The sequence below is a fragment of the Micromonospora sp. U56 genome (assembly GCF_018070095.1).
Classification (GTDB): Bacteria; Actinomycetota; Actinomycetes; order Mycobacteriales; family Micromonosporaceae; genus Micromonospora; species Micromonospora purpureochromogenes.
Map to the genome: position 1 here is coordinate 1 of NZ_JAGPYL010000021.1, position 56,496 is coordinate 56,496.

The following is a 56,496-nucleotide window of genomic DNA, read 5'->3' on the forward strand; positions in this document are numbered from 1 at the left end:
CCGCCCCCCCACGGCCCATCGGCATGCCGGACCTGCCGAGTCGCAGGCGGGCAGGTTCCCCAGCGCCGTCGGTAGATTGACAGCGCATAGACGTACTGATATCTGTTAATAAGGTTATCTAATGCGTCACGGCGGTAACCGGGACCGTCCGACGTCGGCGCAGGCCAACCAACCGGAGGGCGGTAGCACCGCACCCCCCATCCGAGGAGAGCCCATGCTTCGCAAGCGGACAGTCGCCCACCTTTCAGCGGCTCTGCTGGTATCCACCGCGACGGTTGGCTACGGCCTGTCGTCGGCCAGCGCCGCGTCGGCCGGGCCGATCACCGGCCTCGGGGGGAAGTGCGTCGACGTGGCCGGCGCCAACCCGGCCAACGGCACGCCGGTCCAGCTCTGGGACTGCAACGGCACCGCGGCCCAGGCATGGACGGTCGGCAATGCCGACGGCTCGGTCCGCGCGCTCGGCAAGTGCCTGGACGTCACGGCCGCGTCGACCGCCGACGGCGCCAAGGTGCAGCTGTACGACTGCAACGGCACCGGCGCCCAGAAGTGGGCCGCCAGCAACGGCGCGCTGGTCAACACCGGCTCAGGCAAGTGCCTCGACACCACAGGCTGGAGCACGGCCAACGGCACCCGGTTGCAGATCTGGAGTTGCTCCGGCAACGCCAACCAGCGGTGGGTCCTGCCCGGCGGCGGTGCCACGCCCAGCCCGTCCGCCCCGGCCGGCGCCCCCCTCGACGACCCGGCGAAGAAGGACGTCGCCATGCAACTCGTCTCGGCGGCGGAGAATTCCTCGCTCGACTGGCGCGCGCAGTTCTCCTACATCGAGGACATCGGCGACGGGCGGGGTTACACCGCCGGCATCATCGGTTTCTGCTCCGGCACGGGCGACATGCTGGAACTGGTCGAGGCTTACACGAGGACCAAGCCGGGCAACGTGTTGGCCGGGTACCTGCCGGCCCTGCGCGCCGTCAACGGCACTGACTCGCACGCCGGCCTCGACCCGTACTTCCCCCGCGACTGGCGGACCGCCGCCGCGGACCCGGTGTTCCGGGTCGCCCAGGAGGCCGAGCGGGACCGGGTGTACTTCAACCCGTCGGTACGCGACGGCAAGGCCGACGGGGTACGGGCGCTCGGGCAGTTCGCCTACTACGACGCGGCGGTGATGCACGGCTATGAGGGCATGCGGGGGATCCGCAACCGTGCCCTCACCCGAGCGAAGCCGCCGGCGCAGGGCGGCGACGAGCGGACCTGGCTGAACGCCTTTCTCGATGAGCGGGTCGCCGAGATGAGGAAGGAGCCGGCCCACTCGGACACCTCCCGCGTCGACACCGCCCAGCGGGTCTTTCTCAACAACGGCAACTTCAACCTGAACACCCCGCTGGTCTTCGCCGTTTACGGCGACCAGTACCGGATCGGCTGACGACCGCCCCCCGGTCGCGAGGGGGAAGGTCGTCGCCTGTCACATGGGAAGCCGTCCGAGGGGGCAGCGACCGGCCCGACGTGGCCGGCGCGCACTCCCGCGGTCGCCGCGACCGCATGTCGTCCACGCCCGGGGCGACCGGAACAGGGAGCGTGGTAGACATTCCGCGTGATGGAGGTGAGCCAGCCCGGCGAGCGCGGCGTCGACGACGCGGTCCTGGACGCTGCCCGGGACTGTGTCCTCGCCTACGGGGTGCGTCGCACGACGCTGACGGACGTGGCGCGACGTGCCGGGGTATCGCGGATGACGGTCTACCGGCGCTGGCCGGACGTGCAGTCGCTGATCGGGGACCTGATGAGCCGGGAGTGGCATCAGGTGCTGACGGAGGCCGCGGACGACGGGCGCGCGGGCTCCGCCCGGTCCCGCCTGGTCTCGCGGGTGGTGGCGGCGGCCCGGGTGCTACGGAGCCACCCGTTGCTGTGCAAGATCCGCGACGTCGATCCGGAGGTGCTGCTGCCGTACCTGCTCGACCGGCGCGGCAACGGCCAGGACGAGATGCTGCGGTTTCTCGTGGCGGCGCTGGTCGATGGCCACGAGGACGGCTCGGTCCGCGCCGACGATGCCGAGGTGCTGGCCCGCATGGTGTACCTGACCACGCAGTCCTTCGTGCTGTCCCTCCGCACGGTCGCCGATGACGTGCCGGTCGCCGAGTTCGACCGGGAGCTGGCCCGGCTGGTCGACGGCTACCTGCGGCCAAACTAGGGCTGCGTCGAAGTCGCTGTATCCGCAGTACGGACCGGTGCCGCCGGAAACGCGAACGGGTCGGGGTGGCCGACTTCGACAGGACCCTAGCCGCAGATGATCCGCAGCGCGCGCGGGCGGAGCTTGACGTGCACCTGGTCGCCCCGGCCGATCGGGTCGCCGTCCCCGTACGCGACCACCGGCCGGTCGGCGCGTACCGTGACCGAGCCGCCGCGGTAGGACGTGACCTGCCGGCGTCCGAGGTGCCAGCCGGCGCGCATCTGTCGCAGAACGACCGGGAACAGCAGCTTCGGAGCGTGTCGGACCACGACGACGTCCAGCGCTCCGTCGTCGGGCTGCGCCATCGGGGCGATGTGCAGCCCGCGGCCGTAGTACCCGCAGTTGGCCACCACCACCGTGTAGGCGTGCAGCTCCTCCGTCCGGCCGTCCACCGTGATGGTGTACCGGGTCCGCGGCCACCGCAGCAGCGCCCGCAGACCGGTGGTGGGATACACCAGCGACGCGGGCAGGCGTGACCGGTTGGCCAGTTCGTTGGCGGCCGCGTCGACGCCCGTGTAGACGCTGCCGACGACCGTCTGCCCGGCGACGCGGAGCACGTCGAGGTGCCGGGGCCGGCCGTGCAGCAGCAGGTCGGCGACGGCATCGGGGGAGTGCGGCAACCGCAACTGGCGGGCGAAGTCGTTGCCGCGCCCGGCCGGGATGACACCGAGCAGGCCGCCGAGGTCGGCGACCACGCCGGCGAGCAGCCGGATGGTCCCGTCACCGCCGGCGGCGACGACCACCTCGTCGTCCTGCACCGCGGCGGCGGCGCGGTGGCGGGCCTGCTCGGCGGTCTGCGTGTACTCCACCCGGATCCGCGCGCCGGCGGCGCGGAGCTGGTGGGCCACCGGCATCACGCGGGACAGTCCTCGGCGCGCGGCCGGCCCGAGGATCACGGTGAAGGCGCGCACCTCACGGCACCAGGATGCCGGGGTTGAGGATGCCGGCCGGGTCCAGGTGCTGCTTGACCGCGCGAAGCAGGTCAACGGCCACGTCTCCGATCTCGGCGGCATACCAGGCGCGGTGGTCCGCGCCGACTCCGTGGTGGTGACTGATCGTGGCGCCGGTGGCGGCGATCGCCTCGCTGGCCGCCGCCTTCGCCGTCCGCCAGCGGCCGATCGGGTCCGGTCCGGGCGAGCAGATCACCGTGAAGTACAGCGAGGCGCCGGTCTCGTAGACGTGGGAGACGTGGCCCAGCACCAGCGCCCCGTCGGGCAGCGCGTCGAGGATCGCCTGGCGGACCCGGCCGTGCACCTCCGGCAGCGCCGACCAGTACGCCGCGGTCTCCAGCGTCTCCGCGAACGCCCCGGCGTCCAGCAGCGCGTCCCGCAGGTAGGGGGCGTCGAAGCGGTGCCGTGCCCACTGTTGCCCGGCCTCCTCACCCAGCGGCACCCCGCCGTGCGCGGCCAGCACATCGGCGGCGGCCTCGACGGTGGGCAGGACCTCCGCGCCCTCGTACCCGGCGACCAGCAGGCAGCCTCCCTCCGAGCGTCCGGAGCCGGCCGCCCCGATCATGGTCTCGATCTCGTCGGAGAGCCGCAGCAGCGTGGGTCGCGGCCCGTCCTGCGCCAGCCGCCGTACCGCGTGCAGGCCGTCGGCGAACGATTCGAACCGCCAGCCCTCGTAGTGTGACCGCGCGGGCAGCGGACGTACCCGCACGGTGACGTCGGTGATGACGCCGAGCGTCCCCTCGCTGCCCAGGAAGAGCTGTCGCAGGTCGGGGCCGGCGGCCGAGGCGGGAGCCCGGCCCACCCGGACGGTGCCCCGGGGCGTGGCGACGGTCAACCCCATCACCATGTCGTCGAAGCGGCCGTAGCCGGCCGACGCCTGGCCGGACGACCGGGTGGCGGCGAATCCGCCGATGGTGGCGTACTCGTAGGACTGGGGGACGTGGCCGAGGGTGAATCCGTGCTCGGCGAGCAGCTCGGTGGCCTGCGGGGCGCGCAGCCCCGCCTGCAGGGTGGCGGTCCGGGACACCGGGTCGACGGCGAGAAGCTGGTTCAGCCGTCCCAGGTCGAGGGCGACGTACCGAGCCGCGGCGGGGGTCAGCCCACCCACCACCGAGGTGCCGCCACCGAAGGGGACCACGGCCACCCCGAGCCGGGAGCAGATGTCGAGGACGGAGGCCACCTGGCGGTGGTCGGCCGGGCGGATCACCGCCTGCGGGGCCAGGCGTACGTCACCGTGTCGCTCCCGCAACAGGTCCGGCGTCGACATCCCCGAGGCGTGGCGTACCCGGGCCTCCTGGGTGGTGATCACGTGCCCGTCGCCGACCATCTGCCGCAGCGCGTCGAGGACCGCGCCGTCCAGCTCGCAGTCCGGCACCGCAACCGCCGCCAGTGCCACGACCGACGGCGGAGGCGTCAGATCGAGCACCTGCGCAAGTAGGCGCGACGCGGAGTCCGGCAGCTTCACGTCCTTCGCGGTTCCCCAGCGAGCCCAGCCGGCGGTCGACGCTTCCCCTCGTACATCCATGTGTGACAGAGTTACATCGGATGTCACTTGAGCGCAAGGAGGGTGTGTGAACGCCTCGTTGACCGGCGCAGGCCGTGAGCGGGACCTCGCCGAGCTGGCCGCCGGCAACGTCGTCGACGTCCTCGTCGTCGGGCTCGGCGTCACCGGTGCCGGGGTGGCGCTCGACGCCGCGAGCCGCGGCCTGTCCGTGGTCGCCGTCGACGCCAACGACCTGGCCCACGGCACCTCCCGGTGGAGCTCCAAGCTCGTCCACGGCGGCCTGCGTTACCTCGCCCACGGCCAGGTCGGAATCGCCTACGAGAGCGCCGTCGAACGCCACGTCCTGCTGACCCGCACCGCCCCGCACCTGACGCGCCCCCTGCCGATGCTGCTTGCCGCGACCGGCTACACCACCGGTTGGCAGGACCGCGCCGCGGCAGTCGGCCTCCGCGCCGGAGACCTGTTGCGCACCTGTGCCGGCACCTCCCGCCGGACCCTGCCGGGCACCCGCAGGCTCGGCGCGGCCGAGGCGAGCGCGATGGCACCGGCGCTGCGCCCGGCCGGCCTCCGCGGAGCCCAGCTGTCCTGGGACGGCCAGCTCTGCGACGACGCCCGCCTGGTCGTCGGACTGGCCCGCGCCGCCGCGGCGCGATCTGCCCGCATCCTGCCCCGCTGTCGCGCCACCGAACTGCACCGCGACGGCGCCACCATCGAGGACACCCGCACCGGAGCCCGTCTGCACGTCACCGCGCGCGTCGTGATCAACGCCGCCGGTGTGTGGGCGAGCAGCCTGACGCCGCACGTACGCCTGCGCCCGTCCCGCGGCACCCACATCGTCCTGTCCGCCGCCCGCCTGGGCGGGCTCTGGACCGGACTGACCATCCCGGTACCCGGGCAGTTCACCCGCTACGTCTTCGCCCTGCCCCAGACCGACGGTCTGGTCTACGCCGGGCTCACCGACGAAGCGGTGGACGGGCCGGTGCCGGACGTGCCGGAGCCCGCCGACGCCGACGTCGCATTCCTGCTCGACGTGCTCAACAGCGTCCTCGACCAGCCCCTGCGACCCACCGACGTGCTGGGCGCCTTCGCGGGACTCCGCCCGCTGCTCGCCGACGCGGACGCCCGGACCGCCGACCTCTCCCGACGACACGCCGTCATCGACGACCCGGACGGGATCATCAGCGTGGTCGGCGGCAAGCTCACCACCTACCGACGGATGGCGGAGGACGCCGTCGACACCGCCGTCCGCCGGCGCCGCCTCGCCGCCGGCGCCTGCCGCACCCGCCGCCTCCCGCTGCCCGGCGCCGCGAGCAGGGCCCAGTTGGCCCGGGTCCCCGCGCCGCGCCGGCTCGTTCAGCGGTACGGCACCGAAGCGGTCGACGTGCTGGCCGAGGCGCCGGCCGACCTCCGCCAGCCGATCGGCCCCGACATCCCGGTCACCGGCGCCGAACTGCTCTGGGCCGCCCGCCACGAACTCGCCCTCACCGTCGACGACCTGCTCGACCGACGCACCCGGATCGGACTCGTCCCGGCACACCGCGAGGCCGCGCTGCCCGTGGCGCGGGACGTTCTCGCGCTGGCTGCCGACGGCACGGCAAACCCCACCGGAGCGCCGGCCTGAACGCGTAGCACCGCCTTGGCGGACGCGTCCACCGTCCCGCCCCGGATCCGGTGGCCTTGCGGATGAGCCGCCTGAGGCCGATGGCCAACCCCCGTCGGCCCGCCTTGGCTGAAGCGGGTGAGGAACTTCGCGTTCCGCGGCTGCATCCGCAGGCCCGCAGGAGATCCTCCCGGGCCACAGGTCGTAGGCGGGGCTTCGCGGGGAGGTTGTCCGTCCAGCGGACGATCAAGGAAGGAAACACCTACTCCCTTCCACTCTCAACATATAGCGCACCGGGGGACTTGCCGCAAGACCCGGGTCGTGCCGCAAAATTGCCGGCCGAGGCCAGAACCTACGGAAAATGGGAGTCGCGAAAACGAGTTGGTGGGGTTCCTGGACGCCGGCGCACCACCGGTAGGCGTGGGCTTCGGCAGCACGCAGATGCGCGCATCGGAAGACGTCGCCCGGGTGGCCGTCGAGGCGATCCGTGCGCAGCGCCGCCGCGCCCTCGTCTCCCTCTGCAAGCGATCTCAGATCGGAGCTGTTGACGTGAATTCCCTGACCACCAGCGCGTTCGACCTTCCCGAGCACCTTTCCCCCAAGGCCGACCCGACGCTGATCGCCCGCGACGAGCAGCACTTCGCGGCCCTCGCGGCGAGCCTGGAACAGTCGATCTCCGACCTGTCCGACCGCCTCGATGCCGCGCGCAAGGCACCCGGCGGCAAAGGCCGGCAGGCGGTGGACCGGGACCAGGAGGTCCGCCGGCTGACCGCTCGCCTGCGTGCCCTCCGGCGCTTCGGTGTCGACCTGTGCATCGGACGCATGGTCAGCGAAGACAACCCAGAGCCGGTGTACGTCGGACGACGTGGCCTCACCGACAGCGAAGGTCGCCGGCTGCTGCTCGACTGGCGCTCCCCAGCGGCCGAGCCGTTCTTCGGGGCGACCCACGCCAACCCGCTGGGTCTGGCGAGCCGCCGCAGGTATCGCTGGACCCGTGGCCGGATCAGCGACTACTGGGACGAGGTGTTCACCTCGGACGGGCTGGAAGGGCACGCCGCGCTCGACGACCAGTCCGCCTTCATCGCCAGCCTGGGCACCAGCCGGTCGGCCCGGATGCGGGACGTGCTCGGCACGATCCAGGCCGACCAGGACGCCATCATCCGTGCGGGATCGAGTGGCGCGCTCGTCGTCGACGGTGGTCCGGGTACGGGCAAGACCGTCGTCGCGCTGCACCGCACGGCCTACCTCCGCTACGCCGACCCTCGCCTCGGTCACCGCCGGGGCGGCGTGCTGTTCGTCGGTCCGCACCAGCCCTACCTGGCCTACGTCGCCGACGTCCTCCCCAGCCTCGGCGAAGAGGACGTGCAGACCTGCACCCTGCGGGACCTGGTGCCCGAGGGCGCCGCGGCAACCATCGAGACCGATCCGGACGTGGCCCTGCTGAAGTCGACCGCGGACCTGGTGAAGGCGATCGAGGCGGCTGTCAGGTTCTACGAGGAGCCGCCGGCCAAGGGAATGACAATCACGACCGACGAGTCCGACATCTGGCTGAGCGCCGACGACTGGGCCGAGGCGTTCGAAGCACCGGACCCCGGTACCCCGCACAACGAGGCGCGTGACGAGATCTGGGAAGAGCTGCTGACGATCCTGATGGAGAAGTACGACGGCGATGAGCCGGACGACCTGGTCCGCAGGTCGCTGATGCGGAACAGGGAACTGCTCACGACCTTCAACCGCGCCTGGCCGCTGCTCGAAGCGACCGACCTCGTCGGAGACCTGTGGTCGGTGCCCGCCTATCTGCACAGGTGCGCTCCCTGGCTCAGTCCCGACGACATTCGGAAGCTGCAGCGCGGCGACGCCCAGGCCTGGACGGTGTCCGACCTGCCGTACCTGGACGCGGCACGGCAGCGGCTGGGCGATCCGGAGGCGTCAGGGCGTAAGCGCCAGCACGAGGCCATTGTCGCGGTCGAACGCGCGCGCATGGCCACGGTCGTCGACGAGCTGATCGAGGCCCACGCCTATGACGACGGTGAAGGGGTGCTGTCGAGCCTGCGCCAACTGGATCTCCAGGATGCCCTGGTCGACGAGACCGCACTGCCCAGCACCGACCCGGACCTGCTCGCCGGCCCGTTCGCGCACATCGTCGTGGACGAGGCGCAGGAGCTGACCGACGCGGAGTGGCAGATGCTGTTGCTCCGCTGCCCGTCCCGGAGCTTCACCATCGTCGGGGACCGCGCCCAGGCCCGGCACGGGTTCACGGAGTCGTGGCAGGAACGGCTCCAGCGGATCGGGCTCGACCGGATCAACCTGGCCTCCCTGAGCATCAACTACCGGACGCCGGAAGAGGTCATGGCGGAAGCCGAGCCCGTCATCCGGGCCGTGCTGCCGGACGCCAACGTGCCGACCTCCATCCGCAGCAGCGGCGTCCCCGTCGTACCCGGATCTGCTTCTGATCTGAACTCGATCCTCGACACCTGGCTCGCGGCGCACGCCGACGGGATCGCCTGCGTCATCGGCGACCCCACATTCCAGCCGGCGTCCCGCGTCCGGTCGCTGACCCCGGAACTGTCGAAGGGGCTGGAGTTCGACCTGGTCGTCCTCATCGACCCGGAGGCATTCGGCGAAGGCATCGAAGGAGCGGTCGACCGCTATGTCGCGATGACCCGAGCCACTCAGCAACTCGTCATCCTCACGAGATCCTGACCACGTGATCGCCGCCTGACGATCATCAGGACCGCTGCGGGTGGGCTTTCCAGCCGCCGGCGGAGTGAACGACACGGCGGCGTTGTCTCGAGACCAGTCCTTCCTTCCTGGACTGGTCCCGCCTGCCGTCGAGGTCAGGCACCAGGCGACGAGCCGAAGAGCAGGTCGAGGTGGGCATCCAGGGCACCCAACGCCTCCTCGGTGGTGTACTGCCCGCCGAGCAGATAGACGCCCAGCCCTTCCATCAGCGCCAGCAGGCCGGCCGCGGCGGCGACGGCGTTTCGAGACGGGAGGACGCTGGCGATGAACCCGGTCAGCTGCACGGTGTCCTCACGCAGGCTGGGCGCGGCCGCCGGTCGCACCGCAGTGTAGGCGAGGAACGCCAGCGCCACCCGTCCGTCGTCGCGGGTCCGCTCGTCGAGCGGCAACAGCGCGGCGATCATCGTACGCAGCAACAGCCGAGGGGACGGGTTCTCGCCCAGTCGCGCCATCGCCTCGGTGACCCGGACCTGGCTGCGCTCGCGGACCACGGCCAACGCGAACGCCATCATCTCGTCCTTGGTGCGGAAGTAGTGCTGGACCATCCCGGCGGACACGCCGGCCTCGGCAGCCACGTGACGGAGGCTGACGGCCTCCAGGCCCTGCTCCGCGGCGACCCGCATCAACGCGTCAGCGATGAGAGTGCGTCGCTGCTGGTGATCGACCTTCTTGGGCATGACCTCGATCGTTTCACAGTGGGTGGCCCGGACCCTCCGCCAGCGGGCGGCGGCTACCGGCTGACGGTTCCGGTCGCGGGGGTGCCCCGTGCGCTGCGCAGGAGGCCGTCGGGGTCGTCGGCGTACAGCCGCAACTCGTCCATCGGCTCGGACCGGCCCTTGGGCAGGTCGAAGGTCGTCGGCCGGCGCAGCAGGACGTCGATGCTCGTCTGGCTGCCGACCGAGAGGTACAGCACCCGGCGGTCCCCCTCCTGCTCGACCTGCACCGATTTGCTGGAGGGCAGCGAGCGGTGACGCTTGCGCAGCGCCTCGACGTCCGTCCATGGGATCCAGATGTCGATGCCCGAACTCAGCCGGACCCGCAGGCCTGTGTCCCCAACGACGTGTGGGTGGATCTGCATGCTCGCGTAGAGGCCGGCCATCCAGAGCAGACCCCAGATGCCGAGGACGAGCACGATCCAGCGGGCCGGCCCCCACGGCACCACGTTGGTGACGATCAGGTCGAAGATCGGAATCTCCACGACCGACAGGCCGATGAAGATCCCGAGGATCGGCCTGACCACGCCCAGGTAGCCGAACGGCTCATCGCCCGGCGCCAGCGGCAGCGGCTTGCGCCGCGCCCACACGTACAGGCTGCGCCACATCGCGGCCTCCATCGCGGCCACCCGGCGCAGCAGCGGGCCCACCTTCGCCCCGGTCGGGGGTGTCATGTCGGTCATGGTCGTCCTCGCGGTAGCGGTCAGGCGGTCAGTGGAGGGTGACGGTTCCGGCGCCGCCGTCCACGGTGACGAGCTGACCGGTGGAGATCGTTCGCGTGGCGTCGGGCACACAGATGACGGCGGGGATGCCGTACTCCCGGGCCACGGTGGGGCCGTGCGCCATGACCGCGCCGGTCTCGGTGATCAACGCCGAAGCGGTGAGGAACAGCGGCGTCCAGCCGGGGTCGGTGGTCGCGGCGACCAGGATCTCGCCGGGCTCGATGTGGGCGGTGGCCGGGTCGTGGACGACCCGGGCGGGGCCGGTCACCCGGCCCGCCGACGCACCCACGCCGGCGACGGTGCCGTCGAGGGCGGGCGCCGCCGGCAGTACGGTCTCGACGTCGGTGCCGTCGGAGAGCAACGCCACCGGCACAGCCCTGCGGCGCGACTCCCTGCGGTGTACCGCCCTGCGGGAGGCGACCGTCACCCGGTGATCGATGCTCCGGTGCACCGCGCCGTGTACCTCGTCGAGGGTCAGGAACATGATGTCGTCGGGCTGCTCCAGCAGCCCGGTGCCATGCAGGTCGGCGCCGATGAGCAGCAGTTGCCGGCGCGTCTCCCGCAGCGGGTACAGCCCGGCGAACTTGCCGGCCTCGCGCAGGCCGGCCAACGACCGGGCCCGGCGCAGCAGGAACCCGGCCATCGTGCCGCGTACCGGCCGCCGGCGGCGAGCCCGCCTGACCAGCTCCTCGAGAGCGGCCTCGGCCTCGGCCGCGGCCCGCTGGAAGCGCTGGTCGGGCCCCTGTTGCGGATCGGTGACCCGCAGGTAGTTGGCGATCGCCGCGAAGACCGGTGCCGGATCCTCCGCCCACCGCGGTACGCCGAGGTCGACCTCGGCGACGCCGCGATGACCGTAGGCGTCCAGGAAGCCGTCCATCCCGACGTCGGGCAGCGTCCCGCGCAGATATCGCGCGGCCAGCTCGTCGGGCGGGGTGTCGAGTAGGAGCTGACGGTGTTCCCTCGCGCCCTGAGCGAGCCGCCAGAGCGCCAGGTTCATCTCGATGGTGACGTTGTGCGGCATCCCGCCCAGCACGGTGTGGATCTCATCCGGGCTCGCGACGCCCTTGAGCAACGAAGCCGGCAACGCGGCGGCCAGCATCCCGGTGACGATCGGCCACATGATCGCGTCGGCGCCGTCCCCGGAGTCCCGCGCCTGCAGGAAGCGGAGCCGGTCGGCGGCGGTCCGCAGGTCGGCGGAGGCCGCCGACCGTACCTTCATCTCCTCGATCGCCTGGAACATTCGGATCCGCGCCGCGTCGGGGCGGGCCAGCGCGCGCAGGATCCCCACCACCGCGCGGCCGGCCGTCCGCAGGGACGCGGCCCCCGGCCCCGCGCCGCGCTCGGTGCTGCCCTTGGTCGGCGCGAACCGCGGATCCGCCAGGACGTGCTGCATCACCGCTTGGGCCCGCGGGCCGAAGTCGACCGCCATGAGCTTGACCAGCCGCTTGCGGGATGACCTGCGCCGGGCCAGCTCGGTCAGGTCACCGTAGAGGCGACCGCCGATGTCGACGATCTCGACCCGGACGCCGAGCGAGGCGAGCATCGCCGCGATCTGTGACTGCAGGGTCGACATTCCCATCGGGGTGACCGGTCGCAGCATCCCCTGGACGTGGCCGAACTCCAGGTAGACCCGGGGGAGGGGCTGCCCGGTCTCCGGCGGGAGAGGAAACAGGCTGGTGATCGGCCGGGCTTGCAGCAACCACAGCACGCCGTCTCCGTCGAACGCCCACTCCACGTCCTGCGGGCAGCCGAAGTGACCCTGCAGCCGCGCACCCGTCGCTCGCAGCTCCGCCAGGTGCGCGGATGTCAGACATCCTGCGTCGGCCCGGGTCACGCCGTCGAGGACGTAGTGATCTACCGTCACCGCCCCGTCCACCACCGTCGTGCCGAGACCCGGCGCGGCGTCGACCGCCATCTCGTCGCGGCGACCGGTCACCGGGTTCGCGGTGAACAACACCCCCGCCACCGAAGGGGCGACCATGCGCTGCACGACGACGGCCATCCGCACCGCCTGATGATCGATCTGGCGGGCGTCGCGGTAGGCGGTCGCGCGGACGGTGTGCAGCGATTCCCAGCACTTCCTGATCGCGGCGATCAGGTCCGGGGTGCCCGTGACGTTCAGGACGGTGTCCTGCTGCCCGGCGAAACTCGCCTCCGGCAGGTCCTCCGCGGTGGCGCTGGAGCGCACCGCCACCGGGCCCGCACCGAGCCGCTCGTACGCGGCGACGATCTCCGCCTGCGGAATCACGCCGAGCCGGTGAGCCTCGGCGGTGACGCAGAACCCGTCGGGGACCCGCTCACCTCGCCGGATCAGCTCGCCCAGCCCAGCCGCCTTGCCGCCGACCAGGTCGACCATGTCGGCGGTCGCCTCGGACAACGCGATCACGTGCATGTGGGCCTTCTCTCTATGCAATGCATCTGCATTGCGTCCCACGCTACTCGATTGACGATGCGACTGCAATGTCACCGCGAGGGCGAGCCAGGGGCGACGGCGGAGACCTGGGCCTGAGGCGTTGCCGCGTTGCCGGCGTCTCCCATGGGACAACCGCAACATGCAGGGACTGGCAGACCCCGGATAGTGGCTCGGTCGGCGGCGTTATCCGCGCAGGGGATCAGATCGAAATGTCGTTATTCCGTTCGATCCATTGTTGGTCGTTTTTTGCATAGCAATCTGTCCGGGGTGCAACTATCGTTTGGCAGCGCATGGCGATAATCCCGAAGGTGGTCCTACCTAGCCTGCGTCCACCGCTGGACTGCCATGGTTTGAAAGAGGGTTGCATGAGCCGATCTCGTTTCCTCATCCTGCTGCTGGGCCTGCCACTGCTCCTGTTGGTGGGATCCGCGCCGGCCAGCGCCGCGACCGGTTCCTCAATGGACATCCTCGACTCGGTGACGCTTGTCGCGAAGGGTGCCGGCGTACAGGTTGAAGTCACCGGTACCTGCGACGCTGGGGACAGTGGCGTTTTTAGCGTCACCGTGACACAGGCGGTCGGCAGCCGAATCGCTCAAGGCTCCGACTATGTCGTGGTCACATGTACCGGTGAGCAGCAGCAGGTGGCGGTCCTGGTTGTGGCTGACGTAGAAGGCACGTCGTTCCGCGTTGGTGACGCCCTGGTGAGTGCCAGTCTGATTTGGGCATGCTGCTCAAATTCTTCTACACAGGAGGTCGTCCGCATCCGGAGATAGCGCGCTGGGTCTCACCACCGGGTGGGCCATCGTATGGTGACGGGACGTGGCAGGACTTCCAACCCAAGCCATCATTGCGTCATCATCCGGCTTTTGGACACTCAGAGCATAACGATGCCGATCACGTTTTCCACCGGCACCGTTCTTCTGCGATGAGTCGTTGGCGACCCCTCGGTAGTCGCCGAGGAGGAAGAGCTCACCCGTCGGCACCGTGATGGGCTCGAACGACGCCGGAGACTCGAATTTCGGTGCCTTGTCGACGTAGGGCTCGTCCTGCGGGGTGCCGTTACGGATGATCCGGCCCTGAGCGTCGCAGCAGGCGATGGTGAGGCATGAGCCTGCCACGTGCTCCCGGCGCCCTCAACCTGCTACCACCACAAGCGGCCAAGCCTGAACGACGTCGTTCCCCGACCGCCACCATGGGCTAACCCCAGGCGCCGTCGACAACGGTGTCCCACCGAGTGGCGAGACGTCGCTTAGTCGGCGACGTGGATGACGATCTTGCCGCGGCGTTTGCCCATCTCGAGGGCCTCGTAACCCGAGCGCGTCTCGGTGAGGGGCAGTACCCGGTCCAGCACCGGCCGCAAGTGGCCGTGGTCGACGAGTTCGGCGATGGAACCCAACGCGTTTCGCTCGGGCTCGACGATGAAGTACACCCCGCGCACGCCGTGCCGGGCTGCTTCCTGCTCGTCCGGAGGCGTGGCGAGGCTGACCAGAATGCCGCCCGGCTTCAGCACGGACCAGGACCGCGACTGGGTGGCTCCTCCGACGAGGTCAACGACGACGTCCAGGTCGCGGACGTGGTCCTCGAAGCGGTCCTGCGCATAGTCGATTGCCTGCTCCGCACCCAGATCCTGGACGAACTCCAGGTCGGCCGCCGCCGCCGTGGCGCTCACGCGAGCACCGAGGCTGGCCGCGAGCTGCACCACGTAGTTCCCCACGCCGCCGGCGCCGCCCTGCACCAGCACGTGCTGGCCTTCCTGCAGATCGGCGTGGTCCACCAGCGCCTGCCAGGCACTCAGCGCAGCCAGTGGAAGCGCTGCGGCGTGGTCATGGTCGACGGTGGCGGGTTTGGCCACCACGACGGCCGCGGGCAGGACGACATACTCGGCGGCAGCGCCATCCCGGGTGAACGGGATCAACCCGTAGACGGCCTCCCCCACGGCGGGGCTCTCCACCCCCGCACCGCACGCCGCGACGACTCCGGAGAACTCGTGCGACGGAATGATCGGGGTGCGATCGGGTCCTGTCCCATCCGAGCTGTGGGTCCAGGTTTCCGGCCAGGTGAGCTCGCGGGGTGTCATGGAAGCAGCCTTCACGGCCACCAACACCTCACCGGGCCCCGGCTCGGGCCGCGGCGCCTCCTCGTACACGAGTTGCTCCGGGCCGCCCCGGCTGTGCGCCCTCACTGCGTGCATCGTGCTCATCCGACGGCTACTCCCTCCCCGAGGCATGGCGATCAGCGCAGCAGCCCCGGAGGATGAACCCAGGCTGACTTTCGCATTATCTGGCGGTTCGGCAGGCGCCCGCCGAACTTCCGCAATCTCGGGCGCAGACAAGCGTCTGCCGAACACCGTCATCAGCGTCCTGATTCCTGCCGGCACCTGGCGTCGACTCATTCGTGCCCACAGCCCGCCGGAAGTCGGCCTGCGTCACTCCGCTTCCGTGAGGGTGGTGTGGCAGCCGATAGCGTCGACGTTCCACCGCCGGCCCCCGGCCATCACGTTGTGCAGGCGGATTCGGCCGAGTTCGTCGGGCAGATGTGGGTCGGCGACGAGGGTGTCCGCCTGCGGTTTCAGGCCGAGCATGGTGCGGAGCAGGAGCAGGGGTGCGCCGCTGGCCCAGGCCTGCGGGTTGCAGGCGGTGGGGTAGGGCACGGGTTGGCGGCCGAAGGACCGGTCGTAGCCGGAGAACGCCTCCGGCAGGCGGTGCTCGGAGTGACGGGCGGCCTCCAGCATGGCCATGGCGATGCGGTTCGCCTCGTCCCGGTAGCCGTAACGAGCGAGGCCCGCCGCGATGATGGAGTTGTCGTGCGGCCAGACGGTGCCGAGGTGGTAGCCGATGGGGTTGTAGCCGGTGTCGGCGGTGGACAGGGTGCGGACTCCCCAGCCGGAGAACATCTCGTCGGACATGAGTTGCCGGGCGACGTGCCCGGCGCGGTCCTCGGGCACGATGCCGCTCCACAGCAGATGACCCATGTTGGAGGTCATCGAGTCGATGGGCCGCTTGTCCCCGTCCAGCCCGACGGCGTAGTAGCCGCCCCGCCGTGGGATCCAGTAGTCCCGGTCGAACTGCTCACGCAGCCGGTCGGCCTCCGCCCGCAGCCGGCGGCCCAGGCCCGGGTCCTGCCAGGGGCCGTCGGCGAGTTCCGCGAGGCGCACCTTGGCGTCGTAGGTGTAGCCCTGCGTCTCGCAGGTGGCGATCGGCAGGACCGGGACGGTCCCGTCGGCGTGCTGCACGCCGTCCGGGGAGTCCCGCCAGCACTGGTTGCCCAGGCCCTGGTCGGAGCGGGTGGCGTACTCGACGTAGCCGTCGCCGTCGCGGTCGCCGTGGTGGTCGATCCAGCCCAGGGCGGCGTCGGCGTTGCCGCGCAGCCGGCGGACGAGTTCGTCGTCGCGGGTCCACCGCCAGTACTCCGACAGCAGGATCAGCCACAGCGCGGTGGTGTCGGCGCCGCCGTAGTAGGGGTGGTAGGGCTTGAGGCCGAGCCGGGTCAGCTCGCCCGACCGGTACTCGTGAAAGATCTTGCCCGGTTCCCGGTCGGTGAACTCGTCGAACGTGGTGGCCTGGTGGGCGGCCAGCACGATCAGGGCGCCGCGGGCGACGGCGGGGCCGCACATCATGGTCTGGTAGGCGGTGATCAGGGTGTCCCGGCCGAAGACGGTCAGGAACCAGGGCAGGCCGGCGGCGATCAGTACGACCGGTTCCCCGGCGATGGTCTTCTCGATCCGCATCGACACGAGGTCGACCGCCGACTTGTGGTAGACGTCCCGGATCAGGTCGGCGTCCGCGTGCAGGTGCGGCTTGCTCGCCGCCCATCGGGTCGACGGATCCTCCATGCCGTGGTCAACGGCCTGACCGAACTCGCGGGGCGTGGGACGGTAGTCCTCCTCGCCGCAGCGCAGCGGTACCCACAGCTCACAGCCCCACTGCTGTCCGCGCGCCAGCCTCAAGTTCCATTCCAGCGTGTCTCCGTCCACCTGATCGGCCGGCGGGTCAGCTTCGATCCGTACCGTCGCCGCGAAGTCGCCGTTGCGGTACGCGAACTCGAGGGCCGACCCGTCCGGCGCGTGCCGGCGGACGACGTGTGGGCTGCGGTCCCGGCCGGACTCCTTGATCTCGAACAGGTCCGCGAAATCGGTTCCCACCGCGAGGCGCAGCCGCACCTGTGCCGGCTCGATGCCGAAGTAGCGCAGCTCGACGCGCTCGTAGAGCCCGTCGCCGACGAACCGTTGCCGCCGCACGCCGACCCGGTTCGCCGGCAGCCCGGGCAGCGCCGAGTTGGCCAGGAAGAAGGCCGCCGAGTACGGATCGACGGTGCCGGAGGAGAGCACCAGCAGCGGTGCGTCGCCGATCGTCAGCACCCACCTGCTCACGAAGCGGGTGTCGTCGTGAACGAGCCCGCCGATGGACCCGTCGGGCACGTTTCCCACGGCGTCGGAGAGCATGAAGGTGCGCCCCTCCAACACGCCGATCGCGTCCGGCCCCAGCTCGGGCGGGAGGTCACGGCAAGCGCCGCTCGGCACGCGACGGGTGGTCCCGGTGACCATCGGATCCGCGGGCGTGGGACGCCCTGATGCTGCCGCCACCGACACCTCCTTCCGCTGCGAGTTGGGCTCGCGTCAAGGCGGGCGCGTGTCCGCAGCCTATGAGCGCTCCTCACGTCCTTGCAGGTAGATCGGCGCATCCGGTTCGGCCGGGAATCGCTCAGTCGGTCGGCCGCGCGTGCGCCGGCACCTGGAGCAGGTCCAGGCAGTTGCGCCACAGCGTCTCCAGCTGCGCCGGATCGTTGAGCAGCTTCGCGAGCAGGACCCGTCCCTCGATCTGCGCGACGATGGACCGGGCGGCCTCCCGGGATTCGACCGAGGGACCGGCCTGGCCCTGCTCCTTCGCCTCGAGGACCACCTGCTCGATGAGGTCGATCTGGGCCTCGAAGATCTCCTGGAGCCGACGGCGGATCTCTTCCGCCTGGTTGCTGAGTTCGAGGGCGAGGTTGCCGAACAGGCAGCCGGCGACCAGGCCGACCTGCTGCTGCCCAGTGCGCTGCACCTCCTCGGTGGCCTCGAACAGGTCCCGCAGGCGGCGCAGCGGGTCGTGTCCGCTGCCGAGCAACTCCTCCCACCGGCGGCGCTGGGTCGCCCAGTGCTCGTCGATGACGGTGAGGGCGAGTGCCTGCTTGGACTCGAAGAAGTAGTAGAAGCTGCCCTTCGGCACGCCGGCGGTCGCGCAGATCTCGGCGACCCCCAGCGCCGCGTAGCCGCGCTGCTCGATCAGCGTGGCGGCTGCCGCGAGAAGTTTGTTCCGTGCGTCACTGGTCCGACCCATCCTTTGACGATACACGACCGGTCGGCTAGCTTTTAGTCGACCAGTCGTCTAGTGGTCGTCCGGCTGCCGCGATCGCGGCTCCCGGCCCCGTCAGCCGCCGTCCTACCAGGGCTTCGGCCAGTCAGGAAGTGGTTCGTCATGAGCAGCAGTCAGGTTCAGAAGGTCGCCGTGATCACCGGTGCCTCGCAGGGCATCGGCGCCGGCCTCGTGGACGCGTACCGCAAGCTCGGATACGGCGTCGTGGCAACCTCACGCTCGATCGGTGATGCCCATGATCCGGACATCCTCACCATCCGGGGCGACATCGCCGACCCGGACACCGCGCAGCGGGTGGTCGACGCGGCGGTGGAGCGTTTCGGCCGGATCGACAGCCTGGTCAACAACGCCGGCATCTTCGTCGCCAAGCCGTTCACCGACTACACCGACGAGGATCTCGACCAGGTCACCAAGGTCAACCTCGTCGGGTTCTTCCACCTCACCCGGCGGGTCCTGCCGCACCTGCTGGCAGCCGGCGGCGGTCACATCGTCACCATCACGACCAGCCTGGTGGACCAGCCCAGCTCGCACGTCCCGTCCGCGCTCGCGTCGTTGACCAAGGGTGGCCTCAGCTCCGCGACCAAGTCGCTGGCCATCGAGTACGCGAGTCGTGGAGTCCGGGTCAACGCTGTCGCGCCCGGGATCATCAAGACCCCGATGCACCCGGTCGAGACCCACGGCGCGCTCGCCGGCCTGCACCCGGTCGGTCGAATCGGCGAGACCAGCGACGTGGTCGACGCCGTCGTCTACCTCGAATCCGCGCCCTTCGTCACCGGCGAGATCCTGCACGTCGACGGCGGCCAGAACGCCGGGCGCTGACCGCCGTCACCGCAACCCGTAGACAGGGGCATCCCATGCCGATCGTCAACATCCAGATCACCCGAGAGGGCAGCACGCCCGGCGCGTCGGCGGCGACCGCCGAGGAGAAGGCCGCGCTGATCAAGGGCGTGAGCGAACTGCTGCGCGACGTCCTCAACAAGCCGCTGGACTCGACCTTCGTCGTCATCGACGAGGTCGAGACCGAGAACTGGGGCCGGGGCGGCCTGCCGGTCGAGCAGTTCCGCGAGCAGCAGCGGTCACGCGCCAGCGAATAGGACCGCCGGCGCAGTACCGCGGCGTGCGCCGCGGACAGTAGTAGTGGGTGACGTCGTCGTGAACCTGCACCGACAGGACCGATGGCAGCCTTGAGAATTTCCCCCACCAAGGGGGGCGGGTCGGCCGGTGGGCGAAGCCACAGCTTCACCCACCGGCCGATCATCGTCTCCGGTCGTGCGACCGGCCTCACCGCGCCGGCTGAGCCGGCCGCCGGTCGGGGCTTCGCCGTGATCACACCTCCGCTGATCCGCGCAGCGAGTGGTCGATGCCGGCCGAGTCCCGTCAAGGACGCCGGATCCGACCGCCGCCCTCCGCGATCATCCCTGCTCGCCGGTCGCGGTGTCGCCCGCGTTCCGCGTGAGCCAGGCGCTCAAGCCGGCGAGGGCGGCAGGGCCGTAGTCGTCGTCGACACCGCCGGCGAGGTCTGCGATGGAGATCGCCTGTAGGGCGGCCCGCCAGGCGGCGTCGGCGCCGGCCATCGCGCGGGCGATGGGGCACGGCCGGGTGCAGGCCTCCGGCGGTGTCGCCAGGGGGCCGCGCTGGCGGATCTCGGTGCACACGAACGCGGGCTGAGCGCCGTCGACAGCGGTGACGACGTCGAGCATGGTGATCAGTTCGGGTGACCTGGTCAGGACATATCCGCCCGCCTTGCCCTGGACGGCGGTCACGAGGCCGGCGCGGGACAGCGCCTGCAGCTGTTTGGCCAGGTAGCTGCCGGAGACGTCGTGCAGTTCCGCGAGCCGGGCAGCCGGCACGGGCTCCGTCGCCGTGGTCAGCACCACGCAGCAGTGCAGTGCCCACTCGACCCCACCTGACAGCTTCATCCGACCCCCCCCGCTTGACTCGGACAAAGCTTATCCGACTACTGTCTCGGACAAGAGTTGTCCGAGTTCGAGGCGGGTCCTCGACAAATCTGGCGTGCCTGCGCGGCGCGCATGGAAGGGTGAGAGCCATGAAGCTCACAGTCATCGGTGGTACCGGACTGATCGGCTCGCAGGTGGTCCAGAAGCTGACCGCGGCCGGACACGAGGCCGTCCCCGCGGCGCCGTCAACCGGCGTCGACCTGCTCACGGGGAAGGGCCTGGACCAGGCGCTGGAGGGCGCCGACGTCGTTGTCAACGTTTCCAACTCGCCAACCTTCGACGAGGCCTCGCTCGACTTTTTCCGTACCTCCATGACCAACCTGCTGGCCGCCGGGGAGCGCGCCGGCGTCCGGCACCAGGTGATCCTCTCGATCGTCGGTGTGGACCAGGTGCCCCAGCTCGACTACTACCGCGCCAAGACCCTGCAGGAAGACCTGCTCCGGCAGGGGCCCACGCCGTACTCCATCGTGCGGGCCACCCAGTTCTTCGAGTTCGTGAACGCGGTCCTGTCCTGGACCTCCGACGACACCACCGTCCGCCTGCCCGCTACCCGTATCCAGCCGATGGCCACCGCGGACATCGTCGACGAAGTCGTCGATGTCTCCATCGGTTCGCCGCTGAACGGCATCCGGAACATCGCCGGCCCGGACGTCTTCGCCCTCGACGACCTCGGCAGGCTCACCCTGGCCGCGCAGCACGACGACCGGACCGTCGTCACCGACGACAAGGCCGGCATGTTCGCGGCCGTCACCGGCGACGCGATCATCGCGGGCCCGGACGCGCACCTGGCACCCACGCACTACCAGGACTGGATGCAGTCCGCCCGCTGACCGGGTGCGCAGCCGTCAGGAGCACTGGCGAGCATCGGGGGCGCCCCGGCCCGTGCCGGAGCCGCCCCCGATGCTCGCCGCCCGCTTCCCGGTCAGCCGGGCTGCGTCGCCGCGCGGTTCTTCAGCCGGCGGACGGCTTGCGGAGCGCGTCGCGGACCCGGTCGACGACCGCCAGCGCGGGACCGGCCGCCAGGTTGCCCTTGGCCGACTGCGCATTCGGGTGTGGTCGGGTCGGTGCGGTGGCCTCCGCGGCACGTACGGCGGCGGCGAGGGTGCGCAGCCGGTCGGCCGGCACGTGCTGTCGCAGCCGGGGGAACTCGTAGCGCTCCTCGTAGCGGGCGTGGGTGAGCACCGCGTCACGGAGCAGGATGATGCCGGTGTCGAAGCCGTCGGCCTCGACGCCGCCGGCGATCAAGGTCTTCAGCGTCTCCTTGGCCTGGCGTTCCTCGTCGAGCCGGTCGTCGACCATGGCGTCGCCACCACCACCGGGCAGGGTCCGGGCCAGCGGGTGGACGACCTCCTCCTCGGCGGTCTCGTGCGCGGCGAGGAGCCGGACCAGGTCGTCGAACGCCTCCCGGCGGGTGTCGCCGGTGCTGCCGATGACCAGCAGGAAGAGCTGCTCGACGCGCGCGTGCTGGGCGAGCAGCAGGTCGACCACGTCCTCCTCGGGCCCGGGCGTGGCCGGGGCGTCGGTGTCAGGCATGGCTACCTCCCCGGGCACGCAGCCCGTCCACCGGGTGCGGTCCCTCGGTCTCGATGCGGTACTCGTCGCCGAAGCGCTCGCGGTGCATGTCGATGACCTGCTCGGTGGGCGGCTGCTCACCGTCGTGCAGCTGCTGCTGCATCCACTCGAAGCGCTCGTGCGCCTCCGTGACGTAGCCCTCGCCGAGTTTGGTGAGGTCGATCTGGGTGGCCAGCAGGTGGCGCAGGTACTCCTTGTTCGGTTCGAAGGTGAGCGGCTCGGGCAGGCCGGCGCTGCCGACGATCTCCTCCGGCTCGCGGCCGTCATGTCGGCGCAACAGGTCGGCCGCCTGCTGGAGGTGGGCCAGCTCCATCTGCAGGTGCAGCTCCCAGACCGCCTTGATCCGCGGGTCGCTCTCCTGCTGCAGGAACGAGTAGTACAACCAGCACTCGTTGTACTCGTGGGTCAGCAGCCGCTCCCACCAGCTCTCGCCCGGGTCCAGCAGCGACTCGTAGTGGGTGACGTGCTCCTGCTCGATCAGGCTGATCTCCTGGTAGAGCTGGCGCGCGATCGGCTCCATGTACTGGGGGCCGACGTTCATGTAGTAGAACATCACCTGCTGCTCGGCCGAGAGGATCGTCAACGCGTTCAGCTTGGAGCGCGGGTCGACCGAGTTCCGGTCGTACGGGGTCCGGACCTCGTCGAACGGGTGCCGGTGCTCCTGCACGGTCGGCCGGCCGGGCATGACCTCGGTGAGGCCGTCGACGATCTTCTCCGCCTTGCGCCGCTCGACCATCTCGTAGAGGTTCGCGTAGCGGTACAGGTGGTCGAAGTCCTCCAGCACCCCGAACTCGTACGCCTGCTTCAGGTAGGGGTCCGGTTCGTGCCGGGCCACCCAGGCCGTCAGGTCGACAGCCACCTGTTCGTAGCCGAGGGTCGTCTCCAGCACGCTCGCCACCCCCGGCAGCAGCCAGTTCACCACCCGCTGCTGCTGGCTCTCCACGTACCGCACGTACGCGAGCTGCCGCCGGACCTCCTGGTCCGGGCAGACGCGGGCGAACTGGTGCTGGAAGTTGATCGCCTCGACCTCGATGCCGTTCATCGTGATGATCCGGCACCTGGTGTAGGGGTCCACCGCCTCGGGATCGATCGGTTCGACATTCAGTTCACGCCAGTTGCGGATCTGGCTCTCCAGGGGGATTCCCTTGTGGTCCAGCGGGTTGAACATGTCTCTCCATTCGCGTCGGGGTGCGTCGTCGGGCGCTGCCCGGGCCCGTCGAGCGGAATCGCCCGAACAGGCGCTGGTGTCGAGGGGATGTGTCGGTCAGCCCAAAGGCGCCGGCTGGTCGGCAGGGACAGTGCCGTCGAAGGAGCCTCGTGGCGCCAACCGCCGGCTGCCGCCGTGCCCGCGGGCCAGCGGGAGGCGAGTGACGACCGGAGGTGCCGTCGCCGTGGCCCGGGCCGAGGCGATGTCGAGCTGCGGTGGCACGCCGGTCACACCGAGGATGCGGAGCACGAAGGGTGGGGCCTCACGGAGGGTCAACCGCCCACCGGCCGAGGTGACCAGCTCGCGCACCCGCAGCAGGGCATCGATTCCCGGCGCACCGAGGTAGGTCACCGTCGACAGGTCGAGCGCGATCGGCGGCAGCGGAGGACGGCAGAGGAACTCCACCAGCTCCACGAGCAGGTGCGCGTTGCTCATGTCGATCTCGCCACTGGCAGTGATCACCTTGGTGGCGCCGTCGCAGCTCAACGACAACGACATGATGGGTTCACGCAATCCTGGGCGCCCTTCGGCGCAGGATGGGGCAGGCCCTCGTTCTTCGGGAGAGACCGGATCTGTCGACATGGCGCCTCAGCCCTTCACCGGGGGTCACCCGCTTGCCCACCGGACGGTGCGGCAGCGGCGGTTCAGGGCGCATTTCTTGACCCGGAGATGTCCCTACCCCCGGAGGCCGGGCATACACCCGGCCGTCGCCGCCGGCGGCGGGCGCCGAAGAACGCGAGGTCGGCGGTCGGTTTCCCGGGGTGGGCATCGGGTAGTCGCCGGCTCCGGTACCGCCGGCCGAACGCCGACCGGCGGACGACGGCAGGGGTGTTGTCGTGGTGCGTGCACGTCGAGCGATCGGGCCCCGGTGAGATGTGCGGCATCAGCGGTGAGGCGAGGTTCGACGGCGCGACCCCCGACGCCGGCGCGGTGGCCCGGATGACCGAGGCGATGCGTTCCCGGGGCCCCGACGGCGAAGGGTTGTGGAACGACGGCTGGGTCACCCTGGGACACCGCCGGCTGACCGTCATCGACCTGTCCGAGGCGGGCGGCCAGCCCATGGTGCGCGAGGACCTGGGGCTGGGGCTCGTTTTCAACGGTTGCGTCTACAACTACCACCAGCTGCGCGACGAGCTGCGGGAGGCCGGGCACACCTTCCACTCCACCAGCGACACCGAGGTCATCCTCGTGGCGTACGCGCAGTGGGGTGAACAGTTCGTCGACCACCTGGTCGGCATGTTCGCCGTGGTGCTCGTGGACCGGCGGCGGCGCCGGCTGGTGCTGGCCCGGGACCGGCTGGGTATCAAGCCGCTCTACCTGGCGGAGTCGCCGGGGCAGCTGCGGTTCGCCTCCACCCTCCCGGCGCTGCTGGCCGCCGGGGACGTGGACACCGGCATCGACCCGGTGGCGCTGCACCACTACCTCTCCTGGCATTCGATCGTGCCGGCGCCCCGGACCATCCTGCGCGGGGTGCGCAAGCTGCCCCCGGCCACGGTGCGGGTGGTGGAGTTCGACGGGCGCAGCCGCGAGCGCGTCTACTGGCAGCCCGACTACCAACGGGACCCGGAGCACGCCGGCATGGACGCGCGCGACTGGCAGGTTGCGGCCGGCGACGCGCTGCGCACGGCCGTGCGGCGGCGGCTGGTGGCGGACGTACCGGTCGGCGTGCTGCTCTCCGGCGGCCTGGACTCCAGCATGATCGTGGCGTTGCTCGCCGAGGCCGGGCAGCCCCACCTCCAGACGTTCAGCATCGGCTTCGACAGCCGCGGCGGCGAGGTGGGCGACGAGTTCCACTACTCCGACCTGGTCGCCGCCACCTTCGGCACCGACCACCAGCGCATCCAACTCGGCAACGACGACCTGGTGCCGGCGGTCCGCCGGACGATCGAGGCGATGACCGAGCCGATGGGCAGCCACGACGTGGTCGCCTTCCACCTGCTCTCCGAGCAGGTGGCCCGCCAGGTCAAGGTGGCCCAGTCGGGCCAGGGCGCCGACGAGGTCTTCGCCGGCTACGCCTACCACCAGCCGCTCACGCGGGTACCCCGCCAGAGTGCCGCCGAGGCGTTCGCCGCCGCGTTCTTCGACCGGGACCACGCGGAACTGGACCGGGTGGTCGACCCGGCGTTCGCGTGTGGCCACGACGCCAGCCGCGAACTGCTCGCCGCGCACCTGGCCGCGCCCGGCGCGGACACCGCACTGGACGCGGTGCTGCGCCTGGACACCCACCTGATGCTGCCGGACGACCCGGTGAAGCGGGTGGACAGCATGAGCATGGCGTGGGGGCTGGAGGTGCGCACCCCGTTCCTGGACCAGGACCTCGTCGCCCTCGCGGCGGCCTGCCCGCCGGAGCACAAGGTGGCACAGGGCGGCAAGGGGTTGCTCAAGGAGGTGGCCCGGGAGGTGCTGCCCGCCGAGGTGATCGACCGGCCCAAGGGCTACTTCCCGGTGCCCGCCCTGCGCAACGTCGACGGGCCGGTGCGGCACCTCGTCGAGGAGGCCCTGACCGCGCCGCCCGCACGGGAGCGCGGCCTGTTCCGGCCCCGGTACGTCGCCGACCTGCTCGCCGATTCGGCCCAGGCGCAGGCCGCCGCCGGCAGCAACAAGCTCTGGCAGCTCGGCCTGCTGGAACTCTGGCTCCAAGCCCACGACATCCACTGACTCCCGGCGCGCTCGCTCGTCTGACCCAGTCGGCCGGGTCGCCGGTTCAGTGGGCGGTGGTCTGGGCGGTCAGGTGATCCAGAACGGCCTGGACGTCGCCGTCGGTGCGGGCCATGATCCGCCGCTGTCGGGTCGCGCCGGTGCCGTCCCGGCGTATCCGGTCGAGCTGGCGCAGCACCGGGTCCAGATCGCCGTGCCGGGTCAACGCGGACGCGACGGTGACGAGGAGCTCGTCGATCAGGTCCCACGCGGGACGGGCGCCGCCGCCGCGCAGGTCGATGAGGTCACCGTCGACCCCGTTGTGGGCGGCTCGCCAGTGCGCGGCGGCGACCAGGCAGTCCCGGATCGGAGTGGCGCGGACCCCGGCGCGGACGTCGTCGGCCATGGTGGCGACCAGCGCCCTGACCAGCGCGGCGACCAGCACCGTGTCGTCAACGGTGGGGCAGACGTCGCCGACCCGGACCTCCACGGTCGGGTACGCGGCGGACGGGCGGGCGTACCAGTAGACCATCGCGGCGTCGAGCATGATCCCTGCGGCGATCAACTCCTGCACGGTGGCGTCGTAGTCGGCGACCGACTCGAAGTGCGGGGTGGGTCCGATGCTCGGCCGGCGTTCCAGCTGCATGGACCGCCAGCTGGCGTGCCCGGTGTCCCTGCCGTCGTGCAGGGGGGAGTTGGCGGTGAGCGCCTTCACCACCGGCAGCCACGGGCGCAGGTGGTTGCACACCTGCACGGCCAGCTCCCGGTCCGGCAGACCGACGTGGATGTGGCAGCCGCAGACCGCGGGGTCGTGCGCCACCGGACCGAACCGGCGGGACATGGCGTGGTAGCGCTGCTCGTCCGGCACCGTACGGTGCGCTTCGCACACCGGGGTGGCCCCGACCGCGACGAGGCACGCCCCGGCCGCCTCCGCCGCCTGGGCGGCGGCACCGCGCAGCGCGACCAGGTGTTCGCGCAGCTGTGCCAGGTCGGTGCAGACGGGGGTGACCAGCTCCACCATGCTGTGCCGGAACTCCTGCCGGCTCTGCTCCCGAGCGGTCCCCGACAGCGTGTGCAGCACCCGGTCGGCGACGGGCAGGCTCTCCCCGGTTGCCGGGTCCAGGAGCAGGAACTCCTCCTCCACCCCCAGGGTGAGGATGGTGGGAGTGGATGCCGCGGGGGCGGCCACTCGGTGCGGCTTCATGGTCACGTCCGATCGTGGGCAGTGTGCTGGAGTACCGCCGCGCGGCGTGCTGCCGTCGTGGTCGGCGGGCCGATGGGGCAGCTGGTAGCGGCTGGTCGGCCGTGGTCGAGCCCTCGATCTGCCTCGTATCCCCGGGCCGGGCGGCCGGCTGGGTGGTGGGTCCGGTGTTGTCGTCAGCAGTCGAAGTACATGGCGAACTAACCGCCTGTTGTGGCTGACCTGGGGAAGTGGCGTCGATCAAGCCGCTGAGCAGGTCGTATGTCGTATATCAACTTCCATCGCTATCCGGTGTTTCCAGGTGGCCTCTGTAACCCCACCCATGCGTGAGCGCTGGTAGCGGGAGAGCTCCCTGAGTACCGCTCACGAGGCCGTCAGAAGGCGAGCGCGCGAGGCAGCAACCACCGCCGGTAGCTCCTCGCCGGGCGAGGGATGCTCGCTGAGCCACCTTCCGCTGCCCTTGGGATCGACACGCCAACGGGTTAGCTTCGGCGCGGTGGCCCAAACCGTGTCAGGCGTGTTCTGGTCCCAGGCCGCAAGTACACCGATGCCACCGATCATGCCGGGCCGAGGAGGCGGCAGGACGACGGCGCCAGTCGCCACCTCCACCACCTGGTACTGCCAGTCTGCGTCGGCGGTATCAGGGTCGGCCTTGGACACTTCGAGGCGGAACCTTCCCGACGGAGACAGCGACGGGCGTCCGGGCCAACTCACGCCAGCGCCCTCGGCTGGGCAGTAGGCGGTGCGGTGCGGGCAGCTCTTCGTATTGCCGACATCACCGTCGAACTCAGATCCACCGGTGCCGGTGACCGCAGTACAGCCAGCCAGCAACACGGTGGCGGATACGGCGAGGCCCGCCAGCGCGCGCCACGGTGCGGATTTCCTACCTGCTCGCGCCCCTGCAAACACATGGGGAAGCTATCACCGCACCTGAAGCGACACGACTCGATCCTCTAGCCAGGCTGTCACCCATCATCTGAAGGGGATCCGTCACGCATCAAGTGGAGTCCGACATAGAACTCAAGCAGAGGGCGGGTTCAACCGGTGTGGGGACGCCGAGGTCCACCTCATCGACGCCGGGCACTTCGCCCTGGAAGGTCACCTGGACGTGATTGCTGGGTACGTCCGGGGGTTCCTCGGTCGCACCCTGCCCTGACCCTGCAACCGGGAGATCAGGACAGCCCGCTCTGTGCGGTGGCGCCCGCAGCCGCGTAGATCAGCGCGGCCGGCAGGACTCCCGCGGCGCTCGCCAACGTGACGCGCCACCACCCGAGCGTGGTGGTGCCGGCGAGCAGGGCGACGGTCTCGGCCAGGACCGGTACGGGGCGGGTGACCAGCACGGCGAGCAGACCGTACCGGGTGAGCAGCCGTTCGGCGCGTGCGCGCTGCGCCGGCGTGGTGGTCCGGACGAGCAGGCCACGGCTGCGCCTGCCGAGGCCGAAGGCGATGAGAGTGGACCCGAGTCCGCCGAGCAGCGACAGCAGCGTTCCGGAAAGCACACCGAACAGCGTTCCGTTGGCGACCATCACCAGACTGGACGGCACGGGGATTGCCACGTCGGCCAGTAGCAGGGCCACGCCGGTCGCGGCCGCCGCCGGGCCCGCCCTGCCGAGCAGCGGGGACGGGTCGGTCAGCAGTGGCGCATCCAGCGCCTGCACCGCGCCGAAGACCGCCAGCAGTGCGGCCGGCAGGCCGGTGAGCAGGATAAGGTACCCCCAGTGCCGAGGCTGGCTCACACGTCGCGCCGGTACAGGATCGCGTTCGACGCCATCTCCAGAAAGCACTCGCGGATCAGAAGTTGGTGCCGGGTCTTGTCGGCCACGATGGGAAAGGTGATGTCCACGACGGCCGGTCTGCCCAGCGCCAGAGCCAGTTGCTCGGCCACCGCGAAGCCGCTGATCGCGTCGAGGTTGCTCAGCAGCAGCAAGCGCAGGTGCCGCCACGCCCGCCCTCGCGCGCCCGCGACCACACCCTGCGCTTCGCCGGTCAGCTCTCGGACCGCACTCAGGGCGGTGGCGACAGCCCGGGTGGCAGCCGCCTTCGTCCCTGTCACCGGTGGGTGGCCGAAGGCGCGGTGCAGGTCCGCCACCGCTTCTTCATGCTGTCGGGCGGGCACGGCGATCTCGTGCAGCCAGGCGCGGATGTGCGGCTCGCCGACCTCGTCCGCGGTGTCCTCCAGGATCTTGCGGTACGCGGATTGCAGCGTGCGGGTGGTGAGCAGCCACGGTACGACGCGGTCGAGCTGAGCGGTGACGGTGTCGTGGTCGAGCTCCAGGAGCAGCGGGCGGTTCATCCTCGGCTCCCGTCACGGACGACCCGCCACAGCACGCCGGTGTGGCCGTAGGACATCTGCGTCATCTCCGTCACCCGGGACACGCCGAAGTCGAGCACGTACAGGCTGCCGTCCGGCGCGAACTTGGCGTCCACCGGACGCTCCAGCCCACCCGTGCCCAGCGCCGAGGCCGGTCCGGGCCGCGAGTTGCGCATGAACGGCTCGCACGTGCCGTCGGTCGGGTTTACCGCCACCACCCGGAATCCGTGCTCCAGGTCCGTCGGGTCCGGCGAGTTCAACGGGGCGAGCGTTCCCCACTCGCAGGCGAACAGCCGCCCCCGGTAACCGAACGCGTCGCTGCGTGAGACGTCGAGACCGGCCATCGCCGAGTGCGGCTCCTCGAGGAACACGGCCGGGCCTGCCCACGGCGGCGGGTCCTTGAGCAGCGGCTCGGCCGGTCGTCCTCGCCGGGGCAGGTGGGAGTCGTGCCAGGCGGGCAGGCCGTCACCGCAGATGTCGGGAAAGCCGTACCAGGCGGGCCGGTCGATCGAACCGTGCGGGTTTCGAGCGGCGTCGATGCGCCAGATGCGGTCCGGGTCGGCCCGGATCGCCCGGTCCCCGGTCTCCTCGAAGTCGTTGTCGGTGACGTAGAGGTTGCCGTCCTCGCCGAAGGCCATCCCGTACGGGTTGCGGAGGCCCCAGGCCACCAGCTCCATCTCGCTGCCGTCGGGCTGGGCACGCCACAGGCCCGAACTGCACTTGAGCGCGCCGCGCACCACCTCCCCGCGCCGTGCCGGTGTGCCGAACGGCTTGAAGGGTCCGGTCTCCACCAGGTACGGGTACGGTGCGGTCGGGTCGTACGTCTGCACGTTGTTGCCGGTCAGCACGACATCTTCACCGGGTACGTCGTGCACGCCGATGTGTCGGGCGACGTCGACCTGGAACCCCTGCGGCAGCACCACGCCCTGCTGTGACACCGAACCCTGGGCGAAGTACATCAGCCCATCGGGGCCGAACACGGGCCCGCCCGGTTCGTGCCAGCCGCCGTTGGGCAGCCCATCGATCAGCACCTCGGTGCGCCCGGTCGCCAGGTCTATGCGATCTATCCGGGCGTGTCGGCCACCCTTGCACGACACCAGCAGCGCGTCGCCGTGCACCGCCACGTGCCGTGGCCCGCCCAGACCCTCCTCGGCAACCACGCCAAGGTGGCCGTCCGGGTCCATTCGCAGGATCCGGGCCGGGACGTAGGGGCGAGTCGGCCAGGTGCTGCCGCCCTCCAGGACGTAGAGGGTGCCGTCCTCGGCGAAACCCATCCCGCACGGCATCGACAGGCCGACGAGCACCACCTCCACGCGGTAGCCGTCGGGCACCACGACGTCGCCCGGGTCGACCCGCGGACGCGCCGGTGTCGGCAGCGTGGACAGCGCCTCCGGCTCCGCCACGGTTGCCGACAGCGGCGTCAACGAGGTCATGCGACATCCTTCAGAATTCGGCCGAGCCCGGTTCCGGGCGCAACCCGCAGCCCTTCGAGGGCGGGTCTCATGATCCGGACAGAGTGGTGCATCTGTGCCATTCTGCTCGGCGCGCACCCAACGTGCAGGAAGTTCCCCAAAGCTTCGGCCCGCTACTGCAGGTCGCGGGCACCTGAGCGGTCCCCGGCCCGCCCGGTGGCGGCGCAGCCGCTCACCGTGGCGCCGATCGTCGCGCGGGCGACACCCGGCAGGGCACCCCTGAGGATCGTGGGCTGGGCCGGCCGGGTCCACTCAGTCCACGACGATTTGTAGCTAATCTTCTTGACTGATCATTCATATGTAGCTAAGTTTCAGCCACCCGGACTGAGAGGTCGTCGTCTATGAAGACCCGATCCGTCACCGCGACCGTCCTGATGGCCACCCTGGTGACCACCCTCGCGCCGCTCCCCGTCCACGCCTCGGCCGAGCCCGCGCTCCCGCCCACCGCCGAGCCGGGCTGGGTCACCTCGACGCTGCGGCACATGAGCCTGGCGCAGAAGGTCGGGCAGCTCTTCTCCACCTACGTCTACGGCAGTGACGCCACCGAGCCCACGGCCGCCGACCGCGCCGCCAACCGCGCCGCGTTCGGCGTCGAGACTCCGGCCGAGGTCATCGACCGGTTCCACCTCGGCGGCGTCTGCTACTTCTCCTGGTCCCACAACCTGGACAGTCCCCGTCAGATCGCCGGCCTCTCCAACGGTCTCCAACGGGCCGCCCTCGGCGACGGCAGCAAGGGGCGCGTCCCCCTGCTCATCTCCACCGACCAGGAGCAGGGCACGGTGCTGCGGATGCCCGCTCCCGCCGCGCAGTTCCCCGGCGCGATGGCGCTGGGCGCCGGGCGCTCACCTCAGGACGCACGCACGTCGGCGGACATCACCGGGCGGGAGCTGCGCGCGGTGGGCATCCACCAGCCGTACGCGCCGATCGCCGACGTCAACGTCAACGCCGGCAACCCGGTCATCGGGGTACGGTCCTTCGGCGCCGACCCCACCCTGGTGGCCGAGCTGACCGCCGCGCAGGTCGCCGGGTTCCAGGACGGCGCCGGCGTGACCGCGGTGGCAAAGCACTTTCCCGGCCACGGCGACACGGCCACCGACAGCCACACCGGCCTGCCGGTGATCAACCACAGCCGGGCGGAGTGGGACCGGATCGACGCACCGCCGTTCCGGCGGGCGATCAGCGCGGGCGTCGACTCGATCATGACCGCGCACATCGTGGTGCCCGCGCTCGACCCGTCCGGCGACCCGGCGACGTTGTCGCCGACGATCCTCACCGGCGTGCTGCGCGGTGAACTCGGCTTCCGGGGAGTCATCGTCACGGACGCGCTGAACATGGCCGGCGTGCGGCAGAAGTACGGCGACGAGCGGGTGCCCGTACTGGCGATCAAGGCCGGCGCCGACCAGTTGCTGATGCCGCCGAACCTCGCGCTGGCCCGGGACGCGGTGCTGCGGGCCGTCGCCACGGGCGAGCTGACCGAGCAGCGGATCGACGAGTCGGTGCGGCGCATCCTCGGCATGAAGTACCGGCAGGGGCTGGCCCGGTCGCCGCTGGTCGACGTCGAGGAGGCGGTACGGACGGTCGGGGCGCCCGGGCACCTCGCCGCCGTCACCCAGGTCACCGACCCGACGCTCACCGCGGTGCGCAACGGCGCCGGGCTGCTGCCGCTCGCCGGCACCAACCGGTCGGTGCTGGTCACCGGCTGGAACAGCGCGGCCTTCGCTCCGGTCGCGACGGTCGCCGACGGGTTCACCGCACGCGGCGCCCGGGCCACCGCCCGGCCGGCGACGCTGCCGTCCGACGCGGTGATCGCCGCGACGGCCACCCAGGCGGCCGCGCACGACCTCACCGTCGTGCTCGTCAACAAGGCGTGGGACACCACCATCACCGATCCGCGGGCCACCCAGCAGCGCCTCGTCGCGGCGCTGCTCGCCACCGGCAAACCCGTGGTCGTGGTGGCGGTGCGGGACCCCTACGACATCGCCCACCTGCCGGGCGTGACCACCTATCTGGCGACCTACTCGTACACCCGGGCGGCGATGGACGCACTCGTCCGCGCGCTGCACGGCGAGCTGTCCCCCCGGGGGCGGCTGCCCGTCACGATCCCCACGGCCGAGGGTGCGGGCACCGTGCTCTACCCCTACGGCCACGGCCTGACCTGGTAGGAGGCAACCCATGCAGCGTAGGAATTTCCTCGCCGGCGCGGTCGGCGCGGGAGCGCTCGGCGCCGGCGCGGGGCCGCTCGGCGTCGGCGCGGCCCTGTCGCCCGCGGCGGGCAGCCCCGGCGTCCGCCGGGTCCGTACTGGCCTGGACCAACTGGTGGCCTCCGACTTCGCCGTCCTCGCCGGCCAGCGGGTCGGCGTCGTCTCGAACCCGACCGGCGTCGACGGGGCCTACCGTCACCTCGTCGACCTGATGCACGGCTCGGGCCAGGTCCGGCTGACCGCGGCGTTCGGCCCCGAGCACGGCTTCCGTGGCTCGGCCCAGGCCGGAGGCAGCGAGGGCACCGGCGTCGACGCGCGCACCGGCATCCCTGTCTACGACGCGTACGGCGCCTCGCTGGCCCGGTGGGAGAGCATGTTCACCGAGGCGGGCGTGGACACGGTCGTCTTCGACATCCAGGACGTCGGCGTCCGCTTCTACACCTACATCTGGACCATGTACACCTCGATGGTCGCCGCGGCCCGGGTCGGCAAACGCTACGTCGTGCTGGACCGTCCGAACCCGATCGGCGGGCGGGCCTACGGGCCGATGATGACCGCGCCGTACACCTCGGGGGTCGGCCTCAAGGAGATCGTCCAGCAGCACGGGATGACCGTCGGGGAACTGGCCCGGTTCTTCAACGGCACGTTCCTGCCCGTCGAAGCCGGGCGACCGGTGGACCTGCACGTGGTGCGGTGCGAGCACTGGAAGCGGGACCGCCTCGCCGTCGACACCGACGTGCCCTGGGTGATGCCCAGTCCGAACATGCCCACCCCGGACACCGCGCTGGTCTACCCGGGTACCGGCCTCTTCGAGGGCGTCGCGTCGATCACCGAAGGCCGCGGCACCTGCCGTCCGTTCGAGCTGATCGGCGGGCTGGCGACCGACTTCGACCACCATTGGAGCGAGCGCCTCAACGCCCGGGATCTGCCCGGAGTCGAGTTCCGCGAGGCGTACTTCGCACCGACCTCGGCCGGGCAGAAGCCGGCGCTGTTGAACAAGCTCTGCGCCGGCGTCGAGGTCAAGGTCGTCGACCGGGCGGTGTACGACCCGATCCGTACCGCGGTGGCGATGCTGGTGGAGGCGCACAAGTACCCCGCGTTCACCTGGCGGCGCGACTCCTGGGACGCCGTCCGCCCGTACTGGATCGACAAGCTCACCGGGTCGCCCCGGCTGCGTACCCAGATCGACGCCGGGGCCGACGTGGACGACGTCGTCGGCGCCTGGGCCGACGAGCTGGCCGCGTTCGACCGCCAGCGCCAGCCCTACCTGCTCTACTGAGGAGTGTGGCATGACCACGTCGTCCCGCCCGCTGCACCGCCCGCCCGCGCTCCGCCGGCTCGCGCTGGGCCTGGCCGTGGCCATCCTCGGTACGACCGCGCCGGCCACCGGGGCGGCCGGCGCGCCGCTGCGCGAAGAGGCCGGGCCGCCGGCCGTCACCCCCGCCGACATCCACTTCCGGCAGGACACGCTGCGGCCCGGCAGCGCCCGCGAGGTCGGTCTGCTCCCCGCGCCCGTGGATCGCCTCCCCGCCGACCTGGCGGCCTATCTCCAGCCGACGCCGGACCACCCCGGATATCCGGCGTACGCGGGCGCGGTGGTCCTGGCGGCCAAGGACGGCGTGGTGGTGCAGCACGCCGCCGTGGGCACCGCGGTCCGGTACGCCGCCGTCGGACCGCCGCCCGGGCGGGTCGCGGTGGAGCTTCCCGCCGACCAGCAGATCCCGATGCGGCCCGACACCGTCTTCGACCTGGCCTCGGTGTCGAAGCTGTTCACCACGATCGTCACCATGCAGCAGGTCGAGCGGGGGCGGGTGGAGCTGGACGCCCCGGTCGCCCGCTATGTCCCGGAGTTCGCGGCCGGCGGCAAGGAGGCGGTCACGGTACGGATGCTGCTGACCCACACCTCGGGTCTGCCCGCCTTCACGCCACTGTGGAGCAGGTACCCGACGCCGGCCGAGCGGTTCGCCGCCGCGTTGGCCACGCCGCTCGCGGCCGGGGCGACGCCCGGCACCCGCTACGTCTACTCCGACCTCGGCCTGATCGCACTGGGCGTGCTGGTGGAACGGGTCGCCGGGCGGCCGTTGGCCGACCTGGTCCGCGACGGCGTCACCGCGCCGCTGGGCATGACCGACACCGGCTACAACCCGGGGCCGGAGCTGCGGTCGCGGATCGCCGCCACCGAGTACCAGCCGTACGCCGGGCGCGGCATGGTCTGGGGCGAGGTGCACGACGAGAATGCCTGGTCGCTCGGGGGCGTGGCCGGGCACGCCGGGGTCTTCTCCACCGCTGCCGACCTGTCGCTGCTCTGCCAGTCACTGCTCAACGGCGGCGAGTACCGCGGGCGACGGATCCTCCGGCCGGACACGGTGCGCGCGATGCTGGTCAACTACAACGCGCCGCTGGAGGCGGCCTACCCGGAGAGCGATCGCGGGCTCGGCTTCGAGCTCAACAAGCACTGGTACATGATGGGACTCTCCTCCCCGGTGGCGTTCGGGCACACCGGCTTCACCGGCACGTCCCTCGTCATCGACCCGCTCTCCCACTCGTTCCTCATCCTGCTGAGCAACCGGGTGCACCCCGACCGCGGCTGGGGGAGCAACAACGTCGCCCGGCGCGCGGTCGCCCGCGACCTCGCCGAGGCGATGCCGGTGCGGCCCCGGTCGCGGGAGGCCTGGCGGGCCGACCCGCGCGACCTCGCGACGGTCACCCTCACCGCCCCGCTGCGCCGGGCCGCGCAGGGCGGCACCGCGAACTTCCTGCTCTGGTACGACACCGAGCCCCGCTACGACAGCACGCGGTTCGAGGTCTCCACCGACGGAGGGCAGACATGGGCTCCGGCGCGGATGCTGCTGCGGCACGGCGACCGACGCTGGACCAGCGACGGCACGGTCACCGGGTACGGCGGCCGGGCCTGGTGGCAGGCCTCGGTGGCGCTGCCCGACCAGGCGACCCACCTGCGGTGGAGCAGCAGCACCGACGGCTCCGGCCAGGGTCGTGGCGTGTACGTCGACCGGGTCGTCGCGGGGGACCGGGACGGGGTGCTCTTCGACGGCGAGGGCATCGACGCCTCCCTCCTCGTCGCCGACGGGTGGTCACCCGCCCGCACCTGACCGATCAACAACGACGGCGGCAGGCGTGCGTGCTCAGCGCAGCCGGCGGATGTCGCCGTACGCCCGGTAGAACCCGCCTCGACCGGACTCGCGGACCTCGGTCACCAGGTAGCGGGCGCCCGGCTCGCGGATGCCCTTGGGGAACTGCACCGACCAGTCACGCCGGTAGCCGTCGGAAACCACCTGGACCCGCAGCCGGCCACGATCGTCCAGGCACTGCACGACGACGCCCGCGCCGGCGTCGCTGGTCACCTCGACCACCGTCGGCTGCACGGTCCGCGGTGCCTGGCGGGGCGCCTTGACGTCCAGCACCTGCGGCACGTCGCCGACCTGGGCCGCCCGGATCGCCGGCTCGCTGGCGTCGATACAGGCCAGATGGCCGCCGGTGGTGACGACATAGAGCCGATCGTCGTGGTACTGCATGGAGTACGCCGAGCCGCAGCCGGTGCCGAGCTTCCACAGTCGGGTGCCCGCCGCGTCGAAGCAGTAGATCGAGGACTGGCTGTCGCCGGCGAAGACGTACCGGCCGCCCGCCGCGGTCGCGCAGGAGAAGACCGGGGCGTCGCACCGGTAGCGGCGTTCGGCCCGACCGTCCTTGGCCAGCCGCACCACCTCGCGGGTGCTCGTCCCGGCGAACACGCTGCCGCGCTCCTGCCACCCGAAGAGCACCGAGCCGGTGCTGGTGTGCCAGAGCTCGCGGCCGGTACGCCAGTCGTAGCCGGTCACCCCCTGGGAATGGCCGTGGTAGAGCGCGTCGGTGTCGCAGCGCACCATCCAGGCGGAGCGGCCCCGCCCGGGCCGGCGCCAGAGGAACTCGTCCTCGTGGTCGATGGCGGCGATCCCGCCGTCGGCGTCCGAGACGCCCAGGACGCCGTCGTGAATGTCCAGCCAGTAGATGTCGATTTCCGGGGCGATCGCGTACGCCACCCGGGGCACCTTGCCGGAGAGGTCGTAGACGTTGCCGTCGTCGCAGCCGGCGTAGATCCAGGCGTCGTCGGCGACGATGCACTTCACCCCGTCGGGGAGGCGGACCTGGCTGCGCACCCGGGCGTCGTGGCCGAGGGTGGTGATCACCCCGTGCTCGTTGCCCACCATGCAGTGCTGCCCGTCGACGAAGATGCCGAAGGCGGGGGCACCGGAGTCGTAGCGCCACAGCACCGGGGCGGTGCGGGCGGTGGAGCGGGTGCTGACGATCTGGCGTCGGGAGACGCTGCGCTTCTGTCTGACGCCGGGGACCGCCGGGGCGTACCCCTTGCGGACCTTCTCCCCGATCTTCTTCGCCGCCGCCGCCCGGGCCCGCGCGTTGTCCGGATAGGCGCTCGCCTTGACCTGCCCCTGGTCGCCGATCCGGCCGTAGCGCACGGTCAGCGTGGCGTCCTCGACGACGACCTCGTAGAACTTGTGCGCACCGTCCACTTCGGACAGTTCGAGGTAGGTCGTCTCCTGCGACATGGGGGCCTCCGAGGGGTCAGCGACCGGCCCGACGTGGCCGGCGCGGCGACAGTGACCACACGCTAACCGCCGCCCCCGACAAGATCGGCGGGGTTGACGAGCCGCTGGTGGCGACCCGTCAACCCCGATCCGTGCCCACTATGGCTCCGGTCACCTACCGCCCCGGTGTACGACTAGCGCGAGGTCTCGCGAAGCATCTCGACGACGAAGCGATGGTCGTCCAGTTGCGGAAGTCCGGAGACGCCGAACCAGCCCACCACGCCGGTGCCGCGAACGCGCAGCGGCACCGCGCCCCCGGCGGCCGCGTACTTGGCGGCCGGCAGTCCGAATCTCTCCGCCAGGGTCACCTGCTTGTCCTGGCACAGCCGTGCCATGTACAGCGACGAGTGCTCGAACCGCATCACCACTCGTCCCTTGCGACGCAGCCACCCGTCGTTGTCCAGCGTCGAACCGGGCAGGCCGCAGTGGAACAACTGGCGCCCGGTCCGCCACACACCCACCGAGATCGGCAGCTGGCGCTCCCGCGCGGCGGCGACCGCCCGCATCCCCAACTCGTACGCGTCCGACTCCGACAGAGCCGGCAGCTCCAACTCGCCCTCCTCGCGCAGCAGCTCCTCCAGCGTCGGCCACGCGTCATGGTCAAGTGGCATACGTACCTCTTCTTGGTCGAGTGGCGGACTGCGCCGGGTTCGGTGTCCGTGCCTGTTGATTGTCGCAAACCGGATGGGTGCCTCCGCCGCGATGGGCGAGACGCCGGCGACGTGCGCGCACATGATCAATGTCGGTGCCGAGGCGTAACCTCGGCCCGGTGAGGATCCGACGCGGGAGGGACCCCGATGGCAGACGCCGATGATGTCCGCCGGATAGCCCTGGCGCTGCCGCACGCGGTGGAGATCGACAGCGAGGGCTTCGACTTCCGGGTCGCCGACAAGGGATTCGTCTGGTCCTATCCCGAGCGCCGGCCGGGGAAGCCACGGGTGATCCGGACCGACGTCGCGGTGCTGTTCGTCGGCGACGAGGCCGAGAAGCAGGCTCTCCTCCTCGGCGAGCCCGACCTCTTCTTCACCACACCGGGCTACGAGGGGTGGCCGCTGGTGATGCTGCGCCTGACCGAGGTCGATGTCGAGCGCCTGCGGGAGCTAATGACCGACGCGTGGCGGATGCGGGCCCCGGACGCGCTCGTCAGCGACCGTTGACGGGCGCCTGACCGGCGCGGTGCCGCGTCCAGCGTGCTCGCCGGGGCGGGGCGACGCGGGCGGGTGTCCAGCGCGGCGCGGTGGCGGCCCAGGCGGGGCGTCGGTCGTCGATCGTGAGGGTGGCCAACAGCCCTGGGTGGTCGGTCGCCCCGCGCATGCCTATCGACCTGCCGCAACAGATCGTGACGTCGGTTGTCGCCATGATCTGTTGCACCGCGCCGTCGTCGATCCGCAGGTAGCCCGGCGGCACGCAGGACCGCACGTCGGGGGAGCCGCCGTGCCGGAGGTTGAGGTCGCCGCTCAGCACGGTGGGTACGTATCCGCTGCTCCTGCGGATCATCGGTACGACCGTGTCGAGCAGGTGGGCGCACTGGGCGAGCGCGACGGTGGCACTGGTGGCCAGGTGTGTGGTGCAGGCGTGCAGCAGGCCGGCGACGTGGACGCAGAGCCAGGGCCGTTCCTCGGGGTCCGTGACATCCTGCGTCGGGTGGATCCCGCTGTGCACCGTGTGCCCCGGGTACGGCGCGGCAAGGTGGTCAGCAGCCCGACGCCGTACGGCTGCCCGTTGCGGCACTCGGTGACGGCGCCGGTAGGGCGGTCACCGGCAGCCTTGAAGGCGGAGACGACGGTGCCACCGCCGTGGCCGGCCGCGAACGCGTGCTCCAGCGCGGCCACGTCGTCCTGACAGATCTCGTTGAGGGTGACCAGGTCGGGCAGCTCGACGCCGATCACCTCCGCGGCCTCGGCCACCGATCGGCCCGTGTAGCAGCCGGCCCGGCCGCTGTTGCAGAGGTTCAGCTGGAGCACCCGCAGGGCGGTGGATCCGGTGGCGTCGGCCACCGACGATCCGGCCGGCAACCCGGCCGCGGCGATCAGGCACACCACGACCAGGGCCGGGCGGAGAGTCCGGTACGAACGATCAGCCCCGCACCGGCGAAGCAGTCCGACCAGGGCCTGACCGCGCAGACGACGACACCTGCGGGGGTTGACGTCGGTGGCGGGCTGCTCGGACATGCGGGCTCCGGGTGGGGGAGGACGTGTCTTCGCCGGGGTGCCAGCGATCTTACTGCTGCCGATCGGTCGCCGGACCGTGCGCGGACCGGGGTGTTCCGGGCGCCGGCAGCGCGCAGGTGGTCCACGGGACCGGCCCGGTGGGCTCGCGGCCGGTAGCCCGACCGGGTGAACGGCGCTCGCGCAGGGGCCCCCGGCGGCGGGTGCACCGGCATGCTGCCTTCGACGATGCGGTGCCCGCACGACACCGGGGTGGAGAGGATTCCAGATGGCAGACGGCGACGTGCCGGAGCAGATGCAGGCCGCGGCCTTCGACGAGTTCGGCGGCCCGGAGGTGATCACCCCGCGTATCCTGCCGGTGCCGCAGATCGCCGACGACGAGGTTCTGATCAAGGTGTGGAGCGCCGGCGTCGGGGTGTGGGACGCCATGACACGGGAGGGCGCGCTGGTGCCCGAGGGGTCCACCTTCCCGATGGTGCCCGGCGCCGAGGCCGCCGGCAGCGTCGCCGCCGTCGGCCGGCAGGTGACCAACGTCGCCGTGGGCGACGTGGTCTACGTGTACGGCTACACCCGGCCCAAGGGCGGCTTCTACGCCGAGTACGCGGCGACCAGGGCCGAGTACGTCGCGAAGCTGCCGGCGGGCCTGCCGGTGGAGCACGCGGGTGCCATGCCCACCGACGCGCTGACCGCCCTGACGGGCCTGGACGTGCTGGGCCTGTCCGCCGGCGCGTGGCTGCTGATCTTCGGGGCGAGTGGGGGACAGGGTCACCTGGCCGTGCAGTTGGCCAAGCGGCAGGGGCTCAACGTGGTGGCCGTGGCGTCCGGGGCGGAGGGCGTGGCGCTGGTGAGCCGGCTCGGCGCCGATCTGGCCGTCGACGGTCACGGTGACCTCGCCCAGGTGCTCGGGCGGATCCGGGAGGTGGCGCCGGACGGCGTGGACGGCCTGCTGGCGATGGTCGGTGGGAAGACGCTGGACAAGCTCACCGAGGCGCTGCGCGACGGCGGTGTGCTCGGGTACCCCCACGGGGTGCAGCCGGAACCGGGCGAGCGGCCCGGCGTGACGATCAAGGCGTACGACGGCGAGACCGGGCCCCGGCAGTTGCAGCGCCTCAACGAGCTCATCGAGGCCGGACCGTTCGAGGTGCACGTCGCCGAGAAGTTCCCGCTGGGGCAGGCGGCCGAGGCGCACCGTCGCCTGCAGACCTCCTATCCGGGCAGGCTGCTCCTCACGGTGGTCTGACCGCTGGGGCGCCGCAATGCTGCTCGGGACCTCGCACGACCCCGGCTCGCGTACCCGATCGGGTGTGGGGGCGCGACCGGCGGGTAGAGGTTCGCCATGATCAAGCGCGCGGTGTGGCAGGGGCTGGTGGCCGGACTGGCGGGGGCGGCGGTGATGACCGCGGCGGAGAAGCTGGAGCAGCGGGTGACCGGGCGGCCCGACTCCCATGTGCCGGCCCGCGTACTGGCGCGGCTCACCGGCCTGCCGGAGGCACCGACGCGTCAGCCGCGGTGGCGGAACCTCGCGATGCACTACGGCCAGGGCGCGCTCGTCGGCGTGGTGCGCAGCATCATGGCGCAGGCCGGTCTGCGGGGTGCCTGGGCCTCGGGGATGTTCACCGTGGTGCGGCTGACCAACGATCAGATTCTGGAGAACGCCACCGGCGTGGGGGCGCCACCGCAGACCTGGCCACGCGGCGAACTCACCGTCGACGTCCTGCACAAGTCCATCTACGGATTCGCCACCGGAGCGGTCGCGGACATCCTCGCCGCCCGCGACGGGGCCGGCCCCGGCCAGCGGCACGCGGCGCTGCGCCCCGGCCGCAACTCTGACGTCGGCCCGCTGCCCCGAGGTGACGCATACGGCGTACGGGCACGGCGGGGATAGCCAATTCACCGGGCCGTGCGTAACCCATCTCCATCTAGGTCGAGGTCGAGAACATCTCGACGCTGCGGTAAGCGGGTACTGGCTTCGGGAGCTGCCGGAGGCTGAGCGGTGGGAGTTGCCGCTCAACGATCGCCATTATTTCGCCCTGCATAAAGAGAGAGCATTTCCCTTCATCACCGAACTCGCCGGGTCGGCTCGTCTGTCGGTGATTTCGGCGTAGCCGCGGCCTCGCCATTTACTTGCCGAGCGGCGCTGGCGACATGACCGCGTCGGACGTGCGACCGGTGCCGCGCGAGACAACGGTGGGACGCCGGGATCCGCTGAGTGGTGCTCGATGCTCGCCGCCTGCGGTGCGCCGCCGGGGAGGCGGCCGTCGGCGTCGCCCGGCAGCGAATATGTGGATGGGAAGAATTCGCTGCGACAATCGTGAAATCGTGCGGAGCGGCGCCGAAGTGAAGCAGGACACATCCGTCGGCGCTGCTTTTGTCGGCGGCGTCGACGCTGAACAGCGAAAGGGACCCGTCGCGCCGTTCGCCGCGCCGCCGGAACCCGTCCGGGCCTCCTTGACGGCGTATCCGCGATGCGATCTCATCAGGGCCGGCGCCGACGAATCATCAATCGGCCGGCGCCGTCCGGCGTCCCGTCATCGTGGTCGTGTCATTCACCCCTGGCCCGCGACCACGGTGGACGCCGCCCATTTCGCCCGCCCGATCGGTGGGCCCTTTCGAAAGGGAGTGCACAATGACGTCACTCGGTGTCAAGATGCTCGGTGCGGTCGTCGTCGCCGGTATCGCTCTCGCGGCCGGCGCGTCACCCGCCACGGCCTCCGCCGACAGCGACTTCGCACTGGAGAGCGCCGGGGTCAGCGCCTACGGCAGCTACGACATGATGATGAGCATCCCGGAGCAGCCGGTACCGCCGGTGGCGGTCAACGGGACGCTCGCGGTCAACGCTCCCGGGCGGTGCGGCGTGGTCCAGATCGCCACCAACGGGCCGGCCGACGAGCTCGTCTGGCGGACCTTTGCCGCGCTGTGCGCTCCTGGTAGGACGACCGCCCAGACCCGTGCCGAGTTGCTGTGGGGCGGTTTCAAGCCACGGCTCCGGCTGTGCGTCGGCACCACGGTGACCCGGGCGGAGCGTGGCCGGGTCTGCGACACGTACACCCCGCCGGTCGACTGACCCGGACCGCGCAGCAAGGGCCCGGGCCGCGCGACCAGCGTGGCCCGGGCACGTGCGCGCTGCCGGGCGGTGAAGCCGCCCAGCGGTGTGACCTGTCGACGGGGAATGAGGTGGCGCTTCCGTGGCTGGTTGCCTGACCACCGCCGGCCTTCCGCCAGGCTTACCCCGCCTTCGGCGTGGCCGTCCGGGCCAGGGCGACGACCCGCCCGCGCTCCGACTCCGCGAAGCGGTCGAGCATGGCCCGCACCTCGTCGGCGCTCACGTTGGCGCCGAACAACTCGCTGCCCGGTTCCAGTCGCACGCCCTCGGCGAGCGGGCCGGCGACGACCGGATCGAAACCGAGCCGGTCGACCAGGGACGCGACGACGTCGAGATCAGCGCGGTCGTCGCCGGCGATGGCGATGGCCTTGCGGCCGGGTGTGCCGCTCGGCCGCGCCCCGTCCTCGAGATCGTGGTACCCCATGTGGTTGAACGCCTTGACGACGCGGGAGCCGGACAGGAACGCCTGGACGGTCTCGCTCGACGAGGTGCGCGGGTCGGTGAGGTCGGCACGGATGCCGTCGATCTCCCACCAGTAGTTCATCGCGTCGACGACGAGCTTGCCGCGCAGCGCCTCGGCGGGGATGCTCCGGTACTTGCCCAGCGGGAGGGCGAGAATGACGATGTCGGCGCCGGCCACGGCGTCGACCGCGGTGGTGGCGACCGCTCCGGGCGTGAGCACCTCGATGGTGAGGGCGATCTTCTCCGGGTCGCCGGAGCCCGCGATCAGCACCCGGTAACCGGCGGCGAGAGCGAGTCGAGCGAGCACGGTGCCCACCTTGCCGGCACCGAGGATGCCGAGCGTCCGGGGCCCGCTCCGGGCGCTGTCGTTCATGTCGTCCTTCCGCTTTCCGATCGGGCGTCTGTGATCAACTGGCCAGGATGTCACGGACCATGGGGATCACCTTGGTGCCGTACAGCTCCACCGCGCGCATCCGGGCGCTGACCGGCTGCGCTCCGGCGGTGTAGATGAGGTCGAACCGGCCGACGCCGAGACTGCGGATCGCGCGAGCCACCCGGCGGGCGACGGTCTCCGGGGAGCCGATGTAGAGGGAACCGTGCTCCACCTCGGCGTCGAACTCCGCGCGGCGGATCGGCGGCCAACCGCGCAGCGCGCCGATCCGGTCCCGCATGACCCGGTAGTACGGCCAGTACAGCTCCTTCGCCTCCTCGTCGGTGTCGGCGATGAAGCCGGGCGAGTGCATCCCGACCGGGTGCGCCGTCGTGCCCAACTGCTCGGCGGCCCGGCGGTAGAGGTCGATGTAGGGCGCGAAGCGCTCGGGAGCGCCGCCGATGATGGCGAGCATCAGCGGTAGGCCGTATCGGGCGGTACGCACGACCGACTGCGGCGAGCCGCCGACGCCCACCCAGGTGTTGAGGCGTCCCGACTCGGTCTTCGGGAAGACGTCGGCGCGCTCGAGCGGGGCACGCTTGGTGCCGCTCCAGGTGACCGGCTTTTCGTCCAGCAGCTTCGCGAACAGCTCGATCTTCTCCTCGAAGAGCACGTCGTAGTCGCGCAGGTCGTAGCCGAACAGCGGGAAGGACTCGGTGAACGACCCGCGGCCGAGGATGACCTCGGCCCGGCCGTGCGACAGCGCGTCCACCGTGGCGAAGCGCTGGAACACCCGGACCGGGTCGTCCGAACTCAGCACGGTCACCCCGGAGGCCAGCCGGATCCGCGAGGTACGCGTGGCAATCCCGGCCAGCACGGTCTCGGGCGTGGACACCGAGTACTCCGGCCGGTGGTGCTCGCCTAGGGCGATGACGTCGACCCCCAGTTCGTCCGCCAGCACCGCCTCGTCGACGACCTGACGGATCGCCGCGGCGTAGGAGACGAGCTTGCCGGAGTCGTCCTCTGGCACGTCGCCGAAGGTGTCGAGGCCGAACTCGAGATCAGACATGGGTGGGCTCCTTCGCCAGCAGCTCCCGGACCCGCGGCGCGACCTCACTGCCCAGCAGTTCGATGGTGCGCGCGCGTGCCTCGCGGGGCAGGTGCATGATGTCGTACTTGAGGTCGAAGCGGCTCAGCCGCAGGTCACGGGCCATGGTGGCGATCTTCTGCGCGACCGTCTCGGGTGACCCGACGAAGAGCGCGCCGGTGTCGAGCTCGGCCTCGTAGCGTTTGCGGTCCGGCTTGTAGAAGCCGCGTTCCGCGGCGGTCTGGGCCACCACCGGCTGCCAGTACCGCCACCAGGTCTCCACGGCCTCCTCGTCGGTGTCCGCGACGAGGCCGAGCGAGTGCTGCCCGATCGGCTGCACCGGATGCCCGAACTGTTCGAGCGCCCGGAGGTAGAGGTCGACGTTGCCGGCGAACCGCTGCGGGCGCCCGCCGATGATGGCGTGCATGAGCGGAAGGCCGTAGCGAGCGGCGCGGATCACCGAGTTCGGGCTCCCGCCGACACCGATCCACGTCGGGATGCCACCCGCCGGCATCCGCGGATGCAGGCGCTGCTCGACCAGCGGGCTGCGTACGGTGCCCGACCAGGTGACCTTTTCGTCTCGCTGAAGCCGGACGAAGAGGTCGAGCTTCTCCTCGAACAAGCGCTCGTAGTCCGCCAGGTCGTAGCCGAACAGCGGAAACGACTCGGTCGCCGACGCCCGCCCGAGGACCAGCTGGGCCCGGCCGTTCGACACCGCGTCCAGGGTCGCGAACTCGTGGTAGAGCCGGACCGGGTCGTTGGTGCTGAGCACCGTCACCGAGGTCCCGAGGCGGATCCGATCGGTCGCCGTCGCGATCGCCGCGAGCAGCACCGGCGTCGCCGAGTCGTTGTGGCCCTCCCGGTAGTGCTCGCCCACGCTGAACACGTCGAGGCCGACCGACTCCGCGAGCCGTGCCTCGTCGACGAGCAGCCGCACCGTCTCGGCGTCGCTCAGGACCCGGCCGCCGTCGGTGGCGACCTCCCCGAACGAGTTGAGCCCCAGTTCAAGGCCTTGAGCTGTCATCGTCTCCTCCTCACGCTCGCTCCCTGGCGGCGATCTCGCCGCAGGAAGCCCTCGACGATTGACACGTCAACCATGCTAGCCTCAGGATTGACATGTCAACCAGGAGCGGAAGATGACGAAAGCCACACCTGACCGGCGGAAGGGACGCCAGCTCCCGAGCGCGGCGGAGCTGCGGGCCTGGCGCGACTACATCGAGACGGCGGAAGCGCTCAGGTCCCAGCTCGCGTCCCGCCTCCAGGCCGAGTCTTCCCTCTCCCCGGGCGACTACGCCGTGCTGCTCGCGCTCACCGAGGCGCAGGAACGGCAGCTGCGCTCCTCCGCACTCGCGGCCCACATCGGGTGGGAGCGCAGCCGGCTCTCCCACCACCTGGGGCGGATGGAGCGGCGCGGGCTCATCCGCCGCCAGGAGTGCGCAACCGATCGGGGTGGGGCGGAGGTCCTGCTGACGCCGGCCGGAGCCGACGCGTTCCGGCGCTCCACGGTTCCGCACCTGCGCGCCATTCGCGAACTCTTCGTCGACGCTCTCACGCCGGATCAACTCGTCGCGGCGGGCGAGATCGCCGCAGTGCTGCGCGCGCACCTCGACCCGCACCAGACTCCTCAGGCGCCGCGAAACGTCGGGTGAGCCCGGACTCTCGTGGCGCTGGCGGGACTGGGACCAGGGCATCCTGCGGCTGAGTCGGCGACCCGATCAGCTTCACGACCGCTGAGCGGCGGTTGATCCTCGATTCGGTGCTTGTGACGCATACGGGCTATGTGTCCGCCGGTGTTCCCTATGCTCCAGGTGACATTCCTACTCGATCCAGGACTCCGGCCGGTCCTGCGCCGCGTGCTGCCCACGCCACGGGACCGCTGGCCTCGCGCCGCCTCGGGCCGGCCCCCTGCCACGGCTTCGACCGCCGGTTCCGACAGAAATGCGTGAGACACGATGAAGGACGCGGACACCATAGTCCTGCCCCGGCTGGCGTCGACGGAGGTCGACGTCGAGGACCCCTGGGGCGAAGGCCACGACGTGGCGCCTCAGCCGGCGACCGACCCCGTCCGGTGGCGGGTCGCCGCCTGGCTGGTACCGGCACTGGTGACGGTCGCGCTCTGCCTCGTCCGGGCCGGCGCGCCCGCCCCGCCCACCGAGGACGCCCCGGCCTGGGGCATCGCCGGTTCAGCACTGATGCGCTGGTGGGCGGAGGTCCTCGGCACGCCGGGCCCGGGGGTCCGGGCGGTGTCGATGGTGGCCGTCACCGCCGCGGCGGCCCTCGTCGGGCTGTTGGCGGCCCGACTGTTCACGCCACGGGTCGGCCTGCTGGCCGGAGTGATCTTCGCGCTGCTGCCGACGTCGACGCGGTACGCGCAGGAGGTCCAGCCGTACGCGCTGACGGTGTTCGCCGCCGTGCTCGCCACGTTCCTGCTCGTGCTGGCCATCGACCGGCCGACGTTCGGCCGCTTCGCCGGCTACGGCGCCGCGGTGCTGCTGCTGGGCCTCTCCCACGGTCTCGCGCTGCTGTTGCTGGCCGGGCACGGCTGGACCGTGTTCGCCTTCCGGCGCGGCGTGGCCGGCCGTTGGTCGGCGGTGGCGCTCCTGGGTGCGCTACCCGCGGCCGCCGCGCTGGGACTGTTCGGCAGGCCACCGGGCGCGCCGATCGCGCGGGGATCAAAGCTCACCCCGGACGTGTTGGCCGCGACCCCCCGGGAACTGTTCGGCGTCACCGCCCTGGGGATCGTACTGCTCGGGTTGGCGCTGTTCAGCCTTCCGTTGCGGCGCTCCGCCGCCGTCTACACCGCGTGGGCGGTGGTACCGCCGCTGGGGTTGCTGCTCGTCGCGCAGGCGACGCCGATCTGGGGGCCGGAGGTGCTGCTCTTCACGCTTCCGGCGTGGGCGACGCTCGGCGCGGTCGCCCTGGCCCGGGTGCGTGCCCGGTGGTGGGCGGTCGCCCTGGTGGCGATCGCGGTGCTCGGTGCGCCGGCACAACTGGGCCGGCCGGCGCCGGAGGGACTCGAGCAGGTGACCGGCGACATCGCGAGGACCATTCAACTGTGGACCCGGCCCGTCGGCGGCGAGACGCCGCACGGGGCTCGCCCGGCCTCCGACGGTGAATGAGAACGGCCGGCGGAACAAGGCTCATGACCATTTGAGCAACATGCACCCTTTGAGCAGATTGCCCGAATAGCATCAGCTCCGGTCGAGTTCGTGTCGGGCAGAGTCCTTTGGGGGCAATGTGGGGATCGCCAGCGATACCCGGCTGTCTCACGTCGCGGGGGAGGTCACCTCGGGCGCTCCGGCCGCCACCTCGCCCCGGGCCTCGTCGGAGCAGCCCCCCGACCGTCGACAGCGCAACGTCAGAGCGCGTCGTGCCTACGCGTCGTGCGGCACGACGGCCGGGCCGTTGGTCGCGCCGCGGCACCCGGAGGCGGCGGTCGAGTTCCGCCACGCCGTCTCGCCGGCGTCACGGCTGATCCTCACCCTGTTCGTCCTCGTCAACAGCGCGGCCGGTGTGCTGTTCATCGGCTGGCTGTTGCTCCCGGCACACGTGCCGGGGCCGGGCGTGACCGGGATCGGGAGCTGGCAGACGATGGCGGCCCGGCTCGGCTTCTGCGTGGTCGTCGGCGTGGAGCTGATCCGCCTCGCGCAGAACGTGGTGATCTGGGTTTTTGCGTACCACGCCAAGGATCCGATCCCGGTCGATCCGCCGGTCGGCCTGCGGGTGGCCCTGCTCACCACGATCGTGCCCAGCAAGGAGCCGATCGACGTCGCCGAGCGGACCCTGCGGAGGATGACGCAGATCGTGTACTGCGGCCAGGTCGACGTCTGGATCCTCGACGAGGGAAACGACCCGGCGGTGAAGGAGATGGCCGCCCGGCTCGGGGTGCGGCACTTCAGCCGAAAGGGCCGTCCGGAGTACAACCAGCCGAGCGGCGAGTTCCGGGCCCGGACGAAGTCGGGCAACCACAACGCCTGGCGGGCGGAGTACGAGCACTGCTACGACGTGGTCGCCAACGTCGACCCGGACCACGTCCCGTTGCCGGGCTTCCTCGAACGGACCCTCGGCTACTTCCGCGATCCGGACGTCGCCTTCGTGGTGACGCCCCAGGTCTACGGCAACATGCACCAGAACTGGGTCGCGCACGGCGCGTCGGTGCAGCAGTACCTCTACAACGGGCTCATCGCGCGGGGCGGGAACGGGCTGGACGCGCCGCTGCTCACCGGCACCGGCCACCTCTACCGACCGGCGGCCTGGCGGAGCATCGGGGGCTACCAGGACTCGATCATCGAGGACCATCTGACCAGCATCCGGGTCCACGCCGCCGTCAACCGGCAGACCGGCAACCGGTGGAAGGGCGTCTACACCCCGGACGTGGTGGCCATCGGGGAAGGCCCGACGTCGTGGGCGGACTACTTCAACCAGCAGAAGCGGTGGGCGGCCGGCATCTGCGAGATTCTCATCCGCCCCGAGCTGCGCGCACCGCGCGAACTCCGTGGGCGGCGCCGCTGGCAGTACCGCCTGCTCCAGTTCTACTACCCGAGTGTCGCCGTCAGCCTGTTGCTGGGCAACCTCGCCACGGCCATGTACCTGCTCACCGGTGTGGGCGCGGCCCAACTCGACGTCACCGTGTGGTCGGTGCTGTGGGGCTCGAGCATGGGCACCTGGTTCCTGCTGTGGCTCTGGCTCCGCCGCTTCAACATCGCTCCCCACGAACGGGAGGAGATCGGCCTGGTCGGCATGGCGCTGGCGCTGTTCGCCGGTCCCATCTACGTGGCCGCCGGTGTCAGTGCGCTGCTTCGGCGGAAGCTCGGGTTCGTGGTGACGGCCAAGGGAAAGCTGCGCACCACCGAGTCGCTCGGCACCTTCCGGCTGCACTTCTGCTGGGCGGCTTTCGCCGCTGCCCTGCTCGGCGCGAGTTTCGTACTGAACACCAGCTTCACCATGCTCCACGTCTGGCCGATCCTGACCCTCCTGACAGGTCTCGGTCCGCCGCTGATCGCGCTCCTGTCGAACATCACGGCCCGCGGGAAGCAGCCCGACGACACGGCCGAGCAAGCCGCGCGCGCCGGCAATGAGGAGCGCCGACCGCCGAAGTCGCGGGTGGCGGCGAACGGGGGTTTGCCATGGCCAAGCTGACCGTCCCGCGGGTCATGATGGTGTTGATCGCCGCGCTGCTGCTGGCCTACGCCGTCGCCATGGCGTCAAAGACCACGGCCGAGGGCCGGAAGGAGGCGCCGTCCGACCGGGTTGCCGCGGCCGGACCAAGCGCCCTGGCGACGGCCGAACCAGGCTCGTCGCTCGGACCGGACCGGAAAATCTTCCCTCCGTCCGGTAAGACGTTCATCGGTGTCATGACACATGAGGGCCCGCACGACTTCACCGGGGTGAGCAGGTTCACGGCGGCCGCGAAGCGCCAGCCGCAGGTCATGCTCTTCGGCTCCGGATGGGCATCCGACGCATTCGACCGGACGCCCTTCGACCGGATCAAAGACCGCGGCATGCTGCCAATGCTGGGCTGGGAACCGTGGGACTACCGATTGGGCGAAGCGGCCATCAAGAAGGGGCTCCCGACCCGCGAGGTCGACAGGTTACGGAACGAGCAAACCCGGTACCGGTTGTCCCACATAGCGCGCGGGGACTTCGACAGCTACCTGCGGTCCTGGGCCGAAGGGATCAAGTCACTCGGCTACCCGGTCGCCATCCGGTTCGCCCATGAGATGAACGGCCACTGGTACCCGTGGTGCGAGATGGTCAACGGCAACCGACCGGGCGACTACGTCAAGGCGTGGCGCCACGTACATGATCTGTTCCGGGCCGCCGGGGTCACCAACGTCACGTGGGTGTGGAGCCCGAACAACATCTGGGACGATTCGCCCCCGAAACTCTCCACGTTCTACCCGGGCGATGCCTACGTCGACTGGGTGGGCATCTCCGGCTACTACACCACTGTGTTCACCTCGGACTACCGGCCCTTCGACGTGATCTTCGACAGGATCATCAAGGAGATTCGCGCCTTCAGCAGCAAACCGCTGGTCATCACCGAGACCGGTGCCTCCGACGCCTACGCGCGCAAGGCCGAGTGGATCACGCAGACATTCCGGCTGCTGCCCCGCTACAAGGACATCATCGGCGTCATCTGGTTCGAAGTGAACAAGGAGGTGGACTGGCGCATCGTCAGCTCACCGGCCGTGGCAAAAGCCTTCGCCAAGGGGGTCGCCGACCCTCGCTACCAGGTCACCTGGTCGCCAGACATGCTCCTGCGCACGAAACTCGAGGACTAGATGTTCCGTACTACCCTGCCTCGTCCCCGGGTTGACGACATGGCCGAGCGGTCGCTTGCGCCGACAGCGAGGAACGCCCCGCCGAGGTTGCGGGTGGCGGCTGAGGGGGTTCTGCAACGATGAGGTTGACCGTTCCGCGGGTCCTGATGGTGCTGATCGGCGCGCTGCTGCTGACCTATGCGTTCGCCATCGCACCGACCACCATGTCCGGGGCGGAGGACGACCCGTCCGGTCGGATTGCGAAGGCCGAGCCAGGTGCGGCGGCACCGAGCGCGCCGCCCCGACCGGCTGCGGAACTCTTCCCGCCGGCCGGCAAGGCGTTCATCGGTGTCATGACACATGAGGGCCCGCACGACTTCACCGCGGTGAACAGGTTCACGGCGGCCGCGAAGCGCGAGCCGCAGGTCTTGCTCTTCAGCTCGGGGTGGGCGTCCGACACATTCGACCGGGCGCTCTTCGACCGGATCCGTGACCGGGGCATGCTGCCGATGCTGGCCTGGGAACCGTGGGACTACCGCCTGGACCAGGCGGCCCGCAAGAAGGGCTTCAGCGCCCGCAAGATCGACAGGGTCCGCTCCGACCAACCCCACTACCGGTTGTCCCGCATCGCGCGGGGGAGCTTCGACACGTACCTGCGGTCCTGGGCGCAGGGCATCAAGTCACTCGATTACCCGGTGGCCATCCGGTTCGGCCACGAGATGAACGGCGACTGGTACCCGTGGTGCGAGACGGTCAACGGCAACCGGCCGGGCGACTTCGTGAAGGCCTGGCGTCACGTCCACGACGTGTTCGAAGCGGTCGGGGTCAAGAACGTCATCTGGACGTGGAGCCCGAACGTCAGGTGGGACGACTCCACCCCGAAACTCTCCACGCTCTACCCGGGCGACGACTACGTCGACTGGGTCGGACTCTCGGGGTACTACGGCACCGGGGCGCTCTCGACGTACCGGTCCTTCGACGCGATCTTCAACCAGACGATCAAGGAGATCCGCACCTTCACCGACAAGCCGTTGGTCATCACCGAGACCGCCGCCTCGGACGGCAATGGGCGCAAGGCCGAGTGGATCAAGCAGACCTTCCAGCTGCTGCCCCGCCACCGGGACATCATCGGCCTGATCTGGTTCGAGGCGAACAAGGAGGTGGACTGGAGGATCGCCAGTTCTCCGGCCGCCGCCAAGGCCTTCGCCCGGGCGGTCGCCGCCCCCCGGTACGACTTCGACTGGTCGCCGACCATGCTGCCGCGTACCCAGATCGAGGAGTAGGCGGCGCGCGGACCGGACGCTGCCCGCGGGACGCACCTGTCGGCGGGCCAGAAGTTGATCGGCCCCCTACAATCCTGTGGCACCTGTCACACCCGGCTCCGGGTCGTCTCCGCTGCCGGGCGCACCACTCGGCGCGCGGAGGGGAGCCTCGGGAGTGAGTCCACGTCACGGATCCGGTCCGCACGGCATGTGGCGGATCGGCCCGGTCCGCCTGCTGGCCGTGGTGGGCGTCGGCTACCTGATCATCGTGCTGACGCTGGCGGCGGTGAACATGGATCTGGGCCTCGGGGGGTCGCGGGCGGCGGACCGTCCCGTCCCGGCCGGCCCGGCGACCGGCCTTGATCCGGCCTTCCCGACGCCGGACCCGGCGACGGCCACCTCGGCCGGGGGCGGCGGGGAGGTGCGCGTCGGATCGGTGGCGACCCGACCCGCCGCGCCGTCGACGGCACCTCCGACCACGCGCCCGCCGGCCACCCGCCCACCCGCCGCTCCGGCGGCACCGCCGGTGGTGGTGCGGTCCTACGAGGCCGAGTCGGCGGAGAACGGCCTGGACAACATCAGGATCTACGACTGTCCCGGCTGCTCCGGCGGGAAGAAGGTGGGCAACATCGGGCGCGACATGGGAACGCTGCAGTTCAACGGCCTGACCGCCCGCACCGGCGGGTCGGCCACCGTGACCATCGCGTACGTCAACGGCGAGGCCCCCCGCGTGGGACGGATCAGCGTGAACGGCGCGGCCCCGATCACGCTGACCTTCCCGGGGACGGGCGGGTGGAGCAGCGTCGGCACCATGGTCGTGACGGTGCCGTTCCGACCCGGGCCCAACACGGTGAAGATGTTCAACCCGGACTCGCCGGCACCCGACTTCGACAAGATCACCGTCGCCGTCCGATAGTCCCGCCCCGCCCACCGGACGCCCCGACCCGGCCGAGCCGCTGGCCGGTGTGCTCAGACGCCCGAGGGGTAGCTCTCGGGCTCGGCGAGGCTGGCGGGCCGGATGTGCAGCGGCCGGACGGCCTGGGACTCGTCGACCCAGCAGAGGGCGTCGTAGCGGTCGCCGAGCACCGTGGCGACGTAGTTGCCCCAGCTCTCCTGTTCCGGGTGGTAGACCACCCCGACCGCCCGATGGTCGAGTTCGTCGGTGAGCAGGTCGGGACGGCCGTCCCGGGGAAAGACGAAGAGCGCCTCCGCCGGCGCGGTGGCGTGCAGCGCGTCCTCCAGCGAGTGTCGCCGGCCCGGCGGCATCGTCATCACCCGCATCGGCGCGCCCCAGGCGTCGCCGGCCACCACGGTCCCCCGATGGGTGGCGAAGCCGACCAGGACGACCTGGTCGACGCCGTGCCGCTCGCGGGCCAGCTGGCCGATGTTGACCTCGCCCGCCTCGACCATGTCGGTGGCCCGGGCGTTACCCACGTGGGTGTTGTGTGCCCAGACGACCGCCTTCGCGCCCGGTCCGTAGTGCGTGAGCAGCCGGTCGAGGGTGTCGTCCATGTGCCGGTCACGGACGTTCCACGACTCGCGGCCGCCCCGCACCATCGCCCGGTAGTAGCGCTCGGCGCCGGCGACCACCTCGGCGTTCTGCCACGCCCCGAACCGGCCCGCGCCGTCGGTGGCGGCCCGCTCGCGCAGCGCGGCGAGCAGATCGACGACCTCGTTCTCGCAGCTGTTCGGCACCAGCCGGGTCGCCAGCGCGTACTGCTGCGGGTCCTCGTCGTACGGCTGGAAACAGCGGTAGGCGGCAAGGGCCGCCGGCACCTGTTCCGGGTCGTGCTCGCGCAGGTAGACGAGGATCTCGTGCAGCGACTCCCACAGCGAGTACACGTCCAGGCCGTGGAAGCCGACCCGCGCCGTCGCGTCCAGCTGGGCGTTGTGGGTTCGCAGCCAGCGGGTGAAGTCGACGACCTCCTCGTTGGCCCACATCCAGGTCGGCCACCGCTCGAACGCCGCGAGGGCTGCGCGCGGATCAGCCGGCGCGTTGCTGCGGCACCGTACGCTGCGGTCGACCCGGTCACAGTCGGGCCAGTCGCCCTCCACGGCGACGAACGAGAAGCCCTTCTCCTCGATGAGCCGTCGCGTGATCGCGGCCCGCCAGGTGTAGAACTCGTGCGTGCCGTGGGTTGCCTCGCCCAGCATCACCACCCGGGCGGCACCGACGCGGTCCAGCAGCACGTCCAGGTCGCCCGGGTCGGTCAGCGGCGCCGCGAGCCCGGTCACCTCGTCGTCGTAGCGTCCCATCGCGCACTCCCGCCGCCTCGGATCCGGCCCGTGACGACCCGGCAGGCGCTCGGGCCGTATCGGCGGGCGCCCCGCAGGACCTGCGGTGCCGCGCCGCCGTCACGGACACGTCGACCCGTGCCTACCCGCACCGGCTGGGCGCATGCGTACCGGCTGCCGTCGTGCGCCGGCTGCCGTCGCCGGCGGGCGGGGACCTGTCGACCGCCCGGAGACGTGCGGGTGCGCCGGCCCGACCCCCAAAAGGCCCGGAATCAGGAGGAATGGTCAGGGGGCCGGCAGGGCACATGGACGGGGTGAGCAAGGCACACAACGAAGTGGGCATGTGGGTCGTCGACGACCTGGATCAGCTCGTCACCCTGGTGCAGAAAGCCGCGGACGAGTCGCTGTACGTGCGGTGGTCCCGGGGACCGCAGGCGGACCTGACCGACGAACGGCAGGCCAGCCAGTCCAGCCGGGACGCGCTGACCGGGACGGAGCTGCCGGGCCTGTCCGCCAACCCGCTCGCCGTGGAGTCGTGGTGGGGTGACCGTTCCCTGCGGCTGTGGATCGCCCGCCGGCTGTACGACTACTGCCACCTGCGGGACCTGCGTGGTCCCGGCGTACGTCCGTGGGTGCTGCTGGGCGAGCAGATCGGCCGGGGGCCCGACAACGAACCCCTGGTGATCTGCCAGCGGCCGCTGGCCTGGGTCAGCGAGGCGGCCCTCAGCCAGGCCCACCGGGCGGTGGAGGAGCAGGCGTCGCACGAGTGGGGTCCGCTGCACCGGGCGGACTGACCGGTGAGCGTCCCGCCGGTACCCGCCGGCGGCCCCCACGGGGTCAGAAGGCGCGCCGGTACAGCGAGCAACCCCGGCACACCTCGGGCGGCTCGCCGCCGAGGAGGCGGTGCCGGAACACGCGGTAGCGCTCGCCGTACCAGATCTGTGGGAAGCTCTGCTCGGTCAACCGTCCCAGGGACATCCGGTCGTCGCCCATCACCATGCAGCACGGCTGCACCACGCCGGTGCTGGTGATGTAGGCCGCCTCCCAGGGCCAGGAACAGCCCCGGCCCGAGGGTGGGCCGGCGTCGGCCGGGACGCCGGGGCGCGGCAGGCGCAGTCGCACCCCGTGCTCCCGCGCCGCCTCGCCCGCCTCGTGGAAGGCGGTCGCGGCGCGGTCCGCGTCCGTCCCGGTCCACAGTGCCTGATCCGCGGTGAACTGCCGGATGCCGTCGTACCCGCCAGCGGGGTCGGCATCGGAGAAGTTGTGCGAGAGGTTCTGCACGTGCAGCTCGTCCACCCCGATGCGGGCCAGCAGACGCACCAGGTCCGGCAGTTCGGTGACGTTGTCCCGCATCGCCACGAACACCACCCGGATCCACGGGGTGACGCTGCCCGCAGCCGCTTTGGCGTGCACCAGCCCGGCGAGGTTCGCCACCACGCGGGCGAAGTCGGCCCCCTCGCGGACCGCCTCGTAGACGCCCGGGCCGGCCCCGTCGAGGGAGACGTGCAGCCAGTCGACCCCGCTGTCCACCAACTCCTCCGCGCGGCCACGGGTGAGCAGGGTGGCGTTGGTGTTGAACCCGACGGTGATCCCGCGGGCGACCGCCGCCCGCACCATCTCCATCAGGTACGGCGACAGCAGCGGCTCGCCCAGACCCTGCAGCGTCAGCCGGTTCAGCGCGGGTAGCTCGGCCAGCAGGCGGTGGAACAGCTCCGGCCGCATGGCCCCGGCGAGCTTGTTGACCGGGGGCCGGTACCGGACCAGACACATGACGCACCGCAGGTTGCACGCCGAGGTGACCTCCAACTGGAGGTGCGGCGGCAACGGCGGAGCGTCGATGTCGGTCGACATGCCACCTGATGCCCGGACGCCACCCGATGAAACCCGGCCGCGCGTCGGGTCCCGGCGGTCCGACGGCCGGGCGGCGTCAGCCGGTCACTGTTCGTCGTCGATGACCTCGGTCCGGTCGTCGCGCGTGACGGTCACCGGAAGGTGCTCGTCGGGCTGGGGCGCCTGCGCCAAGGTGTGGTGGGGATCCCCGTCAGGGGAGTAGAGCACCCGGTCGGTCTTGCCGGTCTTCTCCCGGTCTTCCTCCGGCTCCGTCACGTCACCCTCCTGCTGCCGCTCGTGTCGCCCACGCTACGCGGCCGGCCCGCTGGTTGGTCCG

The 56,496-nt window shown here is 71.1% G+C and carries 49 protein-coding genes; 23 read left to right on the forward strand and 26 right to left on the reverse strand.

Features of this window, described 5'->3' with window-relative positions:
• Positions 1–214: 214 nt before the first annotated feature.
• Positions 215–1,420, forward strand: a complete 1,206-nt coding sequence (locus KBX37_RS10445) for a chitosanase (protein WP_210775694.1) — start codon at positions 215–217, stop codon at positions 1,418–1,420.
• Between the two features lie 171 nt (positions 1,421–1,591).
• The gene (locus tag KBX37_RS10450; RefSeq protein WP_247657551.1) at positions 1,592–2,182 is read left to right on the forward strand and encodes a TetR/AcrR family transcriptional regulator; all 591 of its coding nucleotides are present in this window, start codon (positions 1,592–1,594) and stop codon (positions 2,180–2,182) included.
• A gap of 86 nt (positions 2,183–2,268) precedes the next feature.
• On the opposite strand, the gene KBX37_RS10455 is transcribed toward KBX37_RS10450, so the two are convergent.
• Together KBX37_RS10455 and KBX37_RS10460 are read right to left on the reverse strand one after the other, a co-directional pair.
• Positions 2,269–3,132 (reverse strand): diacylglycerol kinase family protein, encoded by an 864-nt coding sequence (locus tag KBX37_RS10455; RefSeq protein WP_210775696.1) that lies wholly within the window; start codon positions 3,130–3,132, stop codon positions 2,269–2,271.
• 1 nt (position 3,133) lies between these two features.
• Positions 3,134–4,696 (reverse strand): FAD-binding oxidoreductase, encoded by a 1,563-nt coding sequence (locus KBX37_RS10460; protein ID WP_210775697.1) that lies wholly within the window; start codon positions 4,694–4,696, stop codon positions 3,134–3,136.
• Between the two features lie 46 nt (positions 4,697–4,742).
• Between KBX37_RS10460 and KBX37_RS10465 the strand changes: the two genes are divergently transcribed.
• A complete protein-coding gene (locus KBX37_RS10465; protein ID WP_210775698.1) occupies positions 4,743–6,296 on the forward strand; it encodes a glycerol-3-phosphate dehydrogenase/oxidase in 1,554 nt (517 codons plus the stop codon).
• A gap of 420 nt (positions 6,297–6,716) precedes the next feature.
• Positions 6,717–8,978 (forward strand): RNA polymerase recycling motor ATPase HelR, encoded by a 2,262-nt coding sequence (helR, locus tag KBX37_RS10470; RefSeq protein ID WP_247657546.1) that lies wholly within the window; start codon positions 6,717–6,719, stop codon positions 8,976–8,978.
• Positions 8,979–9,112: 134 nt separating this feature from the next.
• Here the strand turns inward: helR and KBX37_RS10475 are convergent, their stop codons facing one another.
• Genes KBX37_RS10475 through KBX37_RS10485 form a run of 3 tightly spaced genes read right to left on the reverse strand, consistent with a single transcriptional unit; the run spans position 9,113 to position 12,844 of the window.
• The gene (locus KBX37_RS10475) at positions 9,113–9,694 is read right to left on the reverse strand and encodes a TetR/AcrR family transcriptional regulator (protein ID WP_210775699.1); all 582 of its coding nucleotides are present in this window, start codon (positions 9,692–9,694) and stop codon (positions 9,113–9,115) included.
• A gap of 53 nt (positions 9,695–9,747) precedes the next feature.
• Positions 9,748–10,404 carry a hypothetical protein gene (locus tag KBX37_RS10480; protein WP_210775700.1) on the reverse strand — a complete coding sequence of 219 codons (657 nt, stop codon included), beginning with the start codon at positions 10,402–10,404 and terminating at the stop codon, positions 9,748–9,750.
• Positions 10,405–10,441: 37 nt separating this feature from the next.
• A complete protein-coding gene (locus KBX37_RS10485) occupies positions 10,442–12,844 on the reverse strand; it encodes a PEP/pyruvate-binding domain-containing protein (RefSeq protein ID WP_210775701.1) in 2,403 nt (800 codons plus the stop codon).
• Between the two features lie 386 nt (positions 12,845–13,230).
• Between KBX37_RS10485 and KBX37_RS10490 the strand changes: the two genes are divergently transcribed.
• Positions 13,231–13,638, forward strand: a complete 408-nt coding sequence (locus tag KBX37_RS10490; RefSeq protein ID WP_210775702.1) for a hypothetical protein — start codon at positions 13,231–13,233, stop codon at positions 13,636–13,638.
• 476 nt (positions 13,639–14,114) lie between these two features.
• Here KBX37_RS10490 and KBX37_RS10495 read toward each other — a convergent pair whose 3' ends face one another.
• From KBX37_RS10495 to KBX37_RS10505, 3 genes are all read right to left on the reverse strand, one after another.
• Positions 14,115–15,065: an NADP-dependent oxidoreductase gene (locus KBX37_RS10495; protein ID WP_210775703.1), complete on the reverse strand. Its 951-nt coding sequence runs from the start codon at positions 15,063–15,065 to the stop codon at positions 14,115–14,117.
• A gap of 225 nt (positions 15,066–15,290) precedes the next feature.
• A complete protein-coding gene (locus KBX37_RS10500) occupies positions 15,291–17,384 on the reverse strand; it encodes a glycogen debranching N-terminal domain-containing protein (RefSeq protein ID WP_307849027.1) in 2,094 nt (697 codons plus the stop codon).
• A 181-nt stretch (positions 17,385–17,565) separates the two neighbouring features.
• Positions 17,566–18,183, reverse strand: coding sequence for a TetR/AcrR family transcriptional regulator (locus tag KBX37_RS10505; protein ID WP_210775704.1), 618 nt, complete (start codon positions 18,181–18,183; stop codon positions 17,566–17,568).
• A 138-nt stretch (positions 18,184–18,321) separates the two neighbouring features.
• On the opposite strand from KBX37_RS10505, the gene KBX37_RS10510 reads away from it, so the two are divergent.
• Together KBX37_RS10510 and KBX37_RS10515 are read left to right on the forward strand one after the other, a co-directional pair.
• Positions 18,322–19,038 carry an SDR family NAD(P)-dependent oxidoreductase gene (locus KBX37_RS10510; protein ID WP_210775705.1) on the forward strand — a complete coding sequence of 239 codons (717 nt, stop codon included), beginning with the start codon at positions 18,322–18,324 and terminating at the stop codon, positions 19,036–19,038.
• A 35-nt stretch (positions 19,039–19,073) separates the two neighbouring features.
• A complete protein-coding gene (locus tag KBX37_RS10515; protein ID WP_154936273.1) occupies positions 19,074–19,313 on the forward strand; it encodes a 4-oxalocrotonate tautomerase family protein in 240 nt (79 codons plus the stop codon).
• A gap of 318 nt (positions 19,314–19,631) precedes the next feature.
• Here the strand turns inward: KBX37_RS10515 and KBX37_RS10520 are convergent, their stop codons facing one another.
• Positions 19,632–20,138 carry an Rrf2 family transcriptional regulator gene (locus KBX37_RS10520; protein ID WP_210775706.1) on the reverse strand — a complete coding sequence of 169 codons (507 nt, stop codon included), beginning with the start codon at positions 20,136–20,138 and terminating at the stop codon, positions 19,632–19,634.
• Positions 20,139–20,266: 128 nt separating this feature from the next.
• Here KBX37_RS10520 and KBX37_RS10525 point away from each other — a divergent pair, with 128 nt between their 5' ends.
• A complete protein-coding gene (locus KBX37_RS10525; RefSeq protein ID WP_210775707.1) occupies positions 20,267–21,007 on the forward strand; it encodes an SDR family oxidoreductase in 741 nt (246 codons plus the stop codon).
• 121 nt (positions 21,008–21,128) lie between these two features.
• Here the strand turns inward: KBX37_RS10525 and KBX37_RS10530 are convergent, their stop codons facing one another.
• From KBX37_RS10530 to KBX37_RS10540, 3 genes are all read right to left on the reverse strand, one after another.
• Positions 21,129–21,710 (reverse strand): hemerythrin domain-containing protein, encoded by a 582-nt coding sequence (locus KBX37_RS10530; protein ID WP_210775708.1) that lies wholly within the window; start codon positions 21,708–21,710, stop codon positions 21,129–21,131.
• Complete coding sequence (locus KBX37_RS10535) at positions 21,703–22,917, reverse strand: hypothetical protein (RefSeq protein WP_210775709.1); 1,215 nt, start codon at positions 22,915–22,917, stop codon at positions 21,703–21,705. Before KBX37_RS10535 ends, KBX37_RS10530 begins: the two co-directional genes overlap by 8 nt.
• A gap of 96 nt (positions 22,918–23,013) precedes the next feature.
• A complete protein-coding gene (locus KBX37_RS10540; RefSeq protein ID WP_210775710.1) occupies positions 23,014–23,454 on the reverse strand; it encodes an STAS domain-containing protein in 441 nt (146 codons plus the stop codon).
• A 375-nt stretch (positions 23,455–23,829) separates the two neighbouring features.
• Here KBX37_RS10540 and KBX37_RS10545 point away from each other — a divergent pair, with 375 nt between their 5' ends.
• The gene (locus KBX37_RS10545; RefSeq protein ID WP_210775753.1) at positions 23,830–25,614 is read left to right on the forward strand and encodes an N-acetylglutaminylglutamine amidotransferase; all 1,785 of its coding nucleotides are present in this window, start codon (positions 23,830–23,832) and stop codon (positions 25,612–25,614) included.
• A gap of 46 nt (positions 25,615–25,660) precedes the next feature.
• Here the strand turns inward: KBX37_RS10545 and KBX37_RS10550 are convergent, their stop codons facing one another.
• From KBX37_RS10550 to KBX37_RS10570, 5 genes are all read right to left on the reverse strand, one after another.
• Positions 25,661–26,797, reverse strand: coding sequence for a glutamate--cysteine ligase (locus tag KBX37_RS10550; RefSeq protein ID WP_210775711.1), 1,137 nt, complete (start codon positions 26,795–26,797; stop codon positions 25,661–25,663).
• Between the two features lie 360 nt (positions 26,798–27,157).
• Positions 27,158–27,454 carry a hypothetical protein gene (locus KBX37_RS10555; protein WP_210775712.1) on the reverse strand — a complete coding sequence of 99 codons (297 nt, stop codon included), beginning with the start codon at positions 27,452–27,454 and terminating at the stop codon, positions 27,158–27,160.
• A 512-nt stretch (positions 27,455–27,966) separates the two neighbouring features.
• Entirely contained in the window at positions 27,967–28,530 is a 564-nt protein-coding gene (locus KBX37_RS35605) for a VTT domain-containing protein (RefSeq protein WP_210775713.1), read from the reverse strand.
• Positions 28,527–29,087 (reverse strand): hypothetical protein, encoded by a 561-nt coding sequence (locus KBX37_RS10565; protein WP_210775714.1) that lies wholly within the window; start codon positions 29,085–29,087, stop codon positions 28,527–28,529. The genes KBX37_RS35605 and KBX37_RS10565 overlap by 4 nt, the downstream gene beginning before the upstream one ends.
• The gene (locus KBX37_RS10570; RefSeq protein ID WP_210775715.1) at positions 29,084–30,538 is read right to left on the reverse strand and encodes a sorbosone dehydrogenase family protein; all 1,455 of its coding nucleotides are present in this window, start codon (positions 30,536–30,538) and stop codon (positions 29,084–29,086) included. The genes KBX37_RS10565 and KBX37_RS10570 overlap by 4 nt, the downstream gene beginning before the upstream one ends.
• A 380-nt stretch (positions 30,539–30,918) precedes the next feature.
• Between KBX37_RS10570 and KBX37_RS10575 the strand changes: the two genes are divergently transcribed.
• From KBX37_RS10575 to KBX37_RS10585, 3 genes are read left to right on the forward strand one after another with little or no spacing between them, the layout of a single operon-like run.
• A complete protein-coding gene (locus tag KBX37_RS10575) occupies positions 30,919–32,739 on the forward strand; it encodes a glycoside hydrolase family 3 protein (RefSeq protein ID WP_210775716.1) in 1,821 nt (606 codons plus the stop codon).
• Positions 32,740–32,749: 10 nt separating this feature from the next.
• Entirely contained in the window at positions 32,750–34,057 is a 1,308-nt protein-coding gene (locus KBX37_RS10580; protein WP_210775717.1) for an exo-beta-N-acetylmuramidase NamZ domain-containing protein, read from the forward strand.
• Positions 34,058–34,067: 10 nt separating this feature from the next.
• Positions 34,068–35,888: a serine hydrolase domain-containing protein gene (locus KBX37_RS10585; RefSeq protein ID WP_210775718.1), complete on the forward strand. Its 1,821-nt coding sequence runs from the start codon at positions 34,068–34,070 to the stop codon at positions 35,886–35,888.
• A 33-nt stretch (positions 35,889–35,921) separates the two neighbouring features.
• On the opposite strand, the gene KBX37_RS10590 is transcribed toward KBX37_RS10585, so the two are convergent.
• On the reverse strand, positions 35,922–37,340 hold the full coding sequence (locus KBX37_RS10590) for a PQQ-binding-like beta-propeller repeat protein (RefSeq protein WP_210775719.1): 1,419 nt from the start codon (positions 37,338–37,340) through the stop codon (positions 35,922–35,924).
• Positions 37,341–37,513: 173 nt separating this feature from the next.
• Entirely contained in the window at positions 37,514–37,990 is a 477-nt protein-coding gene (locus KBX37_RS10595) for a heme-degrading domain-containing protein (RefSeq protein WP_210775720.1), read from the reverse strand.
• Between the two features lie 186 nt (positions 37,991–38,176).
• Between KBX37_RS10595 and KBX37_RS10600 the strand changes: the two genes are divergently transcribed.
• Positions 38,177–38,536 (forward strand): MmcQ/YjbR family DNA-binding protein, encoded by a 360-nt coding sequence (locus tag KBX37_RS10600; protein ID WP_210775721.1) that lies wholly within the window; start codon positions 38,177–38,179, stop codon positions 38,534–38,536.
• Here the strand turns inward: KBX37_RS10600 and KBX37_RS34385 are convergent.
• Positions 38,523–39,041 (reverse strand): hypothetical protein, encoded by a 519-nt coding sequence (locus KBX37_RS34385; RefSeq protein ID WP_247657547.1) that lies wholly within the window; start codon positions 39,039–39,041, stop codon positions 38,523–38,525. The genes KBX37_RS10600 and KBX37_RS34385 overlap by 14 nt on opposite strands.
• A gap of 774 nt (positions 39,042–39,815) precedes the next feature.
• Here KBX37_RS34385 and KBX37_RS10610 point away from each other — a divergent pair.
• From KBX37_RS10610 to KBX37_RS10620, 3 genes are all read left to right on the forward strand, one after another.
• A complete protein-coding gene (locus tag KBX37_RS10610) occupies positions 39,816–40,787 on the forward strand; it encodes an NADP-dependent oxidoreductase (RefSeq protein WP_210775722.1) in 972 nt (323 codons plus the stop codon).
• Positions 40,788–40,883: 96 nt separating this feature from the next.
• Complete coding sequence (locus tag KBX37_RS10615) at positions 40,884–41,432, forward strand: hypothetical protein (protein ID WP_210775723.1); 549 nt, start codon at positions 40,884–40,886, stop codon at positions 41,430–41,432.
• A 741-nt stretch (positions 41,433–42,173) separates the two neighbouring features.
• Positions 42,174–42,611: a hypothetical protein gene (locus KBX37_RS10620; protein ID WP_210775724.1), complete on the forward strand. Its 438-nt coding sequence runs from the start codon at positions 42,174–42,176 to the stop codon at positions 42,609–42,611.
• A 160-nt stretch (positions 42,612–42,771) separates the two neighbouring features.
• Here the strand turns inward: KBX37_RS10620 and KBX37_RS10625 are convergent, their stop codons facing one another.
• The 3 genes from KBX37_RS10625 to KBX37_RS10635 are packed head-to-tail and all read right to left on the reverse strand — an operon-like array spanning position 42,772 to position 45,593.
• Positions 42,772–43,485, reverse strand: a complete 714-nt coding sequence (locus tag KBX37_RS10625) for an NADPH-dependent F420 reductase (protein WP_210775725.1) — start codon at positions 43,483–43,485, stop codon at positions 42,772–42,774.
• Positions 43,486–43,519: 34 nt separating this feature from the next.
• Entirely contained in the window at positions 43,520–44,551 is a 1,032-nt protein-coding gene (locus KBX37_RS10630) for an LLM class flavin-dependent oxidoreductase (protein ID WP_210775726.1), read from the reverse strand.
• Positions 44,544–45,593 (reverse strand): LLM class flavin-dependent oxidoreductase, encoded by a 1,050-nt coding sequence (locus tag KBX37_RS10635; protein WP_210775727.1) that lies wholly within the window; start codon positions 45,591–45,593, stop codon positions 44,544–44,546. The genes KBX37_RS10630 and KBX37_RS10635 overlap by 8 nt, the downstream gene beginning before the upstream one ends.
• A 112-nt stretch (positions 45,594–45,705) precedes the next feature.
• Between KBX37_RS10635 and KBX37_RS10640 the strand changes: the two genes are divergently transcribed.
• From KBX37_RS10640 to KBX37_RS10665, 6 genes are all read left to right on the forward strand, one after another.
• Positions 45,706–46,218 carry a MarR family winged helix-turn-helix transcriptional regulator gene (locus tag KBX37_RS10640; RefSeq protein WP_210775728.1) on the forward strand — a complete coding sequence of 171 codons (513 nt, stop codon included), beginning with the start codon at positions 45,706–45,708 and terminating at the stop codon, positions 46,216–46,218.
• Between the two features lie 303 nt (positions 46,219–46,521).
• The gene (locus KBX37_RS10645) at positions 46,522–47,688 is read left to right on the forward strand and encodes a glycosyltransferase family 39 protein (RefSeq protein ID WP_210775729.1); all 1,167 of its coding nucleotides are present in this window, start codon (positions 46,522–46,524) and stop codon (positions 47,686–47,688) included.
• A 286-nt stretch (positions 47,689–47,974) separates the two neighbouring features.
• Positions 47,975–49,708 (forward strand): glycosyltransferase family 2 protein, encoded by a 1,734-nt coding sequence (locus KBX37_RS10650; protein WP_247657548.1) that lies wholly within the window; start codon positions 47,975–47,977, stop codon positions 49,706–49,708.
• Entirely contained in the window at positions 49,696–50,853 is a 1,158-nt protein-coding gene (locus KBX37_RS10655) for a glycoside hydrolase family 26 protein (protein ID WP_210775731.1), read from the forward strand. Before KBX37_RS10650 ends, KBX37_RS10655 begins: the two co-directional genes overlap by 13 nt.
• A gap of 119 nt (positions 50,854–50,972) precedes the next feature.
• Positions 50,973–52,115 carry a glycoside hydrolase family 26 protein gene (locus tag KBX37_RS10660; protein WP_210775732.1) on the forward strand — a complete coding sequence of 381 codons (1,143 nt, stop codon included), beginning with the start codon at positions 50,973–50,975 and terminating at the stop codon, positions 52,113–52,115.
• 154 nt (positions 52,116–52,269) lie between these two features.
• On the forward strand, positions 52,270–53,010 hold the full coding sequence (locus tag KBX37_RS10665) for a hypothetical protein (RefSeq protein ID WP_210775733.1): 741 nt from the start codon (positions 52,270–52,272) through the stop codon (positions 53,008–53,010).
• A 53-nt stretch (positions 53,011–53,063) separates the two neighbouring features.
• Here the strand turns inward: KBX37_RS10665 and KBX37_RS10670 are convergent, their stop codons facing one another.
• Positions 53,064–54,350 (reverse strand): erythromycin esterase family protein, encoded by a 1,287-nt coding sequence (locus KBX37_RS10670; protein ID WP_210775734.1) that lies wholly within the window; start codon positions 54,348–54,350, stop codon positions 53,064–53,066.
• Between the two features lie 320 nt (positions 54,351–54,670).
• Between KBX37_RS10670 and KBX37_RS10675 the strand changes: the two genes are divergently transcribed.
• Positions 54,671–55,123, forward strand: coding sequence for a DUF6098 family protein (locus KBX37_RS10675; protein WP_210775735.1), 453 nt, complete (start codon positions 54,671–54,673; stop codon positions 55,121–55,123).
• Between the two features lie 43 nt (positions 55,124–55,166).
• Here KBX37_RS10675 and KBX37_RS10680 read toward each other — a convergent pair whose 3' ends face one another.
• Both KBX37_RS10680 and KBX37_RS10685 read right to left on the reverse strand, forming a co-directional pair.
• Entirely contained in the window at positions 55,167–56,180 is a 1,014-nt protein-coding gene (locus tag KBX37_RS10680; RefSeq protein WP_210775736.1) for a radical SAM protein, read from the reverse strand.
• A gap of 84 nt (positions 56,181–56,264) precedes the next feature.
• Positions 56,265–56,435 (reverse strand): hypothetical protein, encoded by a 171-nt coding sequence (locus tag KBX37_RS10685; RefSeq protein ID WP_210775737.1) that lies wholly within the window; start codon positions 56,433–56,435, stop codon positions 56,265–56,267.
• Positions 56,436–56,496: the final 61 nt, after the last annotated feature.

What these genes read in the sequence shown, in the direction of transcription:
- KBX37_RS10450 (WP_247657551.1), top strand. Translation starts at nt 1,592, where the DNA reads ATGGAGGTGAGCCAGCCCGGCGAGCGCGGCGTCGACGACGCGGTCCTG.
- KBX37_RS10625 (WP_210775725.1), bottom strand. Translation starts at nt 43,485, where the DNA reads ATGAACGACAGCGCCCGGAGCGGGCCCCGGACGCTCGGCATCCTCGGT.
- KBX37_RS10520 (WP_210775706.1), bottom strand. Translation starts at nt 20,138, where the DNA reads ATGAAGCTGTCAGGTGGGGTCGAGTGGGCACTGCACTGCTGCGTGGTG.
- KBX37_RS10680 (WP_210775736.1), bottom strand. Translation starts at nt 56,180, where the DNA reads ATGTCGACCGACATCGACGCTCCGCCGTTGCCGCCGCACCTCCAGTTG.
- KBX37_RS10620 (WP_210775724.1), top strand. Translation starts at nt 42,174, where the DNA reads ATGACGTCACTCGGTGTCAAGATGCTCGGTGCGGTCGTCGTCGCCGGT.
- KBX37_RS10480 (WP_210775700.1), bottom strand. Translation starts at nt 10,404, where the DNA reads ATGACACCCCCGACCGGGGCGAAGGTGGGCCCGCTGCTGCGCCGGGTG.
- KBX37_RS10580 (WP_210775717.1), top strand. Translation starts at nt 32,750, where the DNA reads ATGCAGCGTAGGAATTTCCTCGCCGGCGCGGTCGGCGCGGGAGCGCTC.
- KBX37_RS10640 (WP_210775728.1), top strand. Translation starts at nt 45,706, where the DNA reads ATGACGAAAGCCACACCTGACCGGCGGAAGGGACGCCAGCTCCCGAGC.
- KBX37_RS10655 (WP_210775731.1), top strand. Translation starts at nt 49,696, where the DNA reads ATGGCCAAGCTGACCGTCCCGCGGGTCATGATGGTGTTGATCGCCGCG.
- KBX37_RS10475 (WP_210775699.1), bottom strand. Translation starts at nt 9,694, where the DNA reads ATGCCCAAGAAGGTCGATCACCAGCAGCGACGCACTCTCATCGCTGAC.
- KBX37_RS10595 (WP_210775720.1), bottom strand. Translation starts at nt 37,990, where the DNA reads ATGCCACTTGACCATGACGCGTGGCCGACGCTGGAGGAGCTGCTGCGC.
- KBX37_RS10510 (WP_210775705.1), top strand. Translation starts at nt 18,322, where the DNA reads ATGAGCAGCAGTCAGGTTCAGAAGGTCGCCGTGATCACCGGTGCCTCG.
- KBX37_RS10565 (WP_210775714.1), bottom strand. Translation starts at nt 29,087, where the DNA reads ATGAACCGCCCGCTGCTCCTGGAGCTCGACCACGACACCGTCACCGCT.
- KBX37_RS10505 (WP_210775704.1), bottom strand. Translation starts at nt 18,183, where the DNA reads ATGGGTCGGACCAGTGACGCACGGAACAAACTTCTCGCGGCAGCCGCC.
- KBX37_RS10660 (WP_210775732.1), top strand. Translation starts at nt 50,973, where the DNA reads ATGAGGTTGACCGTTCCGCGGGTCCTGATGGTGCTGATCGGCGCGCTG.
- KBX37_RS10525 (WP_210775707.1), top strand. Translation starts at nt 20,267, where the DNA reads ATGAAGCTCACAGTCATCGGTGGTACCGGACTGATCGGCTCGCAGGTG.
- KBX37_RS10545 (WP_210775753.1), top strand. Translation starts at nt 23,830, where the DNA reads ATGTGCGGCATCAGCGGTGAGGCGAGGTTCGACGGCGCGACCCCCGAC.
- helR (WP_247657546.1), top strand. Translation starts at nt 6,717, where the DNA reads ATGCGCGCATCGGAAGACGTCGCCCGGGTGGCCGTCGAGGCGATCCGT.
- KBX37_RS10645 (WP_210775729.1), top strand. Translation starts at nt 46,522, where the DNA reads ATGAAGGACGCGGACACCATAGTCCTGCCCCGGCTGGCGTCGACGGAG.
- KBX37_RS10630 (WP_210775726.1), bottom strand. Translation starts at nt 44,551, where the DNA reads ATGTCTGATCTCGAGTTCGGCCTCGACACCTTCGGCGACGTGCCAGAG.
- KBX37_RS10515 (WP_154936273.1), top strand. Translation starts at nt 19,074, where the DNA reads ATGCCGATCGTCAACATCCAGATCACCCGAGAGGGCAGCACGCCCGGC.
- KBX37_RS10490 (WP_210775702.1), top strand. Translation starts at nt 13,231, where the DNA reads ATGAGCCGATCTCGTTTCCTCATCCTGCTGCTGGGCCTGCCACTGCTC.
- KBX37_RS10615 (WP_210775723.1), top strand. Translation starts at nt 40,884, where the DNA reads ATGATCAAGCGCGCGGTGTGGCAGGGGCTGGTGGCCGGACTGGCGGGG.
- KBX37_RS10610 (WP_210775722.1), top strand. Translation starts at nt 39,816, where the DNA reads ATGGCAGACGGCGACGTGCCGGAGCAGATGCAGGCCGCGGCCTTCGAC.
- KBX37_RS10635 (WP_210775727.1), bottom strand. Translation starts at nt 45,593, where the DNA reads ATGACAGCTCAAGGCCTTGAACTGGGGCTCAACTCGTTCGGGGAGGTC.
- KBX37_RS10535 (WP_210775709.1), bottom strand. Translation starts at nt 22,917, where the DNA reads ATGTTCAACCCGCTGGACCACAAGGGAATCCCCCTGGAGAGCCAGATC.
- KBX37_RS10670 (WP_210775734.1), bottom strand. Translation starts at nt 54,350, where the DNA reads ATGGGACGCTACGACGACGAGGTGACCGGGCTCGCGGCGCCGCTGACC.
- KBX37_RS10530 (WP_210775708.1), bottom strand. Translation starts at nt 21,710, where the DNA reads ATGCCTGACACCGACGCCCCGGCCACGCCCGGGCCCGAGGAGGACGTG.
- KBX37_RS10540 (WP_210775710.1), bottom strand. Translation starts at nt 23,454, where the DNA reads ATGTCGTTGTCGTTGAGCTGCGACGGCGCCACCAAGGTGATCACTGCC.
- KBX37_RS10445 (WP_210775694.1), top strand. Translation starts at nt 215, where the DNA reads ATGCTTCGCAAGCGGACAGTCGCCCACCTTTCAGCGGCTCTGCTGGTA.
- KBX37_RS10585 (WP_210775718.1), top strand. Translation starts at nt 34,068, where the DNA reads ATGACCACGTCGTCCCGCCCGCTGCACCGCCCGCCCGCGCTCCGCCGG.
- KBX37_RS10675 (WP_210775735.1), top strand. Translation starts at nt 54,671, where the DNA reads ATGTGGGTCGTCGACGACCTGGATCAGCTCGTCACCCTGGTGCAGAAA.
- KBX37_RS10570 (WP_210775715.1), bottom strand. Translation starts at nt 30,538, where the DNA reads ATGACCTCGTTGACGCCGCTGTCGGCAACCGTGGCGGAGCCGGAGGCG.
- KBX37_RS10550 (WP_210775711.1), bottom strand. Translation starts at nt 26,797, where the DNA reads ATGAAGCCGCACCGAGTGGCCGCCCCCGCGGCATCCACTCCCACCATC.
- KBX37_RS10590 (WP_210775719.1), bottom strand. Translation starts at nt 37,340, where the DNA reads ATGTCGCAGGAGACGACCTACCTCGAACTGTCCGAAGTGGACGGTGCG.
- KBX37_RS10495 (WP_210775703.1), bottom strand. Translation starts at nt 15,065, where the DNA reads ATGAGCACGATGCACGCAGTGAGGGCGCACAGCCGGGGCGGCCCGGAG.
- KBX37_RS10575 (WP_210775716.1), top strand. Translation starts at nt 30,919, where the DNA reads ATGAAGACCCGATCCGTCACCGCGACCGTCCTGATGGCCACCCTGGTG.
- KBX37_RS10460 (WP_210775697.1), bottom strand. Translation starts at nt 4,696, where the DNA reads ATGGATGTACGAGGGGAAGCGTCGACCGCCGGCTGGGCTCGCTGGGGA.
- KBX37_RS10600 (WP_210775721.1), top strand. Translation starts at nt 38,177, where the DNA reads ATGGCAGACGCCGATGATGTCCGCCGGATAGCCCTGGCGCTGCCGCAC.
- KBX37_RS10485 (WP_210775701.1), bottom strand. Translation starts at nt 12,844, where the DNA reads ATGCACGTGATCGCGTTGTCCGAGGCGACCGCCGACATGGTCGACCTG.